The 57,671-nt window shown below is 61.1% G+C and carries 51 protein-coding genes (2 of these 51 running past the window's edge); 39 read left to right on the top strand and 12 right to left on the bottom strand.

Annotation, left to right across the window (positions count from 1 at the left end):
* From ICA15_RS00510 to ICA15_RS00490, 5 genes are all read left to right on the top strand, one after another.
* Positions 1–396, top strand: the 3' portion of a protein-coding gene (locus ICA15_RS00510; RefSeq protein WP_210555506.1) for an RBBP9/YdeN family alpha/beta hydrolase. 171 nt of this gene lie to the left of the window's left edge; the window shows 396 of its 567 coding nt (coding positions 172–567); its start codon lies off the left edge, out of view; it ends in the stop codon at positions 394–396.
* Between the two features lie 127 nt (positions 397–523).
* A complete protein-coding gene (locus tag ICA15_RS00505; protein ID WP_210555507.1) occupies positions 524–2,527 on the top strand; it encodes a DUF1302 domain-containing protein in 2,004 nt (667 codons plus the stop codon).
* 41 nt (positions 2,528–2,568) lie between these two features.
* A complete protein-coding gene (locus ICA15_RS00500) occupies positions 2,569–3,927 on the top strand; it encodes a DUF1329 domain-containing protein (protein ID WP_150616574.1) in 1,359 nt (452 codons plus the stop codon).
* A gap of 148 nt (positions 3,928–4,075) precedes the next feature.
* Complete coding sequence (locus ICA15_RS00495; protein WP_210555508.1) at positions 4,076–5,149, top strand: WD40/YVTN/BNR-like repeat-containing protein; 1,074 nt, start codon at positions 4,076–4,078, stop codon at positions 5,147–5,149.
* Between the two features lie 31 nt (positions 5,150–5,180).
* Positions 5,181–7,733: an efflux RND transporter permease subunit gene (locus tag ICA15_RS00490; RefSeq protein ID WP_210555509.1), complete on the top strand. Its 2,553-nt coding sequence runs from the start codon at positions 5,181–5,183 to the stop codon at positions 7,731–7,733.
* On the opposite strand, the gene ICA15_RS00485 is transcribed toward ICA15_RS00490, so the two are convergent.
* Entirely contained in the window at positions 7,730–8,008 is a 279-nt protein-coding gene (locus ICA15_RS00485) for a hypothetical protein (protein ID WP_210555510.1), read from the bottom strand. The two genes, ICA15_RS00490 and ICA15_RS00485, sit on opposite strands and share 4 nt — an antisense overlap.
* A 153-nt stretch (positions 8,009–8,161) precedes the next feature.
* On the opposite strand from ICA15_RS00485, the gene ICA15_RS00480 reads away from it, so the two are divergent.
* The 3 genes from ICA15_RS00480 to ICA15_RS00470 all read left to right on the top strand — a co-directional run bounded on the left by ICA15_RS00480 (position 8,162) and on the right by ICA15_RS00470 (position 10,972).
* Positions 8,162–8,491, top strand: a complete 330-nt coding sequence (locus ICA15_RS00480) for a hypothetical protein (RefSeq protein ID WP_150616570.1) — start codon at positions 8,162–8,164, stop codon at positions 8,489–8,491.
* An 80-nt stretch (positions 8,492–8,571) separates the two neighbouring features.
* Positions 8,572–9,042: an anti-virulence regulator CigR family protein gene (locus ICA15_RS00475; RefSeq protein ID WP_210555511.1), complete on the top strand. Its 471-nt coding sequence runs from the start codon at positions 8,572–8,574 to the stop codon at positions 9,040–9,042.
* Positions 9,043–9,160: 118 nt separating this feature from the next.
* Entirely contained in the window at positions 9,161–10,972 is a 1,812-nt protein-coding gene (locus tag ICA15_RS00470) for an ABC transporter ATP-binding protein (RefSeq protein WP_210555512.1), read from the top strand.
* Here ICA15_RS00470 and ICA15_RS00465 read toward each other — a convergent pair.
* The 3 genes from ICA15_RS00465 to ICA15_RS00455 all read right to left on the bottom strand — a co-directional run bounded on the left by ICA15_RS00465 (position 10,969) and on the right by ICA15_RS00455 (position 14,276).
* Complete coding sequence (locus ICA15_RS00465; protein WP_210555513.1) at positions 10,969–11,913, bottom strand: alpha/beta hydrolase; 945 nt, start codon at positions 11,911–11,913, stop codon at positions 10,969–10,971. The genes ICA15_RS00470 and ICA15_RS00465 overlap by 4 nt on opposite strands.
* A gap of 112 nt (positions 11,914–12,025) precedes the next feature.
* Positions 12,026–13,024, bottom strand: coding sequence for an NAD(P)H-quinone oxidoreductase (locus ICA15_RS00460; RefSeq protein ID WP_210555514.1), 999 nt, complete (start codon positions 13,022–13,024; stop codon positions 12,026–12,028).
* Positions 13,025–13,085: 61 nt separating this feature from the next.
* Complete coding sequence (locus ICA15_RS00455) at positions 13,086–14,276, bottom strand: YbfB/YjiJ family MFS transporter (RefSeq protein WP_210555515.1); 1,191 nt, start codon at positions 14,274–14,276, stop codon at positions 13,086–13,088.
* 111 nt (positions 14,277–14,387) lie between these two features.
* Here ICA15_RS00455 and ICA15_RS00450 point away from each other — a divergent pair, with 111 nt between their 5' ends.
* Positions 14,388–15,263, top strand: coding sequence for a LysR family transcriptional regulator (locus ICA15_RS00450; RefSeq protein WP_150616566.1), 876 nt, complete (start codon positions 14,388–14,390; stop codon positions 15,261–15,263).
* Positions 15,264–15,514: 251 nt separating this feature from the next.
* Positions 15,515–15,943 (top strand): hypothetical protein, encoded by a 429-nt coding sequence (locus tag ICA15_RS00445; RefSeq protein WP_150616565.1) that lies wholly within the window; start codon positions 15,515–15,517, stop codon positions 15,941–15,943.
* A 47-nt stretch (positions 15,944–15,990) separates the two neighbouring features.
* Here the strand turns inward: ICA15_RS00445 and ICA15_RS00440 are convergent, their stop codons facing one another.
* Entirely contained in the window at positions 15,991–16,713 is a 723-nt protein-coding gene (locus ICA15_RS00440; protein ID WP_150616564.1) for a pirin family protein, read from the bottom strand.
* A 219-nt stretch (positions 16,714–16,932) separates the two neighbouring features.
* On the opposite strand from ICA15_RS00440, the gene ICA15_RS00435 reads away from it, so the two are divergent.
* Both ICA15_RS00435 and ICA15_RS00430 read left to right on the top strand, forming a co-directional pair.
* Positions 16,933–17,883, top strand: coding sequence for a GlxA family transcriptional regulator (locus tag ICA15_RS00435; RefSeq protein WP_150616563.1), 951 nt, complete (start codon positions 16,933–16,935; stop codon positions 17,881–17,883).
* A 90-nt stretch (positions 17,884–17,973) separates the two neighbouring features.
* Positions 17,974–19,443: an ATP-binding protein gene (locus tag ICA15_RS00430; RefSeq protein WP_210555516.1), complete on the top strand. Its 1,470-nt coding sequence runs from the start codon at positions 17,974–17,976 to the stop codon at positions 19,441–19,443.
* On the opposite strand, the gene ICA15_RS00425 is transcribed toward ICA15_RS00430, so the two are convergent.
* Complete coding sequence (locus ICA15_RS00425; protein ID WP_210555517.1) at positions 19,408–22,332, bottom strand: ATP-binding protein; 2,925 nt, start codon at positions 22,330–22,332, stop codon at positions 19,408–19,410. The two genes, ICA15_RS00430 and ICA15_RS00425, sit on opposite strands and share 36 nt — an antisense overlap.
* A 134-nt stretch (positions 22,333–22,466) precedes the next feature.
* A complete protein-coding gene (locus tag ICA15_RS00420; RefSeq protein ID WP_210555518.1) occupies positions 22,467–22,898 on the bottom strand; it encodes a helix-turn-helix domain-containing protein in 432 nt (143 codons plus the stop codon).
* A 212-nt stretch (positions 22,899–23,110) separates the two neighbouring features.
* On the opposite strand from ICA15_RS00420, the gene ICA15_RS00415 reads away from it, so the two are divergent.
* The 5 genes from ICA15_RS00415 (at position 23,111) to ycaC (ending at position 27,824) form a co-directional block, all read left to right on the top strand.
* Complete coding sequence (locus ICA15_RS00415; RefSeq protein WP_210555519.1) at positions 23,111–24,034, top strand: LysR family transcriptional regulator; 924 nt, start codon at positions 23,111–23,113, stop codon at positions 24,032–24,034.
* 188 nt (positions 24,035–24,222) lie between these two features.
* The gene (locus ICA15_RS00410) at positions 24,223–24,639 is read left to right on the top strand and encodes a DoxX family protein (RefSeq protein WP_210555520.1); all 417 of its coding nucleotides are present in this window, start codon (positions 24,223–24,225) and stop codon (positions 24,637–24,639) included.
* Positions 24,632–25,258: an antibiotic biosynthesis monooxygenase gene (locus ICA15_RS00405; RefSeq protein ID WP_210555521.1), complete on the top strand. Its 627-nt coding sequence runs from the start codon at positions 24,632–24,634 to the stop codon at positions 25,256–25,258. The genes ICA15_RS00410 and ICA15_RS00405 overlap by 8 nt, the downstream gene beginning before the upstream one ends.
* A gap of 31 nt (positions 25,259–25,289) precedes the next feature.
* Positions 25,290–27,128 (top strand): amidohydrolase, encoded by a 1,839-nt coding sequence (locus tag ICA15_RS00400; RefSeq protein ID WP_150602320.1) that lies wholly within the window; start codon positions 25,290–25,292, stop codon positions 27,126–27,128.
* 72 nt (positions 27,129–27,200) lie between these two features.
* The gene (gene ycaC / locus ICA15_RS00395) at positions 27,201–27,824 is read left to right on the top strand and encodes an isochorismate family cysteine hydrolase YcaC (protein WP_042558727.1); all 624 of its coding nucleotides are present in this window, start codon (positions 27,201–27,203) and stop codon (positions 27,822–27,824) included.
* Between the two features lie 98 nt (positions 27,825–27,922).
* Here ycaC and ICA15_RS00390 read toward each other — a convergent pair whose 3' ends face one another.
* Entirely contained in the window at positions 27,923–29,350 is a 1,428-nt protein-coding gene (locus ICA15_RS00390; RefSeq protein ID WP_210555522.1) for a mechanosensitive ion channel family protein, read from the bottom strand.
* Positions 29,351–29,578: 228 nt separating this feature from the next.
* A complete protein-coding gene (locus ICA15_RS00385; protein WP_210555523.1) occupies positions 29,579–30,598 on the bottom strand; it encodes an alpha/beta hydrolase in 1,020 nt (339 codons plus the stop codon).
* 132 nt (positions 30,599–30,730) lie between these two features.
* On the opposite strand from ICA15_RS00385, the gene ICA15_RS00380 reads away from it, so the two are divergent.
* On the top strand, positions 30,731–31,630 hold the full coding sequence (locus tag ICA15_RS00380; protein ID WP_210555524.1) for a LysR family transcriptional regulator: 900 nt from the start codon (positions 30,731–30,733) through the stop codon (positions 31,628–31,630).
* Positions 31,631–31,756: 126 nt separating this feature from the next.
* Here the strand turns inward: ICA15_RS00380 and ICA15_RS00375 are convergent, their stop codons facing one another.
* The 3 genes from ICA15_RS00375 to gspG form a co-directional block, all read right to left on the bottom strand.
* Complete coding sequence (locus ICA15_RS00375) at positions 31,757–32,284, bottom strand: hypothetical protein (RefSeq protein ID WP_210555525.1); 528 nt, start codon at positions 32,282–32,284, stop codon at positions 31,757–31,759.
* A 75-nt stretch (positions 32,285–32,359) separates the two neighbouring features.
* Positions 32,360–33,547 (bottom strand): type II secretion system F family protein, encoded by a 1,188-nt coding sequence (locus ICA15_RS00370; RefSeq protein ID WP_150602314.1) that lies wholly within the window; start codon positions 33,545–33,547, stop codon positions 32,360–32,362.
* Between the two features lie 14 nt (positions 33,548–33,561).
* Positions 33,562–33,990 carry a type II secretion system major pseudopilin GspG gene (gene gspG / locus ICA15_RS00365; protein ID WP_150602313.1) on the bottom strand — a complete coding sequence of 143 codons (429 nt, stop codon included), beginning with the start codon at positions 33,988–33,990 and terminating at the stop codon, positions 33,562–33,564.
* Positions 33,991–34,195: 205 nt separating this feature from the next.
* On the opposite strand from gspG, the gene ICA15_RS00360 reads away from it, so the two are divergent.
* The 21 genes from ICA15_RS00360 to ICA15_RS00260 form a co-directional block, all read left to right on the top strand.
* Positions 34,196–34,804: a lytic transglycosylase domain-containing protein gene (locus tag ICA15_RS00360; protein WP_150602312.1), complete on the top strand. Its 609-nt coding sequence runs from the start codon at positions 34,196–34,198 to the stop codon at positions 34,802–34,804.
* 202 nt (positions 34,805–35,006) lie between these two features.
* Positions 35,007–40,844 carry a manganese-oxidizing multicopper oxidase MnxG gene (gene mnxG, locus ICA15_RS00355; protein ID WP_210555526.1) on the top strand — a complete coding sequence of 1,946 codons (5,838 nt, stop codon included), beginning with the start codon at positions 35,007–35,009 and terminating at the stop codon, positions 40,842–40,844.
* 483 nt (positions 40,845–41,327) lie between these two features.
* Entirely contained in the window at positions 41,328–43,250 is a 1,923-nt protein-coding gene (locus tag ICA15_RS00350; RefSeq protein ID WP_210555527.1) for a YncE family protein, read from the top strand.
* 12 nt (positions 43,251–43,262) lie between these two features.
* Positions 43,263–43,913 carry an SCO family protein gene (locus ICA15_RS00345; protein WP_150602309.1) on the top strand — a complete coding sequence of 217 codons (651 nt, stop codon included), beginning with the start codon at positions 43,263–43,265 and terminating at the stop codon, positions 43,911–43,913.
* Entirely contained in the window at positions 43,910–44,530 is a 621-nt protein-coding gene (locus tag ICA15_RS00340; protein WP_150602308.1) for an SCO family protein, read from the top strand. The genes ICA15_RS00345 and ICA15_RS00340 overlap by 4 nt, the downstream gene beginning before the upstream one ends.
* Positions 44,531–44,539: 9 nt before the next feature.
* On the top strand, positions 44,540–46,090 hold the full coding sequence (locus ICA15_RS00335) for an ABC transporter substrate-binding protein (protein WP_210555528.1): 1,551 nt from the start codon (positions 44,540–44,542) through the stop codon (positions 46,088–46,090).
* Positions 46,091–46,105: 15 nt separating this feature from the next.
* The gene (locus ICA15_RS00330) at positions 46,106–46,867 is read left to right on the top strand and encodes a SurA N-terminal domain-containing protein (protein WP_210555529.1); all 762 of its coding nucleotides are present in this window, start codon (positions 46,106–46,108) and stop codon (positions 46,865–46,867) included.
* A gap of 221 nt (positions 46,868–47,088) precedes the next feature.
* Entirely contained in the window at positions 47,089–47,622 is a 534-nt protein-coding gene (locus ICA15_RS00325; protein ID WP_150602305.1) for a response regulator, read from the top strand.
* 83 nt (positions 47,623–47,705) lie between these two features.
* Entirely contained in the window at positions 47,706–49,412 is a 1,707-nt protein-coding gene (locus ICA15_RS00320; RefSeq protein ID WP_150602304.1) for a GspE/PulE family protein, read from the top strand.
* Positions 49,393–50,196: a hypothetical protein gene (locus tag ICA15_RS00315; protein WP_210555530.1), complete on the top strand. Its 804-nt coding sequence runs from the start codon at positions 49,393–49,395 to the stop codon at positions 50,194–50,196. The genes ICA15_RS00320 and ICA15_RS00315 overlap by 20 nt, the downstream gene beginning before the upstream one ends.
* A 1-nt stretch (position 50,197) precedes the next feature.
* The gene (locus ICA15_RS00310) at positions 50,198–50,743 is read left to right on the top strand and encodes a PilN domain-containing protein (protein WP_150616546.1); all 546 of its coding nucleotides are present in this window, start codon (positions 50,198–50,200) and stop codon (positions 50,741–50,743) included.
* On the top strand, positions 50,730–51,278 hold the full coding sequence (locus ICA15_RS00305; protein ID WP_210555531.1) for a GspMb/PilO family protein: 549 nt from the start codon (positions 50,730–50,732) through the stop codon (positions 51,276–51,278). Before ICA15_RS00310 ends, ICA15_RS00305 begins: the two co-directional genes overlap by 14 nt.
* Positions 51,278–51,796: a hypothetical protein gene (locus ICA15_RS00300; RefSeq protein WP_150602300.1), complete on the top strand. Its 519-nt coding sequence runs from the start codon at positions 51,278–51,280 to the stop codon at positions 51,794–51,796. The genes ICA15_RS00305 and ICA15_RS00300 overlap by 1 nt, the downstream gene beginning before the upstream one ends.
* Positions 51,793–53,640 carry a secretin N-terminal domain-containing protein gene (locus ICA15_RS00295; protein WP_210555532.1) on the top strand — a complete coding sequence of 616 codons (1,848 nt, stop codon included), beginning with the start codon at positions 51,793–51,795 and terminating at the stop codon, positions 53,638–53,640. The genes ICA15_RS00300 and ICA15_RS00295 overlap by 4 nt, the downstream gene beginning before the upstream one ends.
* Positions 53,641–53,642: 2 nt before the next feature.
* Positions 53,643–54,116, top strand: coding sequence for a type II secretion system protein (locus ICA15_RS00290; RefSeq protein ID WP_150602298.1), 474 nt, complete (start codon positions 53,643–53,645; stop codon positions 54,114–54,116).
* Between the two features lie 5 nt (positions 54,117–54,121).
* The gene (locus tag ICA15_RS00285; RefSeq protein ID WP_150594830.1) at positions 54,122–54,496 is read left to right on the top strand and encodes a type II secretion system protein; all 375 of its coding nucleotides are present in this window, start codon (positions 54,122–54,124) and stop codon (positions 54,494–54,496) included.
* The gene (locus ICA15_RS00280) at positions 54,471–55,010 is read left to right on the top strand and encodes a type II secretion system protein (RefSeq protein ID WP_150602297.1); all 540 of its coding nucleotides are present in this window, start codon (positions 54,471–54,473) and stop codon (positions 55,008–55,010) included. The genes ICA15_RS00285 and ICA15_RS00280 overlap by 26 nt, the downstream gene beginning before the upstream one ends.
* The gene (gene csgE, locus ICA15_RS00275) at positions 55,007–55,399 is read left to right on the top strand and encodes a curli production assembly/transport protein CsgE (RefSeq protein ID WP_150602296.1); all 393 of its coding nucleotides are present in this window, start codon (positions 55,007–55,009) and stop codon (positions 55,397–55,399) included. Before ICA15_RS00280 ends, csgE begins: the two co-directional genes overlap by 4 nt.
* Positions 55,396–55,827, top strand: a complete 432-nt coding sequence (locus ICA15_RS00270) for a curli assembly protein CsgF (protein ID WP_150602295.1) — start codon at positions 55,396–55,398, stop codon at positions 55,825–55,827. Before csgE ends, ICA15_RS00270 begins: the two co-directional genes overlap by 4 nt.
* A 29-nt stretch (positions 55,828–55,856) precedes the next feature.
* Complete coding sequence (locus tag ICA15_RS00265; protein ID WP_047300539.1) at positions 55,857–56,729, top strand: CsgG/HfaB family protein; 873 nt, start codon at positions 55,857–55,859, stop codon at positions 56,727–56,729.
* Between the two features lie 661 nt (positions 56,730–57,390).
* On the top strand, positions 57,391–57,671 hold the 5' end (the start) of the coding sequence (locus ICA15_RS00260) for a hypothetical protein (RefSeq protein ID WP_150616540.1). The gene runs 436 nt beyond the window's last position; only the first 281 of its 717 coding nucleotides appear in the window; it begins with the start codon at positions 57,391–57,393; its stop codon lies off the right edge, out of view.

The raw sequence follows: 57,671 nt of genomic DNA, 5'->3' as shown, positions 1-57,671 counted from the left end.
ACATTGGCGCAGATCGACGGGCCGGTGATTCTGGTCGCTCACAGCGCCGGCGTGTTGATGGTTGCGCACTGGGCTGCCCGACACAGTCGGTCGATCAAGGGCGCGCTGCTGGTCGCGCCGCCGGATCTTGATGCCGAGTGGCCGCAAGGTTACCCATCCGCTGCAACCCTGCGCAGCCAGGGTTGGGCTCCTCTGCCCAACGGTCGATTGCCGTTCCGCAGTCTGCTGGTCGCCAGTACCAACGACCACCTCGCCAGCCTGGAAGCTGCCACGCACATGGCCGAAGGCTGGGGCAGCGAACTGCTCAATTTCGGCGAAGTCGGTCATCTCAATCCTGCTGCCGGTTACGGGCACTGGCCACAAGCCGAAGCACTCATCCTCGAGCTGGATCGCTAGTTCAGGCGCCGGTTGGCCCGCGCCATCCGGCATTTGCCCTCACTCCTGAAAATGTAAATCCCTGGAACAAGGGGTTGCACGAGGGCGGCTGCGCTTAAAACAAATACAAAAAGGCGGAGACAACGCAATGCATAACAATAAGAGTCACGGGTTTGCACCCTCGCGTTACACCCTGTTGGCCTCGGCGATTCTGGCTGCCGCCATGCCGGTCGCGCAGGCCGTCGAGCTCGACACCGGTAACCCGGACTGGACCGTGCGCCTGGATAACACGGTGAAGTACAACTACGGCGTGCGCACCGAAAGCGCCGACAAACGCATGCTGGCGACGCCGAACAACAACGATGGCGACTACAACTTCCGCAAGGCCGGGACCAACATCACCCAGCGTGTCGACCTGCTGACCGAGATGGATGTGGTCTATCAGAACCACATGGGCTTTCGCGTCAGCGCGGCCAGTTGGTACGACAAGGCCTACGAGAACACCGGCTCCAATTCCAATCCGTTCGTTAACGGCAACGACGCAAGATCGGGTCTGGTCGCCAATGATCCGCGCCTGGCCGGGGTCACCGCTGACAACGTCGGCAATGGCAGCCCGCACCTGAGCAACTACACCCAGCGTTACTACGCAGGTCCCTCCGGCGAAATACTTGATGCCTTCGTGTTCTACAGCACCGAAGTCGGCGAGGAGTCGCTGCTGAGCGTCAAGGCCGGACAGCACAACGTGTTCTGGGGCGAGACCATTCTCAACCCGGTTCATTCGATCAGTTACGGCCAGTCCGGCCTCGATCTGGCCAAACTCGCGGCCTCGCCCGGTACCGAAGCCAAGGAACTGTTCGTGCCGCGCAACCAGTTGTCGATGTCGTTCACGGTCAATCCCGAATTGACCGTAGGCGCGCAGTATTTCCTCGACTGGGACGCCGCGCGCCTGCCGGAAGCAGGCACTTATTACGGTGGTTCCGATCTGGTCGGTTTCGGTGGGCAATCGTTCCTGTTGGGCAACACCAATAGCGTGGTGCCGGGCAGTCCGCTGGGTTGTGGTCTGGCGCCGTGCAACGGCTTGACCAATGTGCGTCGCGGTCATGACCTGACGCCGGACAAGCGCGGGGACTGGGGCGTCATGGCCAAGTGGTCGCCAGCCTGGCTCGACGGCACACTCGGCGTTTACTACCGCGAAACCTCGGAAATCCTGCCGCAAGCCTGGCTGGATGCCAGAGGCCTGAGTTCGGCCAACCCCAACGGCACTCGTCCGGCAGGGCAAGTGCCTGCGGTGATCAATACGCTCAACTCGCTGAGCACCGCCACCTATCAAATGGCCTATGCCGACAGCATCAAGATCGTTGGCCTGAGCCTGTCCAAGGACTTCGGCGGGGTTAGCGTCGGTTCGGACCTGAACATCCGCCACAACATGCCGCTGGCGAGTATTCCGGCGGTTGTCAGCACTAACAGTCCGCTGGGGCTGGGCGCGGGGCTTGGCCTGTTGCCGGCGCGTACGGCGGCCACCGGTGTGATTTACGACACGCCGCACAAGGGCGACAGCATGGCCGCCACTGGCGACACCTTGCACTGGACGCTCAACGGTTTGATGACCTTTGCCAAAACCCCGGTGTTCGATTCGGCAGCCCTGCTCGGTGAGCTGTATTACAGCAACCTGCTCAAACTCGATAACCAGAACGAAGCTCTCTACAAAGGCAAGGACACCTATCGCGGTATCGATCAGCCGACCCGCGACAACTGGGGCATCGCGGTCAACTTCACGCCAACCTGGTACCAGGTGTTTCCCGGCGTCGACCTCAATGCACCGATGTCCATCAACGTCGGTCTCGACGGCGTCTCACCGGTCTCCGGGGGTGGCGCCAAAGACACCGGTAACTACGCCATTGGCCTCGGGGCCGTTGTGTACAACAAATACTTTGTCGACCTGAAGTACGTGGACGCTTTCGGCAAGGCCGACAAGTGCAGTGTCAGCGGTGTGAGTACCGGCCCGACCGGAGGTGACGGCGCTGCGCCGAACGCCTTTAGCGGTAACGAAAACTACGCCTGTTACGCCGGTGGCTACTCAGCCTTTTCCGGTGGTGGTGCCACGACTGAAGATCGTGGCGCCGTGTACCTGACGATGAAAACCACTTTTTGATTCACCACTGATTTGCTCAATGCAAGCAGGAGAATAACAAGATGACATTCGCCAAAACCGTGTTGGCCGCTTCGCTGGCCATGGTCCTTGTCGCCCAGGCACAGGCCGCTGTTTCAACTCAGGACGCTGCCAGACTGGGCAACAACCTGACCCTGGTCGGTGCCGAAAAGGCCGGCAATGCTGACGGCTCCATCCCTGCCTATGACGGTGGCCTGACCACGCCGCCGGCCAGTTTCAAGTCCGGTGACAGCATGCGTCCGGATCCTTTCGCCAACGAGAAACCGTTGCTGGTGATCGACGGCAAAAACGTTGATCAGTACAAAGGCTTGCTCAGTGCGACCACGGCGGAACTGGCCAGGCGTTTCCCGACTTTTCGTGTCGATGTATACCCGACTCATCGCACCGTTTCTCTGCCCAAAGCCATCCTCGATAACGGCGTGAAGAATGCCAGCGGGGCCAAGTCCCTTGAAGGTGGCTTGGCCATCGATAACGTGCTGCCGGGCGTGCCGTTCCCGATCCCGCAATCGGGCAATGAAGCGATGTGGAATTTCCTGCTGCGCTATCAGGGCGTGAGCATCAATTCCAAGTACGACTCCTGGAACGTCGACTCCGCCGGCGTGCCGAGCCTGGCGACCACCGGGCAGGCGTTCATTTCCTATCCGATCTACGAAAACCTCGCGCAGCCGATCAGCAGCGCCGACGTGTACTACCAGATGAAATTGTCTTACACCGGCCCCGCACGCCGGGCCGGTGAAGCGGTGATGCTCAAGGATGCCGCCAACCCGTTGCAACAGCCGCGCCGTGCCTGGCAATACTTGCCAGGCCAGCGTCGGGTCAAGCTGGCGCCGAACCTGGCCTACGACACGCCTAACCCCGGCACTGCCGGTGCGGGCACCTACGACGACGTTTTCGTGTTCAACGGTGCACTTGATCGCTACGACTGGAAGCTGGTCGGCAAGCAGGAAATGATCGTCCCCTACAACACCTACAAACTGACTTACGCCCAGGATCCGAAGTCGCTGACCACCGCCAATCACTTGGCTCCGGACTTCGTGCGCTGGGAAAAACACCGCGTCTGGGTAGTGGAAGGCAATCTCAAGGCCGGTGCGCGACACATCTATCAGAAACGCCGCTTCTACCTCGACGAAGACAGCTGGACCGCTCTGGCCTCTGATCAATACGACGCCCGTGGCCAACTGTACCGTGGCTCCTTCGCGTTCCTCAGCCAGAGCTACGACAAGCAGATCCCGGATTCCACGCCTTTCATGATCTACGACCTGGTGGGGGGCTCGTACAACATCAACGGCGTGGTCGGGCCTTACGGCGGCATCAAGTACATCGATCCACTCTCCAAGGCGCAATGGTCGTCGGAATCCCTCGCCGGCAGCGGCATTCGCTAAGCCGGCCGCAAGCAAGCGCTCGCAAGGTCCACTGCTCACCAGCATGGGCCGTGTGGCGGTCGGTGCACGCCGACCGTCGCGGCGTCAGGTGTGAACGCCAGGCACACGCAAGTGTGCCCCCGGCGCGGTTTTTCGAAGAGGACGCGGTATGTGTTCGTACAAGAATTATTTACAGGTGGCATTGGGTGTCGTGCTCGGCCTGTTGCAGGGCGTCACCTGCGCGGCTGATTATTTCGATGTCCTGGACCTGCCCGCCAAGGTCAGCGCCTTGGCCATCCACAGTCCGTTGTCCGGCACGGCCCGTGCGGGCGAACGCGTGATTGCCGTTGGTCAGCGTGGCCACATTCTGTTTTCCGATGACGTCGGTCAGCACTGGCAGCAGGCCGCGGTGCCTGTCAGTGCCGACCTCAATGCCGTGAGTTTTCCTTCGGCCACCCAAGGCTGGGCGGTGGGTGGCGACGGCGTGATATTGCACAGCAACGACGCCGGTGCGACCTGGCGCAAGCAACTCGACGGCCGCGAGATCGGTACCTTGCTGGTCAAGCACTACAGCGCGTTGGCCAGTGCAGAACCGGCCAACGAGCAATGGTCATTTCTCGTTGCTGAAGGTCAGCGCCTGGTGGCGCAGGGTGCCGACAAACCCTTGCTCGATGTCTGGTTCGCCAATGATCGCCTCGGCTATGTGGTCGGCGTGTTCAACCTGATCCTGCGTACCGAGGATGGCGGCCAGAGCTGGACACCGTTCCAGGACCGCACCGACAACCCACAGGGTTTTCACCTCAATGCCATCGCCTCTACCGGCGATGCGCTGTACATCGCCGGCGAGCAGGGCTTGTTGCTGAAATGGGACGAGGCACAACAGCGCTTCGCCGCTGTGCCAACGCCTTATCAGGGCAGTTTTTTCGGCGTGCTCGGTAAGCCCGGGGAAGTGCTCGTCTACGGCTTGCGCGGCAATGTTCTGCGCAGTACCGATGGCGGTTTCAGCTGGGTTGCGCAGAACACAGGCCTGCAAGTCAGTATCACCGCCGGCGTCGTCGATGCGCAGGGTAATTACCGCTTGTTCACTCAGGGCGGGCAGAGGCTGGTAAGCCAGGGTGCCGCTGCGCAAATGCATTGGGTGCGGCAAGCCGAGCCGTTCCCCGTGACGGGCGTCACGCGCGCCGCTGACGGTGCGCTGATGGCGGTTGGCAGCCGTGGTGCCCGGACGCTGTCGATTGAATAAGCCCTCGAACCCTTAGAGCGAGACCCCAGACATGGGCAATATCAAACAAGAAACCATGCCGGTGATCCGCGACCTGCGCGACTTCGACCGACAGTCCGGCAATCTGCTGGAACGGTGGGTGTTCAACTATCGTCCGCTGTTCATGCTGCTGATGGCGTTGGTCACCGTGGTGTTGGGCTACATGGCAGCGACTCGGCTGGAGCTGCGTCCAAGCTTCGAAAAGATGATTCCGCAGAGCCAGCCGTACATTCAGAACTTCCTCGAAAACCGCCAGTCGTTGCGCGGCTTGGGCAACTCGGTGCGGGTGGTGGTAGAGAACACTCAGGGCGATATTTTCGACCCCGGTTATCTGGACGTGCTCAAGCAGGTCAACGACAAACTGTTCCTCACCGAAGGCGTCGACCGCGCCTGGATGAAGTCGCTGTGGAGCCCGGCGGTGCGCTGGACCGAAGTCACCGAGGAAGGTTTTCAGGGTGGTCCGGTGATGCCCGATACCTATGAAGGCAAGCCTGAGCAGATCGAACAGCTGCGCCAGAATATTTCCCGCGCCGGTATCGTCGGCAGCCTGGTGGCCAGCGACTTCCGATCGAGCATGCTGATCGTGCCGCTGCTGGACAAGGCCACGGCCAGCGGTCAACGCATCGACTACCACGCTTTTTCGCAGATGCTCGAAGAGCAGTTGCGCGACAAGATCGAGTTCGCCGGTGACACCGCTGCACGCAAGGCCGGGGAGGAGGGCAAGGGTCAGTACAAAGTCCGGGTCATCGGTTTTGCCAAATTGATGGGCGACCTGATCGACGGGCTGATTCAGGTGATGATGTTTTTCGGCCTGGCCGTCGTCACTTCGCTGATCATCATTTATGCCTACACCCGTTGCGTTCGCAGCACCTTGCTGGTGGTCGGCTGCTCGCTGATCGCAGTGGTCTGGCAACTCGGCATCGTCGCCTGGCTCGGCTATGCCATCGACCCGTACTCGGTGCTGGTGCCGTTTCTGATTTTCGCCATCGGTGTGTCCCATGCGGCGCAGAAGATGAACGGAATCATGCAGGACATCGCCCGCGGCACGCACAAACTGATCGCCGCACGCTACACCTTCCGTCGTCTGTTTATTGCCGGCGTCACCGCGCTGCTGGCCGACGCCGTAGGGTTCGCGGTGTTGATGCTGATCGATATTCCAGTGATCCGCGACCTGGCGATCACTGCCAGTATCGGTGTGGCGGTGCTGATCTTTACCTCGCTATTGTTGATGCCGGTGTCGCTGTCTTATGTCGGCGTTGGCCACAAGGCTGCCGAGCGTGCGCTGAAAATCGACACGCGCGCAGAAGGGCACAAAGGCTTTGGCAAACTGTGGGACCTGCTCGACCGTTTCACTACACGCAAGTGGGCTACCGGCGCGGTGTTGGTCGCGGGGCTGATGGGCATCGGCGGCTTTGTCGTCAGCCTGCAACTGAAGATAGGCGATCTGCAAAGTGGCGCGCCGGAGTTGCGTGCCGACTCGCGCTACAACCGTGACAACGCCTACATCACCAGCCATTACGCGCTGTCCAGCGACCTGTTCGCGGTGATGATCAAGACCGCACCGGAAGGCTGCCTGAACTACAAGACGTTAATACTCGCCGACCGTCTGGCTTGGGAGCTGCAGCAGTATCCGGGCGTACAGGCGACGGCGTCGTTGGTTAACGCGGTGCGCCAGATCACCGCCGGCACTTACGAAGGCAACCCCAAACTCAACAGCATCCAGCGCAATCAGGACGTGTTGAACTACGCCGCGCAGCAAGCCTCGGTCAACTCCCCGGAGCTGTTCAATACCGATTGCTCGCTGATGCCGGTGATCACTTTCCTCAAGGATCACAAGGCCGAGACGCTCGATGCCGTGGTGGGAATCGCCGAAAAATTCGCGCGGGAAAACACCAGCGAAGATCGACAGTTCCTGCTGGCGGCCGGGTCGGCCGGGATTGAGGCGGCGACCAACATTGTTGTGCGCGAGGCAAATCGTACGATGCTGCTTTACGTCTACGCGGCGGTGACGTTGTTCTGCCTGATCACGTTCCGCAGCTGGCGCGCTACCTTGGTCGCCCTGTTGCCACTGGTACTGACTTCGATTCTTTGCGAGGCATTGATGGTGATCATGGGCATTGGCGTGAAAGTCGCGACCTTGCCAGTGATCGCGTTGGGTGTGGGCATTGGCGTGGATTACGCGTTGTACCTGCTCAGCGTCCAGTTGCATTACCAGCGCCAGGGCCTGCCGTTGTCCCAGGCTTACCGCAACGCCGTGTCGTTTACCGGCCGGGTCGTAGGTCTGGTAGGCATCACCCTGGCGGCCGGCGTGGTGTGCTGGATCTGGTCGCCGATAAAGTTTCAGGCCGACATGGGCATCCTGCTGACCTTTATGTTCCTGTGGAACATGCTCGGCGCGCTGGTGCTGATTCCTGCCCTGTCTTATTTCCTGCTGCGGGAGCGGGCGCTCCAGCCGGAACCTGATACGCCGCTCTTAAGCACGGAGATCTCTCAACCTCCGGGCATTTCCCAGGCCCTGACCACTTCCGCTCCGGGCACGGCGCGAATGTCAGTCAATGAGCCCTAAGGTTTCGGCGCCTTCTTGATGTCTTCTGAATCACTCGAAGTCGCCGCATCCTTCTCGGTCTCATGCGACTCTGCGCCCGCATTACCTCCGGAAGATTCTTCGCCCTTCTTGTCGGCCTTGTCATCGTGGGCGCTCGAGCTCTTCGAGTGATTGACGCCCGGCAGGGCATTCGGCGGGGCGGCAGATTCAGCAGTGTTTTGCTCTGTCGCCATGGCGCTCATCGGACCAATAATGAGCAGGCTGGCAAGCGATAGCAGCGCAATTTTCTTGTTCATCATCTAAGCCTTCACGCGAGGGGATGTACTGGCTTGGAGGTGCGAGAGAAGCAAAGGTGCATGGTGCTGGACGAGTGGTAGGGCAAACTGCTGGCCCCCGAGTGCCATTTTCATCGTCAAACTCGCCTTTTTTCAAAAGGTTAGGTTGGCTATATGCGGACGATTGTCATCACCGTGGCAACGCTTTCCCTGGCTGTCTTTGCTTCTGGAGCCCAGGCGAAAGAGTTGAGCAAAGGTCATCGTTTTGCCTGTACCTGGGGTTCGGATATCGCCGCAGGTGCGCAGCATTCCAAACTGTCGGGAGTTTCTTTGTATGGCGCGCGCAAGCAATTGCAGGTGCGCAAATTCCAGCAACCGTGGATGCGCATGACCGCGATGGGGATTATCGAGCAGACTTATAACAGCACCTCGAAGCTCAAGCCGGCGGCGGTCAAGCAGACCTACTACGAGCAGTGTGTGCGCCACGAGCTGGCTCAGCGCTAGGGACGAATCAGCGCGGGCAACGACTGCGGGAATCCCGATCTACTATCCTGTGAATAACGCCATTGTCTGAGAGCACGGATATGTTCAGATCAACTCGATGCATTGCAGGTGTGATGTCGCTGGTTCTGGTTGCCGGCCCGATGGCCGCGCTCGCGGATCCCGGCAACGGTAAGGGGCAAGGGCAAGGGCAAGGGCAAGGCAATAGCAAAGGCAACCCGCACAATGCACAAGGGGCAGGAAACAAAGGCAAAAACGCTAACCACGGGGATTACAGCCATGGCCCGAGCGTCGACCGCAGCCACGTCATCGGCCTGGTCGGTGGATATCGTGACTATTGGCAACCCGGCCCTGCATTGCCCCCCGGAGTCCAGAAAAATCTCGCGCGTGGCAAACCGTTACCTCCGGGCATTGCGAAAAAACTCGACAATCGTCTGCTCGGCCACCTTCCGCACTACGACGGTTACGAATGGCAGCAAGCCGGTACGGATCTGATACTGGTCGCCCTCGCCACTGGCCTCATCTATGAAGTCCTCAACGGCGCGTTCGATTAAGCGCTTGCGGCATCGAGCCCGACTTTTTCAAGTCGGGCTTTTTCTTGCCTCGAAGATTCGTAACGTCGGCGCTGGAGTACCATGACGCACTCTCATCCCTTGCCGAGCTCAATGCCCTATGCCTGTTTTATCGCGCGTCATTTCGTTGCTCGACCAGGCGCAGCGTGCCTTGCGTCTGGTTTGGGGCACATCGCGCAGTTTGTTTCTGGGGCTGGTGCTGGCGACATTGGTTGCCGGTGTGTTGCCGGCGCTGGCGGCGTGGCTGGGCCAACGGATTGTCGATGCGGTGGTGACGGCGATGCAGTTGCATGCGCAGCAGGGCGATGCGCCGTTGTGGCCGGTGTTGCGTTACGTGCTGATGGAGGCCGGGGTGTTGGCGTTGATGTCCGCAACGCAACGGGCGCTGTCCGTGCAGCAGTCGTTGTTGCGGGTGCAGCTGGGGCAGAAGGTCAATACGTTGATTCTGGAGAAGGCGCAGACCCTGTCACTGGTGCAGTTCGAGAACTCCGAGTTCTACGACAAGCTGGTGCGTGTACGCCGCGAAGCCTCGACCCGGCCCTTGGCATTGGTCATGAAGTCACTGGGGCTGGTCCAGAACCTGATCATGTTGATCAGCTTCGGTGTGCTGCTGGTGCATTTTTCGCCATGGGCGCTGGCCCTGTTGGTGATCGGCGCGCTGCCGGTGTTCTTCGCCGAGGCACATTTTTCCGGCGACGCCTTCCGACTGTTCACCCGTCGGGCGCCGGAGAGCCGTCAGCAAAGTTACATCGAAACCTTGCTGTCCCACGAGGCGTACATCAAAGAGGTCAAACTGTTCGGGTTCGCGCCGCTGCTGTTGCAGCGCTACCGGGACACCTTCGCCAGACTGTACGCCGAAGACCGGCAATTGACGTTGCGTCGCGATGGTTGGGGCTTCGGTCTAGGATTGCTCGGCACGGCGGCGTTTTACGTGGCGTACGCCTGGGTGGTGATCGATGCCGTGCACGGCAATATCAGTCTGGGCCAGATGACCATGTATCTGGTGCTGTTCAAGCAGGGGCAGGGCGCGGTCAGCAGTAGCTTGAGTGCGATCAGTGGGCTGTACGAAGACGGCCTCTACCTGTCGAATCTTTACGAATACCTGGCTGAGCCGGTGTTGGCCGATAGTGGTCATCTAACCGCTGGCGTGCGACCGGGCGATGGTCTGCGTTTTGAGAACGTCGGCTTCCGTTATCCGGGGGCTACCCGTGCGGCACTGGAGGGCATCGACCTGCATCTGGTGCCCGGCAAAAGCATGGCACTGGTCGGTGAAAATGGCTCAGGCAAGACCACACTGATCAAATTGCTGACGCGACTTTATCGGCCTGATCAGGGGCGCATTCTGCTCGATGGCAGCGATTTGCAGGATTGGGAGGAGAACACGTTGCGTCGGCGCATCGGGGTGATCTTCCAGGATTACATCCGTTACCAGTTCACCGTCGGTGAAAACATTGGTGTTGGCGACACTTCGGCATTCAGTGATGAACAGCGCTGGAAAGACGCTGCTGCCGAAGGCATGGCTGCGCGCTTCATTGAGGGGCTGGAACGCGGTTATGCCACACAACTCGGCCGCTGGTTTGCCGGTGGTCAGGAGTTGTCGGGCGGGCAATGGCAGAAGATCGCCTTGTCTCGGGCATACATGCGCCGTGAGGCCGATATCCTGATCCTCGACGAGCCGACCTCAGCCCTTGATCCGGCAGCGGAGGCGGCGGTATTTGAGCATTTCAGCCAGCACACCGAAGGGCGCATGACGTTACTGATCTCGCACCGGTTTTCCAGTGTGCGCAATGCCGATCACATCATTGTGTTGGAACAGGGCCGGATTCTGGAGCAGGGCGACCACGATGATTTGATTGAGACTGCCGGGCATTACGCGCAGCTCTTCGATTTACAGGCTCGCGGTTACCGTTAGGAGTCGCGCGCATTGCGCAGCGGCGCCGGCCCCGCGACACGTGGCAACGGTTTGGTCTGCATCAAGGCATCGAGCGCCTTGCGATAATTTTGCCCGCCCAGCGCCATGCTGTTGTTGTGCGTCGCGCCGGGTACCAACAACAAGCGTTTAGGTTGTTGAGCAGCGTTGAACAGTTGCTCGCTGAAACGCGGCGGCACGAACGCATCGGCCATGCCATGCACCACCAGCAACGGCATGTGAATCTCGGCAATCTTGTCGATGGAATCGAATTTCTGTGACAGCAGCCAGCGCACCGGCAACGAGGTGTTGGCCACGGCGGCAGCCACATCCGCCAGCGAGGTGAAGGTGGATTCGATCACCAAACCGCGCACCGCAAGCGGCGTCTTGTTACGCGTGGCGTCCTGGCCAAGTTCGGCCGCCAGATCAACCGCCACGGCACCACCCAGGGAGTGGCCGTAGATCAGGCGTTTGTTCGGATCCGGTTGCAGCAGTTTGAAGCGCTCCCACGCCACCCGCGCGTCTTCGTAAACGCTGCTTTCCGAGGGCAGATCGCCCTTGCTCTGGCCGAATCCGCGGTAATCGATGGCCAGCACCGAGTAACCTGCCGCACGCAATTGCTCGATGCGGAACAACTGCCCGGTGAGGTTCCAGCGCACGCCATGCAGATAGAGGATCGCCGGGGCGTTGGCTTTTTCCGCCGGCCACCACCAGGCATGAATGTTTTGTCCGGCCTTGAAACTCTTGGGTTGCAGATCGAGTTCCTGCACGCTGCCCGGCAAACCGCGATACCAGCCGGCATTGCCCGGCTCGATGCGAAACAACAGTTTGCGCTCGGTATGTTCCAGCACGGCACAACTCGTCGGCACGCCGATAATCAAAGCGGCCATGCAGGCAAACGCCAAGCGGCGACGGCGCAGACGAGTCATGAAGGACAGGAACATTAAACGTTTCACCACGGCGCAGACAAAGAACGCTTTTTACCAGATGCCTCGGTCTGCGCGCGATATTTTCGACCACCGCCCGTACGCAACGATTACAAAATGCTGCAACGGCTCAGTTCACCTTCAGCACGATCTTGCCGATATGATCGCCGGCCTCCATGTGTGCATGGGCCTGTGCCGCCTCTTCAAGTGCATAGACCTTGTCGATGATCGGCAGGCAGCGACCGGCACTCAGCACCGGCCAAACGTGCTCGCGCAATTGATCGGCAATGGCCGATTTCTCCGCCGCAGTGCGTGCGCGCAACAGCGAACCGGTGACCACCGCGCGTTTACCCAGGATCGCCAGCAGATCGACGTCGTTTGCCTTGCCGCCACCAAGGAAGCCCAGCATCACCAATCGCCCATCCATCGCCAGAGCGCTGACGTTACTGTTGAAGTAGGAGCCGCCCATGATGTCGAGAATCACGTTCACGCCCTGACCGGCGGTTTTCTCGGCGATCACCGCAGCGAAATCCTCTTCGCGGTAGTTGATCGGTTGGCCGCCGAACTCGCTGATCGCTGCACATTTTGCCGGGCTACCAGCCGTGGCGAAGGCTTCGATGGCAAATTCGCGACAAAGCATCAGCGCCGTGGTGCCGATGCCGCTGGTACCGCCATGGATGAGCGCGCGCTGCCCTCGGCTGGCGCCACCGAGACCGAACAGATTGGCCCACACGGTAAAGAAGGTTTCCGGAATCGCAGCGGCCTGCACCCAGTCGATTCCGTCCGGAATGGGCAGGGTCTGGCCGGCCGGAACGCTGCAGTATTCGGCGTAGCCGCCACCATTGGTCAGCGCGCACACGCGATCGCCGAGGGCAAACTGGCTGACACTAGCGCCGAGTGCCACGACTTCGCCGGCCACTTCCAGGCCGGGAATCGGGTTCATCCCGGGTTTCATCGGGTACTTTCCGGCGCGCTGCAAGGCATCCGGCCGGTTGATGCCGGCAGCGTGCACGCGGATCAGCACTTCGCCTTCGGCGGCCACCGGCAACGGCACGCGCTTGGGTTGCAGAACGTCCGGGCCACCAGGTTGGGTAATTTCGATTCGGGTCATTTCATTGGGTAACGTCATGTCGACTCCTGTGATTAAAGGTTCTGTAGATGGGAGCGTGGTTTAAAGGCAATGATTCCCTTCAGTGAGTGCAAACACGCGATTCAATGGAAGAGGGCAGCCACCTCATTGCCTGCTCCAGCAACAACGCCACTGCAATCGCGCCGGCGGCAATCACGAACAACAACGAGTGATGCCCACCCGAGGCATTGAACAACGCCGAGTAGGCAAACCCGGCCAGTGCCTGGAACGTGGCAAACGATACGGTGGCCCGGCTCCAGGCGATTTGCTGGCGATGATGTTCAGGAATCAATTCATGCACGCGGGCCAGAGCCAGTGGCACGATGCCGGGCGGGAATGAACCGAGAATCACCGCCAGCAATGCCAAGGCTATAAATGAATGGGAAGTCGCCAGCAGCCCGAGCGTGATCGCCTGCACCACCAAGACCAGACGAATGCTCGTCCGCGCGCCCAACTTGTCCGCCAGAAAGCCATAACTCACCGGCCCGACAATCGCGCCCAACCCGTACATCACCCATACCAGCGCGCCGACGTGCGCTCCGGCTCCGAGCCCGCGCGCCACGTAATCCACCAGAAACACCATCGCTGGCACCAGACCTGCGGCCATGAAGGCGTATTGCGCGAACAGCAAATACACGCCCGGCGGGGTTGGCTGAGCCGCCGCGCTCGCTTGGGGCGCAACCGGATGCGGCAAGTCGGCAGGCCAGCCGAACCAGCTCATCGCAGTCAACAGCAACGACAATGCGCCCAAGCCCAACCAGGTTGATTGCAGACCCAAGGTCAACAATGGCGGGACAATTGTCCCGGAGCCGGCAATCCCCAGGCCGATGCCCAGGAAGATCGCGCCGCTGGCCAGCCCTTTTCGGGTTGCCGGCACATGCGGCAACACCGTCGCTGCCACCAACACCATGATCGCGCCACCGGTAATTCCCGATAGCAACCGCCAACCAAAAAACCAACTCACCGACAAAGGAAACGCACAGGCAAAAAACGCAGCGGTGACCAGCAGCATCATCAGCCGCAACGCGTTTTTATTGCCGAGGTAGCGTGCGATTGGCCGCCCGAGCAGGGCGCCGATCAGGTAGCCGACCAGATTGGCCGCGCCGAGATAGACCACGTCGTTGGCGGAAAACCACTGCGCCTGAATCAGCGCGGGAATCAGCGGAGTGTAAGCAAAGCGTGCCAGGCCGATGCTGACCAGACTGGCGCAGAGTCCGGCGAAGATTGCAGATGCAGAGGATGAAGTACGCATGAGCGCGATCTCGAGAAGGTTTATGGCGCCCAGCATATCGGCTATGTTTGCTGCATTCGCGCAGCGAATCGGCTGCGCAGCGATGCAAATCTGCATCACAAGGGGGGCAAGATGAATTGGGACGATGCACGGGTATTTCTCGCGGTTTGTCGTGAATCGACATTACGTGGCGCGGCGCGGGTTCTGGGTGTGGATCAGGCCACCGTCGGGCGGCGGATCACAGCGCTGGAAAAGTCCCTCAGCGCGACGCTGTTCTTGCGTACCTCTGAAGGTTACGCGTTGACGGCAGTTGGCGAGGCGGCGCTCAAAAACGTAGAGAAAATGGAGCACTCGGCGCTGGAGCTGGAGCGGCAGATTCAGGGCCTGGATGATCGCCTGACCGGTAACGTGCGGGTCAGTACCACCGACTCGCTGGCCATCGACTTTCTGATCCCGGCCATCGCCCGTCTGCACCAGCAGCATCCAGACGTGCGCGTGCAACTCGATGCCTCGACGCAGATCCTCAGTCTGGCCAAGCGCGAGGCGGACATCGCCGTGCGTAATACCCGACCTGACAATCCAGACCTGATCGCACGGCGGATTGCCCGATGGCCGGTGGGGTTGTTCGCTTCACAGGCTTATATCGACACTCATGGCATTCCTGCTCAGGGCGCGGCTTTCGAGGGCCATGACCTGGTGGTTTACCAGCCGTATTTGCAGAGCAACAAGGACATGACGCTGGTCGCCGAGCCTCTGCATCGCGGGCGTATCGTCGCCAGTCTCAGTTCCAGCCTGTTGGTGCGCCGCTCGATTGCGGCAGGTCTGGGTGTAGGAGAAATCCCGGTGTACATGGGCGAACGCGATGGCTTGGTCAGGCTCTGGCCGGAGCGTAATCGCCCGCAGCCCTATGAAGTGTGGCTGGTGACCCACGCGGATTTGCGCCATACCGCAAGGGTTCGGGCGGTAATCGAGCAGATTGTCGAAGGGTTTGCGCTGGAGAATGAGTGAGTGTCTGACGTGCCTTGGAGAAGCTACGTTACCTGACGAAACGGCCTACAACTCAGGCAGAATCCGCTGGCTTGCGGGCTTGGTTGATGGGCTCTATTGTTGCTGCAACTCACCGCGATAGAAATCACGCTTGTGAGTGATAAACCAGGGACGGGTATCGGTAACCATGGAAGGGGATCGGATTGAAAGCCAGTGAGTTACATCAATATCCAGTCAGTGAGACATCGAGCAAAGGTCGGAATACTCAAGTCATGAGCACGGTAAGCCGCGAAGAATTCAATGCCAGGATCGAGACCATTGAAACCAGAATGGATGCTCGAATCGACGGTGTACGCGCAGAAATCCGCGAGTTCCTTGCGATTCAGAGCGAGCGGGACAAGGCGCGAGATCAGACTCAAATTGAACGAGACAAACGCTACGACCTGATTTCGCAGGAGATGCGAAAAATTTCCCGGGGAGCTGAGGAAGCCGCGAGGCAAGGGGCTACCGTCAAGGCTAATGTCTGGGCAGCCACTGTCGTCCAGTTGCTTGGAATTGTTGCCATCGTCGCAGGGGCCTATTACGCGAATCAAGCCAACATGTATGTCGCGATACAAACCACCCTGGCGGCGGTTCAAGCGGGCAAGGATATACATGCACCGTCACCGCTGGCATTACCCTCACTTACACCACCGCCATAAAAAACGGCCTTCAAAAGAAGGCCGTTTTTTGTGGTCGTCAAGCAACCTCATGGCATCTGCGGCAACTCCTGCGGCCGCAAGTCAAACACCAGCACCTCGGCGTCCACGCCATTGCTCAACGTCAGCGCCTGTTCTTCGCGAACCCGCACGCCGTCACCTTCCTGCAATCGCTGGCCGTTCAGTTCAACGCTGCCGCTCGCCACATGCACGTAGGCGTAACGATTGGCGGGCAGTTCCAGCGTAGCGCTCTCTTTGCCGTCGAACAGCCCGGCGAACACTCGCGCATCCTGGCGTACTTTCAACGAACCGTTGCTGCCGTCAGGCGAAATGATCAATTGCAGCCGACCGCGTTTTTTCTGGGTGCTGAAGTGCTCCTGTTGATAGCGCGGTTTGGCGCCGCTGACTTCCGGCACGATCCAGATTTGCAGGAAGTGCACAGGTTTGGTGGCCGAATGGTTGAACTCACTGTGCGCCACGCCACTGCCGGCGCTCATCAGTTGTACGTCGCCGGGGCGGATTACGGAACCGGTGCCCAGGGTATCTTTATGTTCCAGCGCGCCTTCGAGTACGTAGGAGAAGATCTCCATGTCGCGATGCGGATGCTGGCCGAAACCTTTGCCGGCGGCAACGCGGTCATCGTTGATTACCAGCAGGTCGGAAAAGCCCTGTTCACGCGGATCGCGATAGCTGGCAAAGGAAAAGGTGTGGAACGACTTCAACCAGCCATGATTGGCGAGGCCACGATCGGAGGCTTTGCGAAGAGTCAGCATGATGAAATCTCCTGGCGGGACGTGAATTCGTCCGAGTGAGGAGAAGCTTACTGTTAACCGTTTGAAGCAATAAGTAGATGGAAACTGAAACACTGTCGCGATGAGGTTGACAGTTCTGCTCGCCAGTTCACGCATTCTTTTCCGACGTTCAGCGCTCGCTTGGCCATAATGCTCAGCCTGACTGTTGTGTTTATTTTTTTTGATCAGTGACGTAAACCCATGAAAACCGTGGCAATGGTGTTGTTCCCCGACTTTCTGCTGCTTGATATGGCCGGGCCGATGGAAGTGTTTTCGGTTGCCAATCGTTTCCTCAAGGCAGAATCACATTATCAATTGATCACCCTTGGGACCGAGCGCGGCCCGCTGCGCGCCTCCAATGGCGTATGCGTGCACGCTGACCTGCCTATCGGTGACAACGACGAGCGCTACGACTTGCTGCTGGTGCCGGGTGGCCCGGGTGCCTATAACGAAAAATTCCCGACACTGTTCGCCTGGTTGCCCGGTGCCGTGCAGCGTGCCGAGCGGTATGGCTCGATCTGCACGGGCGCCTTCGTGCTTGGCCATGCCGGATTGCTCGACGGTTACCGCGTGACCACGCACTGGAATTACACCGAACGCCTGATCAAGGGATTCCCGAAAGCCAATGTGACGACCGATCAGATCTACGTCGAAGACCGCAAGCTGATTACCTCGGGCGGCGTTACTGCGGGTATCGATATGGCGTTGGCCGTGGTCGCCCGGGATCATGGCAAGAAACTCGCCCAGGATGTGGCCAAAGTGTTGCTGGTGGTGATGAAGCGCCAGGGCGGTCAAGCCCAGTTCAGTCCGTTGATGGCGGCTGTGGCACCGCAGGAAACCCCCGTCACCCGGGCGCAGAACTATGTGCTGGAACACCTCGATGAGGCGTTCACCGTCGAGCGCATGGCGGGGCTGGCAAATATGAGTGCGCGGCATTTCGCCAGGGTGTTTGCCCGCGACGTCAACATGACGCCGATGGAGTTTCTGCAAAGTGCGCGCATCGACTGTGCACGTAATTTGCTCGAAACCAGCGATCTGCCGCTGAAAACCGTGGCCTATAAAAGCGGTTTCGGCAGCGTGCGGCACATGCGTTCGCTGTTCGCTGAAAAGCTTGGCCTGACGCCTGCGCAGTACCGCGAACAGTTCAGCTAGAGCGGTTCTGTCCGTCCAGAGCACCCGGATGTCCGTGCGGCGTCCTGTGTGGCGGTTGTGCCGTCATCTGAGGCTGCCAAGATAGTTGGCATGGACAATCTCAACGATGTGAACTCGGCGACGGTGCTGCGTTTCGGCCCTTACGCGTTTCATTTGCGCCAGCGGCTGATCCTCGAAGGGGATCGGCAGTTGCGCATGGGCGGTCGTGCGCTGGATATTCTCCAGGTGCTGGTCGAGCGGGCCGGCCGAGTGGTCAGCAAGGAGCAATTGATTTCTCAGGTCTGGCCGACGTCGGTGGTTGAAGAAATCAACTTGCGCGTGCACATCGCTGCGCTGCGGCGGGCGTTGGGCGATGGTGAGAATGGGCAGCGTTACATCGTCAATGTGCCGCAATGCGGGTATAGCTTTGTCGCCCCGGTGCATTACGACAGCGTGCCGCCAGTAGTCTTCGAACGGCTGCAAGCACCGCAACACAATTTGCCCGCGCGGCTGACCCCGATCACTGGCCGTGATGCGCTGGTTGGCGGTATGGTGCGGCGCCTGCCCCTGTGTCGGTTGATGACGGTGACCGGGCCCGCCGGTGTCGGCAAGACCACCGTGGCGCAGCGCGTGGCAGAACTCCTGCTGCAACATTTTCGTGATGGCGTGTGGTTGGTCGATCTGGCACAGGTCGATGTCGAAACACCTTTGCTGGAACATCTGCTGCACGCCCTGAATTGCGATTTCGCCACGCTGCGCGCGCGTCATGCATTGCTGGTACTGGACAACTGCGAACACCGGCGCGAGGCCTGCAAGGCAGTGGTCGACACACTGCTGGGCGCCGCGCCGCAACTGACGATTCTTGCCACCAGTCGTGAGGCCTTGCAGGCCAGTCTGGAAACCGTTCAACCGTTGTTACCGCTGACTTTTCCTAACAGTTCGGCAGTCGATTGCGTCGCGCAAGCCATGGGCTATCCGGCGGTGCAGCTATTTGTCAGCCGTGCCCGCGCTCGCCAGCATGATTTCAGCTTGCGCGAACAGGATCTGCCCACCGTGCGCGAGATCTGTCGTCAGCTAGACGGCCTGCCGCTGGCGATCGAGCTGGCGGCGGCGCAGATCGACGCATTGGCATTGGTTGGACTGCACTCGCAACTGACCAATGGCCTGCAATTGCTCAACCACGGCCGGCGCACGGCGGTGCCGCGTCATCAATCCATGCAGGCTGCACTCGACTGGAGTTATCAGCGCTTGACCGAGCAGGAGCAGCGCGTGCTGCAACGCTTATCGGTGTTCAAACTGGCCTTCACTTTGGAAGCGGCGCTGGGCGTGATCAGCTGCCCGCAACTGCCTTCGTCGCGACTCACGGCGGTCATCGAGCAGTTGGTACACAAGTCATTGCTGGCGGTGGAGCAGGGCGCTGGCGCGGGCAGATACCGGATGCTCAATACCACCCGGCGTTATGGCCGCGAACAACTTGAGCGCAGCGGTGAAGGCATTGATCTGGAGCGCCGACATGCGCGCTTTATCAGTCGTGTGCGTCATGCATCAAGCGAGTACGGGATCGCGCAACTCGTCGAGTAGCTGGCGCACTTTGCACAGGTCCGGCGTGGCGTAGCCTTCGGTGAAACGTTGGTAGATCGGCGTTAGCAGATCCAGCGCCTCATGATGGCGGGATTGACGTTGCCAGAGCTGGGCGAGCGAGGTGGCGCTGCGCAATTCCCAGGCCAGGGCACCTTGGGTGCGAGCGATGGACAGGGCTTGTTGCAGGATGGCTTCGGCTTCCTGAATATTTGCGGCGTCCAGACGGGCCTCATCGCGGGCAAGCCCGCTCCCACAGGATTTCAGGGTATACCGATATTTCGGGTTCAATATAGATCCACTGTGGGAGCGGGCTTGCCCGCGATGAGGCCCGCCCAGATGATTCAAATCTCCAATCAATAACGCATTCGCCCGAGCCCGCAAAATCTCCGCCGTGCTCCACCCCGCATCACCGGCCAGCGCCCGATTCAGCAAATCATCATCAACAAAGCGCTCATCCAGCGTCACCATGATTTCCCGGACCAGCCCGCTGCCATCCGCCGGTACGGGCATAGCGGCTTCAGCGTCGATCACCTGCGCGTAATGCAGCGCCCAGCGATAAAACAACAGCACCGAATGCTTCTGTGCTTGCTCAAGCAACAGATGCAATAGCGCCCGGGCGTTCTGCTTGTCGCCGTTGTAATGGGCGATCAGGCAACTGGCCAATGCCAGGGTGTAGCAGATCGAGGTGCCGTGATTGATCTGCACGGCAATGTCCAGCGCCTGTCGCGCCGTGCGCCACGCTTGCTCGGGAAATCCTTGCAGCCACAGCACCCGGGCGAGCACGGTCAGCGAGGCGACGCTCTGGTCGTACTGCACGCCAAAACCGTGGGTAAAGCGGTTGAGATGGCCACTGTGCGCCATGCGCTCAAGCACTTGCTCGGCATGAATACGCGCCTGTGGCTGGTCGCCAGCGTAATGCAGGGCCAGCACCCGCAAGCGGTGCGTGCTCAGCGACAGCAACGGGTCGCCATGCAGGCCGAGGCGGTCGAATTGTTCGCTCTGCTCCAGCGCCATCCGGTAATGGCCGCAACTGAGATTGACCGCCAGATGCCCGGATATTGCGCGCAGTTGGCCGGCGATATCCGCGTGGGCGTGGGCCAGTTGGCGGGCGTCGACAAAAGCCTCGATGGTCTCCGGGGTGGCGCCCCAAGTGTGATAACAGGCACTGCCCAGAGCCAGTTTCAAAGCGATTTTCAGGTGTGGGCAGGGGTCGTCGAGTTCATCCAGCAAATGCAACGCCCGGCGCACGTAGCCGCCGTATTCCTTGAGTAGCGACAACTCTTGCCACAACGGCGCCGAGGCCGCGGTCAGCTGAATGCCCAGATCATCCGCCCCGTCTCTGGCCAGGCTCCACTCCAGCGCTGCGCGCAAATCCTCCAGACCTCGGGCATAGCGCTCGATCCACAACGTAGTGGGAGTGTTTTCCCAGTGCGATTGCGCCTGCTGCATCAGGGTCAGGCAACGTTCGGCGTGGCGCTGGCGGGTCTCATCGAGTTCAGCCGCGACATCGAGTTTTTCCAGGGCATAGCGGCGTGTCGTATCGAGCAGGCGATAGAACACCTCTTCATCACCCACCTCGACACTGAGCAGGGATTTGGCCACCAATTGCGTGATCGAGGCGAACACCGCAGCGGGGTCGATCTGCTGACCGACGATGACGGCCGCCGCCGACTCCAGAGTAAACCCGCCGCGAAACACACCGAGTCGACGCAAGCAGGTTTGCTCGCAGCGATCGAGCAGGTTGAAACTCCAGTCCAGCGTGGCGCGCAAAGTCAGATGGCGCTCGGCGCTACTCTGGTTACCCGCCGCCAAGGGTGGCAAGCGGCCCTGCAACTGCGTCAGCAAGCCGTCCAGCCCCAGTTCGGCGACTTGCGCTGCTGCCAGTTCCAGCGCCAGTGGGATACCGTCCAGTCGGTGGCAAATCTCGATGGCTTGCGGCAACTGGGCGTCGCTCAACTCGAAACTTTCCTGCGCGGCCATCGCCCGTTCGACAAACAGCTGCAACGCGGAAAAGCCCAGCGCCTGGGTCCGATCCAGTTCACCAGGCAACGGTGGGTAGTCGAGAGATTCCAGACGCTGCACGAATTCGCCTTCCGCGCGCAGGCTTTCGCGGCTGGTGGCAAGAATATGCACCTGCGCGGCGCCGCGCAGGATGCTTTCACTGAGCGCTGCAACGGCGTCGATCAGGTGTTCGCAGTTGTCGAGCACCAGCAGCATCTGGCGCTCGCGCAAACCATTGACCAGACACACCAGCGGATCGCCTTCGAGCAGTGACAGGTCCAGCAGCGCTGCCAGATGCGAGCAAATCAGCTGTGGGTCGTTGAGCGGCGCCAGATCCACCAGCCGAATGCCGTCGCGATAATGCCCGATCAACTGTTCAGCCACGCGCAAGGCCACCGTGGTTTTACCGATGCCACCGGGGCCGACCAGGGTGATGCAGCGTCGGCGCGGCAGTTGCGTCATCAACTGGTCGACCAGCGGCTGACGGCCAATCATTCGCGTGCGCCGCAGGGGCAGATTGTGCCGGCCGACGGCATCGCCTGCCGGTCGCTGCTCGATAGACTCGTGCAGGATCGGCGCGACAAAACTGTAACCGCGTTGCGCCACGGTCACGATATAGCGCTGGCCTGCCTGACCGTCGCCCAAGGCCTTGCGCAGCGCTGCCATGTGCACGCGCAGATTGATGTCTTCGACGACGCTGTCCGGCCAGACTGTGGCCATCAAGTGCTGCTTGCTCACCACCTCGCCGGCGTGGCCCAGCAGAGTCAGGAGAATGTCCATCGCTCGCCGACCCAGGCGCAATGGCTGATCGCCCTCGAGCAGCAGCCGTTGCCCGGGATGAATCCGATAGGGGCCGAAACCGAGGGCCTGATTCGGGGGAAGACTCAACAACTCACTCCTGCGGTGCTGCGACGGGCATGCCGGAACAGGGCTTGGCATGCGCGCAGGCCGTCTATTCCGGAGTGTCCGGGCATAATCCTCAGGTTTGAGCGTCAGTGCAACGGGCAAGGCAGGCGTCAAGATCAAAACGTGGTGGGTTGTGGGCGCTGGTTTTTCAGTTCACGCATGGCCTGACAGCGCCAGGCAAAAGGGTTGATGCCTTCGCTGCGGGTGAACATATGGCAGAAATGCGCCTGATCGCAGAAACCGCATTCCAGGCTGATTTGCGTCAGGCTCAGGCCAGTGTGCTGGATCAGCAGTTTGGCGCGGGCGATGCGTTGGGTGCGGATCCAGTCTTGCGGCGAGAGCCCGGTGCTGCACTTGAATGCCCGGGAGAAGTGGCTGCGTGACAGTGAGCAGGCTTGCGCCAGTTCGGTGACTTCCAGGCTTTCGCCGAGGCGTTCGAGGATGAGTTGCTTGACGCGTCGTTCGCGTTGCGGGCTGAGTCCGCCGATCCCGCTTTTGCGCGGTTCGCTGGCAGGGGCGAGGGCGACGGTGGGGTGTAATTGAGCCATGGCCAATGTCCGTGTCGGTGGGGAAGGCACGGTCAGCGCTCTCCCTCAATCAAAAAAACAACGCTGCGCAGAGGCATTCATTGTTGAGTGGGGCGCTGTGACTGACGAGTTAATCGTTGTTAATTTCGCGCTGGCGCGGCGTTTACAGCGCCATTGATCGGGTAAAGTGCGTAGCACTTGCGTGTGGCTGGCCATAGAAGGAAACCGAGCCGATGAACCGTAACGATCTGCGTCGCGTCGACATGAACCTGTTGGTGATTTTCGAAGCGCTGATGTTCGAAAAGAACCTGACCCGCGTCGCCGAAAAACTGTTCATGGGCCAACCGGCGGTGAGTGCGGCGCTCGGGCGTCTGCGTGATCTGTTCGATGATCCGTTGCTGCTGCGCAACGGTCGCGGCATGGAACCGACCGCCCGCGCTCTGGCGATCCTCAAGGAACTGCAACCGGCGATGGATGTGATTTCCGGGGCCGTCAGTCGCGCCAAAGAGTTCGAACCGTCGAGCAGTTGCGACGTGTTCCGTATCGGTCTGTCGGACGATGCCGAGTTCGGTCTGTTTCCACCGCTGTTGCGCCAGTTGCAGCAAGAGGCGCCGGGCATCGTCGTGGTGGTGCGGCGTGCCAATTACCTGCTGATGCCGGCCCTGCTGGCCTCCGGAGAAATCTCCGTCGGCGTCAGCTACACCACGGATCTGCCCGCCAACGCCAAACGCAAGAAACTGCGCGACATTCCCTGCAAAGTCCTGCGCGGCGATGATCGCCCGGGGCCGCTGACTCTGGACGAGTATTGCGAGCGGCCGCACGCAATGGTGTCGTTCTCTGGCGACTTGAGCGGCAACATCGACCTCGACCTGGCCAAGCTTGGCCGCTCGCGCCGTGTGGTTCTTGGCGTGCCGCAGTTCAGCGGCTTGCGCGCCTTGCTGGCCGGCACCGAAATGATCGCCACCGTACCGGATTACGCCGCGTGTGCATTGGTCGAAGGCTGTGGCCTGCGCGCCGAAGACCCGCCGTTCCCGATTGATGCCGCGCAATTGTCGATGGCCTGGAGCGGTGTGCACGACAACGATCCGGCCGAGAAATGGCTCAGGGCGCAGATCAGCCAGTTCATGTCGGTAGCGCTGGATATCCCCTCAATCTGAAACAACCCCAAACCCTGTAGGAGCTGCCGAAGGCTGCGATCTTTTGACTTTGGTTTGAAAAAAAAAGATCAAAAGATCGCAGCCTGCGGCAGCTCCTACAGGAGTTGTCGAAAGTGAGCACACCCATCCAATTTCCTCGCGCCCGGCATCGGCATCATTCAGGCCAATGACATTTCAAGGGTCGGGTCATGAACGCTTCACAATGCGATGAACGGGCGGGCGACGTCGGTTTGCTGTTCCTGCGGGTCAGCGGCGGGTTGTTTCTGCTTTGCGTGCACGGCATGCCCAAGTTGCTCGACTTCACAGCGCAACTGCAACTGATCGAAGACCCGTTCCACCTCGGTGCCCACCTCACATTGATCCTGGCGATCTTCGCCGAAGTCCTCTGTCCGCTACTGATCGTCGCCGGGGTGCTGGCGCGATTGGCCTGCTTGCCTATTCTCTTTGTGCTGCTGGTGGCCTTGCTGATCGTGCATCCGCAATGGAGTGTGGCTGAAGGGCAGTTCGGCTGGCTGCTGTTAATCCTCTTTACCACTGTATTCATCGCCGGGCCCGGACGGCTGGCGCTCAATATTCGTCTGCCCGGAGTGCTGCGTTATGCCTGAAGTCCTGAGTCCAACAGCACCGGGGGCCGGTGAGACCGTCACGCTGATCGTCAAGCACCGGGTCAAGGCCGGGTTTGAAAAGCCCTATGAAGCCTGGCTGCGCAATATTGTCCGGGTGGCGGGGCTGCGCGAAGGGCATCTGGGCGTTGACGTTGTGCGCGGCAAGCTGGCGGGACTCGACGCATACACCTGCGTTTTGCGTTTTAGTTCGACCGAAGCCATGCAAACGTGGCTGGAGTCGCCGCAGCGCCAGGCGCTGGTCGACGAAGCCGCGCCAATGCTGGCCGATGGCGACCAGACCGAAGTCCCCCCGATCAACGAATTCTGGTTCGCCCCGCTGGCCGATACCGCCGCGCCGCCGCCGCGCTGGAAGCAAGCGGTCGTGACCCTGTTGGTGATTTTTCCGCACACCCTGCTGGTGCCGCTGATCTGGGGGCCGCTACTCGGGTTGCATCCACTGCTTTCCAACTACGTGGTCGCCACGTTCCTGATCACCCTGACCATCGTGCTGTCGGTGGTCTACGTATTCATGCCCCCCGTGACCCGTTTGTTCGCGCCCTGGCTGGAAGCCGGTCAGGCCCATGCCCACGTCGACCCCACAGAACACCCGTCACGCTGAAGCCCATTCATTTTTTGTCGAAGGAACTGCGATGAGCGCCGATCTGATTCTGTTCAATGGCCAATTTCATACCGTAGACCGCACTAAGCCGCTGGCCAGCGCGGTGGCGATCAAGGACGGCCGCTTCGTGGTCGTTGGTAACGACACGCAAGCCATGGCCTTGCGCGGTCCGGGCACGCAAGTCGTCGATTTGCACGGCCGCTGCGTCATTCCCGGGCTCAACGACTCGCACTTGCACCTGATTCGTGGTGGTTTGAACTACAACCTCGAACTGCGCTGGGAAGGCGTGCCGTCGCTGGCCGATGCCTTGCGCATGCTCAAGGAGCAAGCCGACCGCACGCCGACCCCGCAATGGGTGCGCGTGGTGGGGGGGTGGAACGAATTCCAGTTCGCCGAAAAACGCATGCCGACCCTCGAAGAGATCAATCAGGCCGCGCCGGACACCCCGGTGTTTATCCTGCATTTGTACGACCGCGCGCTACTCAACCGCGCCGCATTGCGCGTGGCCGGCTACACCCGTGACACGCCGAACCCGCCGGGTGGTGAGATCGTGCGCGATGCCAACGGCAACCCGACCGGCATGCTGGTGGCCAAACCCAACGCAATGATTCTGTACTCGACGCTGGCCAAGGGGCCGAAGCTGCCGCTGGAATATCAGGTCAACTCGACGCGTCAGTTCATGCGCGAGCTCAATCGCCTCGGCCTGACCAGTGCGATCGATGCCGGCGGCGGTTTCCAGAATTATCCGGACGATTATCAGGTGATCGAACAACTGGCCAAGGATGACCAGTTGACCGTGCGCATCGCCTACAACCTGTTCACCCAGAAGCCGAAAGAAGAGCTGACCGATTTCCAGAACTGGACCGGCAGCGTCAAGTTGCATCAGGGCGATGATTTCCTGCGGCACAACGGCGCCGGCGAAATGCTGGTGTTCTCGGCGGCGGACTTCGAAGATTTCCTCGAGCCACGCCCGGACCTGCCGCAGACCATGGAGCAGGAATTGGAGCCGGTGGTGCGCCACCTCGTCGAACAGCGTTGGCCGTTCCGCTTGCACGCCACTTACAACGAATCCATCAGCCGCATGCTCGACGTGTTCGAGAAGGTCAACCGTGACATTCCGTTCAACGGTTTGCCGTGGTTCTTCGACCATGCCGAAACCATCACCCCGCAGAACATCGAACGGGTCAAAGCGCTGGGCGGCGGTATCGCGATTCAGGATCGTATGGCGTTCCAGGGCGAGTACTTCGTCGACCGCTACGGTGCAAAAGCCGCCGAAGCCACGCCACCCATCAAGCGCATGCTGGCCGAAGGCGTGCCGGTCGGCGCCGGCACCGACGCCACGCGGGTGTCCAGCTACAACCCTTGGACCTCGCTGTACTGGATGGTCAGCGGTCGCACCGTCGGCGGGCTGGCACTTTACGAAGAAGGTTTGCCACGCACCACCGCGCTGGAATTGTTCACCCACGGCAGCGCCTGGTTCTCCTCCGAACAGGGCAAGAAGGGCCAGATCAAGGTCGGGCAACTGGCGGATCTGGCGGCGCTGAGCGCGGACTTCTTCCATGTCGAGGAAGAGGCGATCAAGTGGATTGAGTCGGTGCTGACCGTGGTTGGCGGCAAGATCGTCTACGCCGCTGGCGACTTCCAGGACCTCGGGCCGGCCAGCGTGCCGGTGCTGCCGGACTGGTCGCCCGTGGTCAAAGTCCCGGGTCACTGGCGGCCGAATTCGCCGTTGCAGGCGCAAGTGCACCAGTGCAGCGGCCCCTGTGGCGTGCACTCGCACAGCCATGAAAAAGCGCGTTTGTCGAATGCGCCGGTCAGTGACTTCGCCGGTTTCTGGGGCGCGTTCGGTTGCTCCTGCTTCGCCTTCTGATCTCTTTCAAAAGCGTCGGCCATACGGTCGGCGCTTCACGCAACATCCATCCGTCCATCAAGGAGTTTCCCCATGAGCGTTCCTTACACACGTTTGAACAAAGACGATGCGGTTGTGCTGTTGGTCGATCATCAGACCGGCCTGATCTCGCTGGTGCAGGATTTTTCGCCGAACGAGTTCAAGAACAACGTGCTGGCGCTGGGCGACATCGCCAAGTTCTTCAAACTGCCGACCATCCTCACCACCAGCTTCGACGCCGGCCCCAACGGCCCGATCGTGCCTGAGCTGCTGGAGCAATTTCCGGACGCGCCGTTCATTCAACGTCCAGGCCAGATCAACGCCTGGGACAACGAAGATTTCGTCAAGGCGATCAAGGCAACCGGTCGCAAGCAACTGATCATCGCCGGTGTGGTGACTGACGTGTGCGTGGCATTCCCGACCCTGTCGGCGATTGCTGAAGGCTTTGAAGTGTTCGTGGTGACCGACTCTTCCGGCACCTTCAACACCACCGTGCAGCAAGCAGCGTGGGCGCGGATGTCGGCGGCCGGTGCGCAACTGATGAACTGGTTCTCGGTAGCCTGCGAGCTGCAGGGTGACTGGCGCAACGACATGGAAGGCCTGGCGAATCTGCTGTCCAATCGCCTGCCGAACTATCGCAACCTGATCAACAGCTATACCAAGTTCACCGCTAAGTAAGATCAAAAGATCGTCCGATCGCGGCCCGAGCCTGCGGCAGCTCCTACAGGGGGAACGCAGTCCAATGTAGGAGCTGCCGCAGGCTGCGATCTTTTGCTTTAACGCTTCTGCAACCAGCCCAGAAACCCACCTTTTCTGACCGGTGCCGCGTTGGCCAACAACGCCAGTTGACTGCTCTGCTGCCGTACGGCCTGCAATTTGTTCAGCGCCGTCCCCACCTCTCTGCGCTTTTCCATGCACTGGCGCGTGAGGGTCTTGTCGAGACGGTAGATGATCGAAGACGTCAGCGCCGTAAACGTCGCCTGCGAAGGTGTGTCCGCCAGAATGCTTTGCTCACCCATGACCTCGCTCGGCCCCATGCGCCCGGCTTCAGTCTGGTCAGCGCCATCCGGCACCGTCGCACTGACTACCCCTGTGGCGATCACAAACAGACTGTCCGGCACTTCATTCAAATCAAGCACGACCTGGCCGGCGCTGTACTGCTGCGCGACCATCGATTCTGCCAGTCGGTCGCGTTCATCAGGACTCAGCGAACGGAAGATCTTCACTTCATCGAGCAATGCACGGGCGCGGGTCGTAGGCTCGATCACGCCGTCCGGATGCCGCGAAATTCCGGCAGCCTCAAGATGCCGATGAGCAAGGTCGAACAGTTGATTGCGCACTTCGCTTTTCTTGCCCAGCTCGGCAATAAAACCGCTGGCCACGTATTCGGACATTTCCTCACCGGCTTCTTTCAACACCACTTTCGGCGCCGGCGACAACAGCAGGCTGCTGCTGCCTTGCAGCGTGCGATCGAGGGCATCCAGTACGCGGCGCGGGCGAATGTGGTTGGGGACTTTGATGCTGATCGACACACCGTGCATGTTGTTCGGGCGACTGAGATTGACGATCTTGGCCTTGGCCGCCACCGAGTTCGGCACCACGGCCATGGTGCCGGCGCTGGTCAGCAAGTGCGTGGCGCGCCAGTCGATGTCGAGCACCTTGCCCTCGACGCCGTCGATCGCCACGAAGTCGTCGACTTGATACGGTTTTGTGGTGTTGAGCACGATCCCGCTGAACACATCAGCCAAGGTGCTTTGCAGCGCCAGACCGACGACGATGGCGACCACACCGGAGGTTGCGAGCAAGCCTTTGACCGGCAACTCCAGCACGTAACCGGCCGCCGCGACAATCGCGACCAGAAACACCAGCGCACCGATCACGTCCTGCAACAAGCGACCGCTGTGGCCGATGCGGCGCATCAGCACCAGGCCGATCACCTCCGTCAGCACTCGCGCCGCATACAGCCACCAGAGAATGCCCAACGCCGTCGCCCCGAGCTGCGCCACCCGGTCATCGACGAACAGCGGCGCCTGCAAAGGGCTGACACCGGCATTGATGACCAGCGCGCTAAACCCCAGGAACAGCGCCAGCCGCACCCCGACCCGTGGCGCACGATGGGTAAATGGCGTGAAGTGCCAGAGCACGGCGTCAACCACCAGCAGCAGGGCACTCCAGGACAGCAGGTGGGCGAAGAGGAAGGACATTGGGCATTCTCCGAGGCGGATGGGAGTCTGAGGCGAGGGGATTTAGCGAAACGTCGCACCGACCCGTTGGGTTGCGAAGCGACCCCAAAAATCCTTGTATCAACTCAGATTTTTGCCAGTGCTGCGCACTGGATCGGGGATGAATCCCCTCGCCACAAGATCAGGCACAAAAAACGCAGCCCCGGTACATCCCCTGTAGGAGCTGCCGCAGGCTGCGATCTTTTGCCGTCAAGGCTGCAAGTGAGTCTTGAGTTCAGCCGCCGCCTGACGCACCGCCGCCTTCACCTCAGGAATCTGACTCAGCGGATTGAGCAAACCAAAGTCATGAATCATCCCGTTGTAGCGCACCGACGTCACCGCGACACCGGCAGCATCCAGATGGCGGGCATAACCTTCGCCTTCGTCACGCAGCACATCGAACTCGGCGGTCTGCACCAGTGCAGCGGGCAGGCCTTTGAGCTGTTCGGTGCTGGCGTTGAGTGGCGAGGCATGGATCTGCGCACGCTCGGCGGGGTTCGTGGTGTAGTTGTCCCAGAACCACTGCATCATGCCTTTGGTGAGGAAGTGGCCCTCGGCAAATTGCTGGTACGAGCCGTCGTCGAATTGCGCGTTGGTCACTGGCCACATCAACAACTGGAAGCGCAGGGCCGGGGTTTTCTGTTCCTTGGCCATCAGCGCGACGACCGCCGCCATGTTGCCGCCGACGCTGTTGCCGGCCACCGCCAGGCGCTTGCCGTCGACGCCGATGTCCTTGCCGTGCTCGGCCACCCATTTTGTGGCGGCGTAAGCCTGGTTGATCGCGGTCGGGTACTGCGCTTCCGGCGACGGCGTGTAATCGACGTACACCGCTACCGCGCCAGAACCCACAACCAGATCCCGGATCAGGCGTTGGTGAGTCGGGTAATCGCCCAGCACCCAGCCGCCGCCGTGGAAGAACATGAACACCGGCAGTTCACCTTTGACCTTGGCCGGACGCACCACTTTCAGGTTGATGGTCTGGCCATCGACCTTGATCGCCTTGTCGCTGACTTCAACACCGGACAGGTCCACTTTCACCGAAGCCTGCGCACCGGTAAGCACCGCACGGGCGTCTTTCGGGCTGAGTTGCTCCAGCGGTTTGCCACCGCCAGCGGCGAGGGCGTCGAGGAAAGCTTGGGTGTTGTGCTCGACACCGCTGGTCTCGGCGGCGAAAGCGTTGCCGATGGACAGCGCGAGGAGGGTAGCGGTCAACGTCTTTTTAATGATCATGTTCAATTCCTTTTTCAAGTGTGTTCGCGATTGGCTCGTAGGTTGGTTTCAACACCGTGGACACAGATTAATAGGGTGCCGTGAAGTGAAAAAGCGGCTATAAAGCGTTTAACTGTCCACCAGAGAGTGACAATGAACCCGTTCGAAGACATGCGTATTTTTTGCCAGGTCATGGACTCCGGCAGCTTCACCGCGGCGGCCGATCAGTTGGGCCTGTCCAAGCAATTCGTCAGCCGCCGCTTGATGCAACTCGAAGAACGCCTCGGCGTGCGTTTGCTCAATCGCTCGACCCGGCGCCTCGATGTTACGCCGCTGGGCCAGAGTTATTACGAATCGGCGCTGCGCTTGCTCGGCGAAGTCGAACAGGTCGAACAAGGCATCGCCGGGCAGACTGCCGAGCCTCGCGGCACGATCCGTCTGAGCGCGCCGTTGTCTTTTGCCGTGGCGCATCTCGGTTGCTTGCTGCCGGTGTTTTTGCAGCGCTACCGCGAGGTCACGGTGGAAGTGGATTTGAGCGACCGTCCGGTGGATCTGCTCGGCGAAGGTTACGACCTGGCGCTGCGCATCGGTGTGCTGGAAGACTCGACGCTGATCGCTCGCCGTATCGCCAGCATCGAACGGGTGTACTGTGCCAGCCCCGCGTATCTGGCCGAACGCGGCACGCCACTCAAACCGGAAGATCTGCTCGGGCATGACTGCTTGCCGTATGGCCATGGGCGTTCAGTGCAGTGGCGGTTCAACGCGGGGCAGGGCAAACCGCTGCTGGTGAATGTCGCCGGGCGCATGCGCGTCAACAACGGTGAGTTGCTCAGGGATGCGGCGGTGCAGGGGATGGGGATTACCTATCTGCCGACGTTTATTGTTGGCGCGGCGTTGAAAGAGGGGCGATTGGTGGCGGTGCTGGATGATCTGCGGCCAGAGCCGCTGACCTTGTCGGCGGTCTACCCGCAGCACCGTCAGGCCTCACGCCCGGTGCAGGCGTTGGTCGAGTTCCTGCGTGAACGGTTGAATCAGAGCAACGTCGCCCTTTAAGCCGTACGCAAATCAACTTTAGGAGCTGCCGCAGGCTGCGATCCTTTGATCTGGTCTTTAAAAACAAGATCAAAAGATCGCAGCCTGCGGCAGCTCCTACAGGGATTGCGGTGTTTTCAGGATGGTTTAGTTAGTGCGTTTGTCATCGCCTGGTTCGCCACCGACATGCACGCCGCGATCGTCACCGACCTCACCGGCACGGTGTACACCATGATCGTCGCCTGGCTCTGAGTGGGTGCCGCTGCGTCCCGAGGAGGATGCGGAACTGCCGGAGTGTCCGGCGCCCTGACCACCGCTGTCACCGCGGCCACTGTGACCGCCGCCGTCGCCATGGCCGCTGCCTCCACTGCCGCCATGTCCACCACCGTTACCTCCGCTGCCGCCACCGCTCCCTCCATGACCGCCGCCGCTACCGCCACCACCACCGCTCCCTCCATGACCGCCGCCGCTGCCGCCACCACCGCTTCCTCCATGGCCGCCGCCGCTGCCGCCACCACCGCTCCCTCCATGGCCACCGCCACCGCCACCGCCGCCACTTCCGCCTTCCTTCGCCTGAACACTGGAAATGCCCGACAGGCTGTCTGGAATCATTACGGTAGACGCCGACAGAACTGCGCCGATGGCCATCGCGAGCATGAGCTTTTTAATGTGCATATCGTTCTCCGTTTTGTTGTCTGGGGTGGGAACGTGGATGTGCTTTGTTGCGATTGATCCGACCCGTTCCCGCGGTCAGTGAATGCTGGAAGCCAGTTCGAAAATCGGGATGTACATCAGGATCACGATCACCCCGATCAGCAGGCCGATGAAGGTCATCAACAGCGGTTCGAACAACCTCACGAACCACTCGATCCAGCGGCTGATTTCTTCGTCGTAGAAGTCGGCGCTGCGTTCCATCATTTGCCCCAGGTTGCCGGATTGTTCACCGGCGCGCAGCAGGCGTAGCGACACCGGTGTCACTAGACGATTGAGCTCCAGCGCGGTGGACAGCGACTGTCCCTCGCGCACGCGTTCGCAGGCCTGATCGAGCCGCGCCCGTGACGCTACAGTGAGCAAGCCGCGCACCATGCCCATGGCAGTCACCAGTGGAATCCCGCCTTGCAGCAGAATCCCCAGCGAGCGGTAAAAACGCGCCAGTTCATACATGAAAATTCGTTGGTGCACGGCGGGCAGTTTCTCCACCAGTCGATCCAGCCCACGGCGAAACCCAGGTTGTTTCTGCACCACGGCGAGGGCGGTGACGATCGCCGCCAACCCGCCAAAAAACTCCAACTGATGCGCGTGCAGAAACAGGCCGCCGCTCATCAGGATCTGCGACAGCCACGGCAGGTTCGAGCCCAGTCCTTCGAACACCAGACTGAAGCGCGGCACCACGTAGCCCATCAGAAACAACACCACCCCCCCGCCGACCACCAGCAACAGCAACGGGTAGATCGAGGCGCTGACGATCTTCTGCCGCACCTCGTCCATGCGTTGGCGGTAACTGACGTAACGACCCAACGCCTCGCCGACCGCGCCGGTCTTCTCGCTGGACTGCACCAGCGCCACGTACAGCGGTGGAAACACTGCCGACAACTGACCGAGGGCCTGCGAGAAGGATTTGCCTTCATACAGCAGGCGCACCAGTTCACTCAGGGTTTTGCGCGCAGCAGGGGCGGTTTCTTTTTCAGCGAGGCTTTCCAGCGCATCGATCAACGGCAGGCCGGCATTGAGCAGGGTGGTCAGCTCCTGGCTGAACAGCACCAGATTGAACGTTTCGCGCTGACGCAGGCGCAACGAGCGCCAGTGTTTTTCGGCATGCAGGCTGAGCACGCGCAAGCCTTGATCCTCGGCAATGTGCCGCGCTTCGCTATGCCCCGGCGCCTCGATACTCAAGGAAACCACGCCCGCCTTGCCGACGGCTTTCAGATGAAATCGCATGGGCCGCGCTCCACTTACTGCCAGTTGGTCACTTCGGCGTTTTCGCCTTCACCGCCGGGTTGGCCGTCCTTGCCCATCGACAGCAAGTCGTACTCGCTGTTTTCGCCGGGGTAGCGGTAGGCGTAACTGCGGCCCCAGGGATCCTGCGGGAGTTTTTTCTGCAAGTACGGGCCGGTCCATTTCGCCTCGTCACTCGGCGCAGCCACCAAGGCTTGCAAGCCTTGTTCGGTGGACGGGTAGTGGCCGACTTCCAGGCGATACAGATCCAGCGCCTTGCTCAGGCCTTCGATCTGCGCCTTGGCCACTTTCACTTCCGAGCGGCCAAGTTGAGCGAAGTATTTCGGTGCGACGATCCCGGCCAACAGGCCGAGCACCACCAGCACCACGAGCAATTCGAGCAGGGTGAAACCGCGTTGGGCACGCGGACGAAAATGCAGCTTCATGATGACCTCCCGTGAGTGGCAGTCGAGTCGCCTGAAGGGCCTATGCAATTGCCATGCTCAGCCTCGACAAAATTCGTCTGATGGCCGCAAGCCCTTGCATTACGCGGCTTTCACGAGTCGGCACAGTGCTTGCGTATGGCTCAAACGTGATCGGCCATTGGGGCATTTCCCCCAATTTATCGGGGTCGGTCCGGGGAGGCCCGACATGAAATTTCTGACTGGCGGATTGCTCGGTTGTGTACTGCTGAGCGGTGCCGCGCAAGCCGATGTATTCATCTCCGTGGACGCCAAGGGCAGCTACGTTCTGTCCAATGTGCATCGTCCCGGACGCACTTATGAACGGGTGATTCACGAGGCGCAAGCGCCCCTGGTCAGCCTTGATCAGCAGCCGCAAATGATCGCCAGACAGCCGTATGCGGAACTGGTCTCGGCGGCGGCCAAGGTCAATCAATTACCTGAAGCGCTGCTGCATGCGGTGATCAACGCCGAGTCGCGTTACAACCCCGGCGCCACCTCACCCAAAGGCGCGGGCGGGCTCATGCAATTGATGCCGGCCACCGCGCGGGAAATGGGCGTGACCGACGTCTACGACCCCAAGGCCAACATCCAGGGCGGGGCCAAATACCTCAAGCGCCTGATGACCCTGTTCGACAACGACATCACCCTCGCCGTGGCGGCTTACAACGCCGGGCCTGATGCGGTGCTCAGCCGGGGACGGGTGATCCCGCCGTTCGCCGAAACCCAGCGTTACGTGCCCAGCGTATTGCGCCAGTACCGGCGCTTGCAGGGGCTGGCAGTGGACGCGCCGTTGTAAAGGGTGTCCCCGGTTTCCCCCACTATCGGGGCAATCCCGGCAAGCGCGAAGAGTGGGGAATCGGGTGGGGAATATCCCCCGGAATCTCAAGTGATTTAAGTAGGCGGTTGAAAACAAACGGATTTTTTTGTGGCACGCGGATTGCTCCAAGGGTTTTGTCGAGCATCGTTCCCTGCGAGCACCCATTTCGAGGTTTCTGATCATGGCCGGCCTTCATTCCGCTCCGTCCCTCATCAAACTGCTGCTGTTGCTGGCCCCGATGCTCAGCGTCGACGTGGTCAGCGCGGCGGTGCGCTGCGAACGAAACCTGGTGGCCAACGTCGTGGCGTTCGATCAGCCGCTGATGTTCAACCGCCTCGGCGCGCAGAACGCCAACGGCATGATGTTCGCGCTGCGCCGCGACGTGGTCGATGACCACGATGTCTCGCTGGCTTTCGGCGGCGCGGCAGTGCCGGGCAAAGTCTCGTTGCGCGCCGACAAGCGTCCACGGCCACTGGTGCTGCGCGTAGCCGCCGGCGATTGCCTGACGATCAATCTGCAGAACCTGCTCGACTATCAGGCCAACCCGAACAAGCACTTCGAAGTCGAAGGTGAAGAGGAAGGCGAAGAGGGCGTACAGAACGCCAATGCCGGCGAACAATTCAAGGTCGATGAGCAGGTCGCCGACCGCCACGTCGGGTTCCAGGTCAACGGCCTGCAAGCGGTGAACAGCATCGACGATATTTCTTCGTACACCGGCCGCAACGCCAATAGCTTGGTGGTGCCGGGTGCCAGCCGTTCCTATACGTTGTTCGCCGAACGCGAAGGCGCGTTTGCCGTCAGCAGCCGTGGCGCAACTTTCGGTGGCGAGGGCGCCGCGGGTAACGTTGCCAATGGCCTGTTCGGTCAAGTGGTCGTGGTGCCGAAGGGCGGCCGCACTTACCGCAATACGCTTACTGAAGAAGAAATGCGTCTGGCGACTTCGGGGCGCACGCCGGCCGGTCATCCGATCGTCGATTACCAGGCGCGCTACCCGCAGCGCGAACCGTGGCTGCGCGAAGGCAAGGCCGGCACACCGATCATCAATATGGTCGATGGCAACGAAATCATCTCCAGCGAAAGCGATGCCATCGTGATGGGCAGCAACGCTGACGGCAGCTTTCCAGCCAGCACTTATCCGCTGGAGTCGGTGGGCAAACGCAACCCGGCGATCCCCAATCGACTGGAGCCGTTCCGCGATTTTGCCTCGCAGTTCCAGGACGAAACCGCTGCGACTCAAGCCTTTCCTGCCTACTGGGCCGACCCGGTGATGGCGCATGTGCTGGAGCCGACCCGCGACTCGTTCATGATCAACTACGGGTCCGGCGGCATGGGCGCGGAAGTGGTCGCCAACCGGTTGGGCGTGGGACCGATGCACGACTGCCTGTCCTGCGCCTACGAAGAATTCTTCCTCAGCTCGCACACCGTCGGTGACGTGGCGATGCTGGTCGACGTACCGGCCAACGCCGGGCTTGAGAACATCGCGCCGGGGCAGATCCCGCGCGCCGATCAGATTGGCGTCAAGGCAACCATGGCGCTGTATCCGTCTGAACCGTCCAACGTCAACCACAGCTACATCGGTGACTTCGTCAAATTCCGCAACACCCATAACGGTCACGAGCAGCACATTTTCCACCTGCACGGCCATCAGTGGCTGTTCAATCCCAATGACGACAACTCCGATTACGTCGACGCCCAAGGCATCGGTCCGGGCGCCGGTTACACCTATGAAATCGCCAACGGCGGTTCGGGCAATCGCAATCGGGTTGCCGGTGACGCGATCTATCACTGCCACTTCTATCCGCACTTCGCGCAAGGCATGTGGGCCATGTGGCGCGTGCACGACGTCTTCGAAGAGGGCACTCGCCTGGAAGTCTCGCAGCAAGGTGAAGACGGCTATCACAGCGAACCGTTCGCCTTGCGCAGCGGCAAACCGGCAGCGGGTGCACGTGCCTTGCCGGACGGTGAAATCATCGCCGGCACGCCGATCCCGGCCATTGTGCCGCTGCCCGGCAAAGCCATGGCGCCGATGCCCGGTAAAGTGGTCGTTGTACCGAAAATCGGCGAAACCCTGATTGCCGGTAATGACGACGAAGAGGAAGAAGAGGGCGACGACGGCGAACATCACGGCGGCAACGCGGCTGGCCAAGCCATCGGTTCGCTGGCGCTGGTGGACCGCAGCGAAGCCAACCGCAACGCTGATGGCACACTGAAAAACCCTGGCTATCCATTCTGGATCGGCGGCATGGAAAGTTCGGTCGGCCAACGCCCACCCACTCCACCGCTGGACATGCTCGACGCTGCCACCGCACAAGCACTCAAGGCCAGCGGCAAAGCGCTGTGGGCCAACCTTGACCCTGCGCAATCGGGCGGCTGGGATGGCGGTTTGCAGCGCCACACCCTCGACGGCGTATCCGCTGGTGGCGAGGCGAACACCGTGACCACTTCGCTGGATTTCTCCAAGGAAGTCACTCGCGCCAAGCCCATTTATCTGCCGGAAGAAGGCACCGAAGTCGAGCAATCGGCGATGGCCTTCCACGCGAAAAAAGATCACCCAAGCTTTGCCTTGCTGCCCGGCAACCAGGTGGTAGCCAAGGCCTTCCGTACCAACGGTGCCTTGCCGATGGCGGGCGCGCCTTACTACGAACCCTGCATGGATGATCGGGCCAAACGCCTGACCAGCAGCGCCGGCACCGGTGAATTCAACAGCGGCGAACGCATCGACGGCATGTCCTTCACCGGCGCGTCGACCTTTACCGCCGACCGTCCGCGCATCTACAAAGCGGCGAATATTCAGTTCGACGCGGTGTACAACAAGGTTGGCTATCACTTCCCGCAGGCGCGCATTCTGGCGCTGTGGGAAGACGCCTGGCCGGTGATCACCAAGCAGCGTCCGCCAGAGCCGCTGGTAATGCGCATGAACACCTTCGACTGCGTGCAATACCAGCAAACCAACCTGGTGCCGGCCACTTATGAGATGGACGACTATCAGGTGCGTACGCCGACCGACGTGATCGGCCAGCATATTCACCTGCCGAAATGGGACCTGACCTCGGCCGACGGCTCGTCCAATGGCTGGAACTACGAGGATGGCGTGCTCTCACCAGGCGCCGTGCAGGAGCGCATCCACGCGATCCGCGAGTTCAACCAGTGCGAAGGCACCGACCCGCGCGATGGCACGCAAGCATGCCCGAAAGCCAAGGCGCATCCGTTCTTCGGTCAGTACGGACGCAGCGACTGGATGGGCGCACGCACGGCGATGCAACGCTGGTTCGTCGACCCGGTGGTCAATGCCAAAGGTGTTGATCGCGGCCTCGGCACCATCTTCACCCACGACCACCTCGGCCCATCGACGCACCAACAGATCGGGCTTTACGCCACCGTACTCGCGGAACCTGCCGGTTCTACCTGGTTCCACGCCGAAACCGGCGAGCCTCTGTACAGCGGCGCACGTCAGGACGGCGGGCCGACTTCGTGGCAAGCGGTGATCAACACCGGCGACCTCGACGGCGACGGCAAGAACGACAGCTTCCGCGAGTTCTTCCTCGAATACAGTGACTTCCAGCACGCCTATGAAGCCGGCGTGTATGTAGGCGCCGGGCCGAACGGCGTGCCGAACGCGCAAAGCTTCCCGGCCACGGCCGACAGCTTCCGCTACGCGATCAACCCGCCGGTGCGCAACAACGCCAGCACCTTGCTCGACGGCATAGTGGAAGTGCAGGGCGGTCAGGTCCCAGGCTGCCCGAGCCGGCCGTGCCCACAGGCGATCTCGGTGGATGACCCAGGCATGTTCGTCGTCAACTATCGCAACGAGCCGCTGGCCCTGCGCGTCTACGACCCCAACAAACTCGGCCCGGACGGCAAGCGCGGCATGCAGGCTGACGGCCTCGGCGGTGATCTTTCATTTGCCATGCACAGCCGCACTGATCGGGCGATTCCGGCGATGAACCTGGCGCCGAACCTGATCACTTCCGCCACCGGCCCAACCGGCGGCACCACGTTGTTCCCACCGCACATCAACAAGGGCGGCGCGGAACCTGGCGATCCGTTCACGCCGATGTTGCGCACTTACACCGGCGACAACGTGCGGCTGCGGGTGCATGCCGGCGGCCACGAAGAGGAACACAACGTCACCCTGCACGGCGTGAAGTGGCTGCAAAGCGGTTCCGGCTTCGGCAGCAGCTCCAACTCGGGCTGGCGCGCCTCGCAGATGATCGGCATCTCCGAGCAGATGGGCTTCATTGCGCCCGTGTCGATGCTGTCCAGTTCGGCGGCTACCACCGGGGATTATCTGTACTCGATGGACGCCTCGATCGAAGGCTATTGGAGCGGCATCTGGGGCGTGATGCGCAACTACACTGCGCAGCGCAGCGACCTGTTCGCCTTGCCGAACAATGCCAAACCGATGGGGATGCGTAACACCGTGGCGTTCGACGGCAGTTGCCCACGGATCAGCGCCAACCCCAACGGCATCGGCACCCGGCCGACTGTGCAGCGCAACTATGAAGTGGTCGCGGCACTGGCCAACGACATCCTCGGCAACTCGCTGGGCCTGACCATCGGCGACCCGGACGGTATCGGCCAGCATGTCGGCGGGCCATTGAATCCGGCGGGCGGCACCCTGGTCCTGAACTCGCGCACCGTGAGCATTCCACAGGTCACGGTGACCGATCCGGAGGATGGCGAAACCATCACCATCGGCGGCCAGAGCGGGCCGTTGCATGATCCGACCGCGATTCTGTATGTGCGCAAATCTGACCTCGATGCGACAACCGGCAAGCTCAAACCCGGTATCCCGGTCGAACCGCTGGTGCTGCGCGCAGCCGCCGGTGACTGCATCAACATCACCCTGGAAAACCGCCTGCCGAGCATGATGCCCGACCTGACCCAGACTGCGGTGATGCAAGGCATGGTCAAACGCGACCGCAACAGCGGCCAGGGTTCGACCACCTTCAGCAATAACCTGATGCGGCCGTCCAGCCATGTCGGTCTGCATGCGCAACTGCTGGCCTATGACATCACCAAATCCGACGGCGTCAACGTCGGTGCCAACCCGATCCAGACCGTGCCACCGAGAGTCGGCAGCAGCGGCGCGTACCCGACCCGTACTTATCAGTACTACGCCGGGCACCTGGAGCGTGAAGGCAAACCGGTGACTCAGTTGGGCCGCAGTGTCGACAACATCAACGCCACGGCCATCGAGTTCGGCGGCTTGAATTTCACGCCGGCTGACGTGATCAAGCAATCGCAAAAAGGTCTGGGCGGCGCGATGAGCATCCTGCCGATCGGCTCTACCTGGGTCGACGATGCGCGCAAGGCCAATGCCACGGTCACCGCGCCGGGGCAAACCGTCTACCGCGACTTTGCGATGGTCTGGCACAAGGCGTTGAACACTCGCTGGGCCAATGGCCGGCCGGTGGAAGGCATTGCCGCCGAGGGCTTCGGCATGCCGACCGATCCGCAGGACAACTCGAGCATGGCCATCAACTACAAGACCGAGCCGATGTGGTATCGCTTCGGCCTTGCCCCGGATGCACCGTTCGGACATGCCGATGGTGCCGGTTATGGCGACATGGTCAACGCGCACATGGCCTACAGCAACGCGCTGGTCGGCGGTGATCCGCAAACGCCGGTGCTTTACGCCAAACCGGGGCAACCGTTCCGTACGCACATTCTGATGCCAACCGGTGGCAGCCGCGGCAGCACCTTCCAGATGGATGGGCACGTGTGGTCGGTCAACCCGTTCCTGGCCGAGAAGAGTGATGTCGGCGGCTATCCGACGGGGACGCCGGGCGTGGGATCGGTGCGCTTCGGTTACAACCCGATGTCGATGTACATCGGCGCCCGCGAGAGCGTGCTGCCGGCGGCGCACTTCAGCTCGATGATCCCGAGCGCCGGGGGCAGCAACGCGATACCGGGTGATTACCTGTTCCGCGACTACGGCGCCTACGGCAACACCTCGGGCCTGTGGGGATTGTTGCGAGTGACCAACGAGCCAGAACCGGCACCGCCTGCGCAGTAGCTGGATGGTGAGGCAGATGCCCCCATCGCTGGCAAGCCAGCTCCCACAGGTTCAGTGGTTGGCAGAGGGAGTGGGGGATGAATGCAATCCATTGTGGGAGCTGGCTTGCCAGCGATTGGATCGACGCGGTTTTGGATGGTGAAGCAACTGCCGCCATCGCTGGCAAGCCAGCTCCCACAGGTTCAGTGGTTGGCAGAGGGAGTGGGGGATGAATGCAATCCATTGTGGGAGCTGGCTTGCCAGCGATTAGGATCGACGCGGTTTTGGCTAGTGAAGCAGATGCCGCCATCGCTGGCAAGCCAGCTCCCACAGGTTCAGGGGTTAACTGGAAAAGTGCGGGATGAATGCGATCCCTGTAGGAGCCAGCCTGCTGGCGATTGGGATCGACGCGGTTTTGGCTGGTGAGGCAGATGCCGCCATCGCTGGCAGGCCAGCTCCCACAGGGGACGGCGGTGTTTTGCAAATAGAGTCAGGGGAGAGGATATGAACGGGATCATCAGTTTCATCGGTGTTTGTACGCTAGCCATCGCAGGCGCTTTGCTGACGCTTGGCGAGGTTGCGCTGGCGCAGACCGAGCCCGGCCAGACCCTGGCCCGCGACGGCGTGTCGATTGCGTTCAACCTCCAGCCGCTGGCCAGCGACGGCAAGTTGCGTGAAGGCGAGTTTGCCGACGTGCAGTTCCGTGTCACTGACGGCGTGTCAGGCCAGCCATTGTCCGGCGTGGCGCCGGGGGCGTGGATTGATGCGCAGGCGCTGGCCGCCGATCAGGCCCAGGGCCGCGACCAAAGCTGCAAATCCCGCGTCGGCGTGTACCTCAAATCCAACATCGGCGCGCGGCCACTACTCGACCTCAACAGCTATTTCCTGCTGGTGATGAACCGCGATGCCAGTGTGGCGGTGGTCGACCCCTCAGTATCGGTCGGCGGCATCACCAGCACCCTGGCGCGCATCGAACTCAAGCAGCCGCCGATGGATTGGGTCACGCCCAAAGACAACAAACGCGTGTTCATCTCGATGCCAGCGGCCGGCGAAGTGGCGGTGATCGACAGCGAACAATTCAAAGTCATCGATTCGATCAGCGCCGGCAGCCAACCGGTGCGGGTGGCGCTGCAACCCGATGAACGCCTGCTGTGGGTTGGCAACAACGCCGCCAAACCCAAAGAATCCGGCGTCACTGTGATCGATGCCCAAAGCCTGAAACCGCTCAAACACCTGGCAACCGGCCTCGGTCACCACGAAATCACCTTCAGCAAGGACAGCCGTTTCGCCTTTGTCAGCAATCGCGACGACGGCACCCTGAGCGTGGTCGATGTCGCCAGCCTGAGCATCGTCGAGCAAATCAAGACTGGCTCCAGCCCGCTTTCGGTGGCGTACTCGCCATTGTCCGGCGCGGTGTACGTCGCCGATGGCAAGGACGGCACGGTGACGGTGGTCGACAGTGCCAGCCACAGCGTGCGCCGGGTGATCAAACTGCAACAGGGGCTCGGCCCGATGGGCTTCAGCGCCGACGGGCGTTTCGGTGTGGTGCTCAACACCGTGGAGAACCGCGCGACGGTGATTGATGCCTCCACCGATGCCGCTATCCATGACCTGGACGTGTCCGCCGAACCCTACCAAGTGGTGTTCACCAAGGCCTACGCCTACGTGCGCGGATTGGCCTCGCCAAAAGTCACCATGATCAACCTGGCCTCGCTCGGCGAGGGCCGCCAGCCGATCAGCCAAGGCTTCGAAGCCGGCCCGCAAGCGCCGCGCATGGCCGGGGACTTGCCGCTCGCCTCAAGCCTCGCGGTGTCGCGCGATGACAACGCGGTGTTTGTGGTCAACCCGGTGGACAACACCACCTATTTCTACGCCGAAGGCATGAACGCGCCGATGTCCGGTTACCCCAATCGCGGGCAGATCGCCCGTGCCGCGATGGTCATCGACCGCAGCCTGCGCGAGGTCTCGCCGGGGCTGTACAGCGCGCGAGTGAAACTGCCGGCGGCGGGGCGTTTCGACGTGGCATTCCTGCTCAATCAACCGAACATCATCCATTGCTTCACCGCGCAGATCGAACCAGACGGCATGCCGGAAAAACATGTCGGCGTGCCAAAGGTCGAGTTCCTTCTGGACACGACCGCCGTCGCGCTCAACGACCCCTACGTGGTGCGTTTTCGCATCGTGCAGGGCAAGCAGAAAATCCAGCGCAGCGGCGTCAAGGATGTGCAGTTGCGCTACTTCCTCGCGCCGACTTCACACCCCCGCGAAGTGGCCGCGCAGGAAGTTGCCGATGGCGTGTACGAAGCGCCCGTGACCCTCGACCGCAGCGGCGCCTGGTATTTGCATGTGCGCGCGGCATCGCTGGGTGCCGGGTTCGATGACAAGACATTTGCCAGTGTTCGGGTCACCCCCGGCCAGACTCAGTGAGAGGACATCACCATGAAAGACATCACTTGCCGTGGCTTGCTCAGCCTGTGTCTGCTGGCCGTCAGCGTCCAGCAAGTCCAGGCGCATTCGGCGGATGAACACGCCGGCCACACCGCACCCGCCAGCAGCACGCAGGAACACGCCCAGGTGAAATTCGCCAACGTGCCGCTGCTCGATCAGAACGGCAAAACCGTGCGTCTGGAGCAAGATCTGGTGCAGGGCAAAATCGTCGTCATCAGCTTTATCTACACCAGTTGCACCACGGTCTGCCCGGTGGTTTCGTCGATTATGGGCAAGGTGCAGAAACAGCTCGGCGCGCGGGTTGGCAACGAAGTGCAGTTGGTGTCGATCAGCATCGACCCGCAACGCGATGACCCCAAGCGCCTGCAGGATTACGCCCGCGCGTTCCAGAAAGGTCCGGGCTGGAGCTGGCTGACCGGTTCGCCACAATCGATCAATGAAACCCTCAAAGGTTTGGGCAGTTTCAGCGGCGACTTGAAGAGCCATCAGCCACTGATCCTCGTCGGCGACGGCAACAGCCGCCACTGGATGCGCTACTACGGCTTCACCGACCCGACAGTGCTGGCCAAGGAAGTCGAGAAACTCAGCGGCCAGCGCACTCATGCCAAACACACCGCCATCGCCATGGAGCAACAGCCATGAGAATGCTCGACTGGATCGCGCTCACCGTGTGTTTTTGGGTGTTCAGCAATGTCGCGTTTGCCCACGAGGGGCATGCCCCTGAGCCGTCAACCGCGGTTGCCGCCGCGCCCGCCAAGGGTACCCACGACGCGCAAGCCTGGTTCACCGATACGCCGCTGCAAAATCAGCACGGCGAAACTCTGCGCTTCTACAGTGATGCGCTGCAAAACCGCGTGGTGCTGCTCAACGTGATTTTCACCAGTTGCAACGACGCCTGCCCGTTGATCACGCGCAAGCTCAAGGAAGTCCGCGAGCTGCTCGGTGACAAGGCCGACGGCATCACCTTCATTTCCCTTACCAGTGATCCGCTGCGCGATACGCCGGCGGTGCTCAAGGCTTACACCTTGAAACAGGGTTCCGATGACCCTCATTGGCTTTTTCTCACCGGCGACAAGGCGCAGATGGATCTGGTGCTGAGCCGTATCGGCCAGATCGTGCCGACGCCTGAGCAACATTCCACACAGTTGATCGTCGGCGATGTCGCCAACAAACGCTGGAGCAAGATTCGCCCCGATGCGCCGGCCGCCGCCATTGCCCAGCGCCTGCAATTGCTGACAATGCCCGTGGCCGGTCGCTGAGTCCGCGCCATGAACAGCGCCCGCGTCCTCGCCCTGATCCTGCTCGCGAGCGTCAGCCTCGGCGCGGTGGCATTGCCGCTGACGCCGGAGGAGGCGGCTGGCAAACGCCTGTACCGTGAAGGTCTGTCGGCCAGCGGTGAAGCGATCATGGCGCGGGTCGGCGCGGCGGATATGTTGCTGCCGGCCACCAGTCTGCCGTGCGCCAATTGTCATGGCGCCGACGGCCTCGGTCGACCCGAAGGCGGGGTGCGTCCGCCGCAGTTGAGTTGGTCGCGACTGACCAGCGCTTACGGCCAGCAACAGGTCAACGGCCGCAACTATCCGGCCTACAACGATGCAAGCCTTGCGACAGTCATTCAGCAGGGCCGCGACCCCGGCAACAACCGCCTCGACCCGAGCATGCCGCGCTTTGTGCTGTCGATGAAGGATCAGCGCAATCTCACCGCTTACCTCAAACGCCTTGCCGATGAACGCGACCCCGGCCTCGATGCCGAGACCTTGCATCTGGGCACGTTGCTGCCCAGCCAGGGGCCACTGGCCGAGGAGGGCGCGACGGTCGCAGCGGTGCTCAACGGCAGCGTGGCGCGGATCAATGAGGCTGGCGGGATTCACGGCCGGCAACTGCGCCTGACCATCGCCGATCCTGGCGCTGATCGCACCAGTGCCGAACAAGCGCTCAAACGCCTGATCGACGATGAACAAGTGTTCGCCCTGATCGCGCCGATGGCCCCGGCATTGGGCAGCGAACTGGCCCCGCGGCTGGAACAGGCTGGCGTGCCGCTGATCGGCACGTTGTCGTTGCTCGGAGCGGTGCAGGCCAGTCCACAAATTTTCGAGCCGTTGCCGGGCTTGCGTGAACAGCTGATCGCTCTGGCCGATTACGCGACCGCCAGCCTGCGCGTGTTGCAAGGGCCGACACTGATCGCTTATCTCGACGACCCGGCGCAGGCGCAGACAGCCAAAGTGCTTGGCGAGTATTTGCACAGGAACGGCTGGCAGAACGTCCAGATTCAGGCCTACGACCCGACAGGTGACAGCTTGCCGCTGGGCTCGCGCTCGGTGTTCTATCTGGGCAGCGGCGGCGGCTTCAGCCATTTGGCGGCGGGTTTGCAGCGTGCCGGGCAGGTGCCGTATCTGTTCGCGGCGTCGAGCCAGGTGGCCGGGGATCTGTTGAACGTGCCGCAAGGATTTTCACGGCGGGTGTTTCTCGCCTATCCCTTTGTCCCCAGTGACTGGACCCAGACCGGGCGCATGGCCCTGACGCTGCTGCGCGAGCATCAAGGCCTCGGCGCCCAGCATGCGGTGCTGCAAGTCGGCGCTTACGCCTCGATGCTGCTGCTCGGCGAAGGCATGAAGCAGGCCGGACGTGACGCCAGCCGCGAGAAACTGGTGGCAGCGCTGGAAGGCCTGCACGACTTCGACACCGGCCTGACCCCGCGCATCAGCTTCGGCCCCGGACGACGTCTGGGCTTGAGCGGCGCACATGTGGTCACCGTGGATTTGCCCGATCAGCGTTTCTATCTGGTTGCACCCTACAAACCGATTGTCGCCAGCCCCTGAATGGAGGCTCTGCTCATGAAGCTCAAGATGCTGTTAATACTGCTGACGTGCTGGTTGCCGATGGCTTTCGCCAGTAATGGTCCGGCGGCTGCGCGGGTCAATGGCGAAGAGATTTCCGAGTTTCGTCTTGAGCGATTTTTTGCCGAATACCTGGAGGATCAGGGCCGCGCAGTGGCGAGCATTCGCAGTCCCAAGGCCTATAAACAGCTGCGTCAGGCCGCACTCGATGCGCTGATAGACAAGGAATTGCTCTGGCAGGAATCACGCAAACGCGGCCTGCAAATCGATGACCAAACGGTGCAGCAGCAAGTCGAGCAAACCCGCCAGGCCATCGGCGGCAACGATCGATTCGTGCGGCGTTTGCAGGATGCCGGTTTCGATGAAGCCTCGTTCACCGAGTACACCCGCCGTGAACTGGCCGCGCAGCAAATGTTCGCCCAACTGATCCGCGCCAACACTTTGCAACCGCGGCACCTGCTGGTTCGGGTCGAACCGCAAGCGGATGCCGCCACAGATGCGGCGGCGCGTCTACGCTTGATGAAGATGCGAGCTTCTATCATTGATGGCGCAATCTTCGCCAGCGATGCGGTACGCTCGCCATTCGGCTGGCATTTGATCTATGTGGCGAACCACTTGGAGGCGGGCGATGTCCCAGATTTGCAGGGGCTTGAAACAGCTCGGACGCAGCGCGCCCGACAGCAGCAGACCCAGGCTCGTCGCCAGGTGCTCGCGCAATTACGGGCGCAGAACAGGATTGAACGAACTGACGACGATTGAAGGTTCCCCCCCAACAGTGGGGAATGGCTTCGATGCCCATTCAGGTGCTTCCCCGTTTCTGGGGAACGGGGTACCTGGACGAGCGGGCATTGTCATGAAATTCAAGGACATGAAGACTTAAATTTACCGGCACTCAGCCTGGCATGAAGTGTGCGTTAGCCATTGTAAGGCGCACTTCAGCGGGTTCAGTTTTCGGACTTGCAGGTTTCAAGGAGTCGACCTTGGTTAACAAAGTACTGGTTGTCGAAGACGAACAGCTGCTTGCACAGAACCTGCAGGATTATCTGTCGGCGCAAGGGCTGGACGTCCGGATTGCACATGACGGCGCGACGGGTATCGGCTTGGCCGAGGCGTTCGCTCCCCAAGTGTTGGTGTTCGATTACCGCTTGCCCGATATGGAAGGCTTTGAGGTGCTCGACGCGGTCCGCCAGAACAGGACGTGCCATTTTGTGCTGATAACGGGTCACCCGACCGCTGAAGTCTGTGAGCGGGCGCGGCAACTGGACGTCAGCCACATCCTGTTCAAACCGTTTCCATTGGCGGAACTGGCCCGAGCTGTCTGCGACCTTCTGGGCATCCAGCGCGAAGCGAAACCCGGTGCGAGCCCTTCCGAGGGCTTCGTCGAACGACGCCAGAGCAGGACCGAGAGCTTCCCGTTGCAGTTGTACGATGGCAGTTGGGTGCTGGCGGATCGCCGAAGAAACAGGTTGGCGACCCTGGCACCGGACGACGATCAAATGCTCACCGGGGAGTAATGGCGCGATAGACGTTCCGGCACTCGCCGCAATTGCCTCCCGCGCCGTCAGGGCCTCAAGCCCCGGGTGTTGGAGAGCAAGCCATGGATCGTCTGTCCGTTGTCGTCGAACCGCAGGTTGCGCAAAGCGTTGCATCCAGTTTTTCAAGTGAACAACTGTCCCAGGCCCGGGCGCGGGCCGCCAGTTCCGGCGAACGGGTGCTGGATGCGCTCGGCGTGCTCTGCGAACTGGCGCCGATGCCGTTCATTGATTGCCTCGGCGCGACCCTGCATTACCCGGTGCTCGACACCGACGGCCTGTTTGCCGCGACTCCGGTATTTGACCGGGTCACTCTCGCACAATGCCTCAAGCGTGAATTCATCCTGCTGCGCCACAACGACGAAGTCATCGGTGTGTTCGCCGACCCCTTCGATTCGGCGCGGCTGGCCTGGATCGACGACTGCCTGCACGGCGCGCCGCTGTATCTGGTGCACGCCGACGACCTCAAGGCTTATCTGGCTCGCCACGAAGAAAGCTTCCACGCCGTCGAATCGCTGAACGCCCAGGGCGACACCCACAGCGAAATCGACACCCTGCAAAGCCTGTCCCTGACCAGCATCAGCGAAGACGCCAGCAGCGTGGTGAAACTGGTCAACTCGACCCTTTACGACGCGCTGAAAATGCACGCCAGTGACATCCATCTCGGCACCACTGGCCACGGTCTGGTGATCAAGTACCGCATCGACGGCGTGCTCAACAACATCAGCAAGGTTCAGGGCGCCGAGTTCGCCGAGCAGGTGATCTCGCGGGTCAAAGTCATGGCGGAACTGGATATTGGCGAGAAGCGCGTGCCGCAGGACGGCCGTTTCAAGATAGGCATCAGTGGCCGGCAGATCGATTTTCGCGTGTCGATCATGCCGAGCATCTTTGGCGAAGACGCGGTGTTGCGGGTGCTCGACAAACAGGATCTGGCCGACAAGGTCTGCGGCGTGCAATTGCAGGCGCTGGGCTTTGAAGACGAGACCCTGCGCCAGCTCCGTCGCCTCGCCGCCGAACCCTATGGCATGGTGCTGGTGACCGGCCCCACCGGCAGCGGCAAGACCACCACGCTGTACGCGATGATCACCGAGATCAACCACGGTGTGGACAAGATCATCACCATCGAAGACCCGGTCGAATACCAGTTGCCCGGCGTCCTGCAGATCCCCGTCAACGAGAAAAAAGGCCTGACCTTCGCCCGTGGTCTGCGCTCGATCCTGCGTCACGACCCGGACAAGATCATGGTCGGTGAAATCCGCGATCCGGACACCGCGCAGATCGCCGTGCAATCGGCACTCACCGGCCACCTGGTGTTCACCACCATCCACGCCAACAACGTCTTCGACGTGATTGGCCGCTTCACCCAAATGGAAATCGACCCCTACAGCCTGGTCTCGGCGCTCAACGCGATTCTCGCTCAGCGCCTGATTCGACTGGTGTGCGCCAGTTGCAGCACGCCGGTCAATCCGAGCGATGAAGAACTGCGCGCCTCGGGCCTCGATCCGCAGAAAGTCGATCATTACCACTTCGTCCACGGCAAGGGCTGCGGTCACTGCCGGGGCAGCGGTTATCGCGGGCGCACGGCAATTGCCGAGCTGCTGCACCTGGACGACGAACTGCGCCAGATGATCGTCGAGCGCCAACCGATTACCAAAATCAAAGCCCTGGCTTGTGCCCGTGGTTTGCGCCTGTTGCGCGAATCGGCGCTGGAGCTGGTGGAGCAAGGTCGGACCACGCTGGAGGAGATCAATCGTGTCACTTTTATCGCGTGATCAATTTGTCGCCGTGCTCGGCGCCAGCGGTGTCGGCCTGGGGCAGCGGCGGGGTAGCGAAACCTTGTGGCTGGGCAGCGTCGGTTACATCGACGAAGGCTTCCAGAGCTACGCGGTGGCGCTGGATACCCTTGACCGTCTGCTCGGTGAACACGCCCGTGCCGGTGCCGAGTTGAGCGTGGTGATTTCCAGTCACTTCTGCCGGTTCTGCCTGGTGCCGTGGAGCGCGCACATCAGCAGCCCTGAGGAGCTGCGCGGCTTCGCACAACTGTGTTTCGAAGACCTGTTTGGCGCACCGACGCAAACCTGGGGGTTGGTGCTGTCCGCCGAACCGGCAGGGTGCGACCGCATCGCCAGCGCCTTGCCGCAAGACTTGCTTGATCGCCTGCGGGCCCTGGTCAGCGGTCGCCGTCTGCGCCTGAATTCGGTGCAGCCGTATCTGATGACGGCGTTCAACCGTTTCGATAAAAGCCTCGAGGTCGGCGACTTCTTGTTCGTTGTCGCCGAACCGCAGCGCAGCGTTCTGCTGCTGGCGCGGGAAGGGCGCTGGGCCGGCGTGCGCTCGGTGGGTGGCAGCGACAGCGACGCGGCGCTCAATGCCTTGATCGGCCGCGAACGGCAATTGCAGGCGTCGACCAGCGAACGCGCCTTCAACGTTTATCTGCATGCACCGGCGCGCCTCGATGCGCAGCCGCAAGTGGCGGGCGTGCAATTGCGCACCCTCGAAGACAACGCGATGACCGTGCGTGACGGCTTGTACGTCATGTCCCGGGCGGTGGCCTGACATGCGCGCCCTGAATCTCGACTTTCAGCCACGTCGCCGTTCCGGCCCGTTGGGCTGGAGCCTGCTCGGCGGCGGTGTGTTGCTGGCGCTGCTGTGTCTGGGCGTGCAACAGCATCTCGATACCCAAGCCGAACAGCAGCAAGGTCATTTGCAAACCACGCAACGCCAGCTCACCGGCGACAGTGCAAGTAAAAGCACCTTGAGCCCGGCCGAAACCCGCGAGCAGGCGCAGAACCTCGCCGAAATGCGCAAGGTCTCGCAGCAGTTGCGCCGCCCTTGGGAACGTCTGTTTGCGATGCTCGAAAGCATGCCGCGCGACGATGTTGCCTTGCTGACCCTGACCCCGGATGCCCGCAAGGGGCAAGTGCGGATCAGCGCTGAAGCGCGTGATCTGCCAGCGATGCTGGATTTCCACAAGCGCCTGGAGGCCAGTGACGAGCTGTCCGACGTGTCGCTGCTCAGCCATGAAATCGTCGTCAAATCGCCGGAGCAACCGGTGCAATTCAACCTGTCGGCGACTTGGGAGATTGGCGATGCGAATCCCTAGACTGATCGTTCACGAATATCTGCAAGGCCTCGGCCTGCCGGGCCTGTCCGGGCTGGCGCTGGTATTGATCGCGCTGGCCTGGGCACTGGGCAGCTTGCTGCCGGGCTGGCAATCGTTGCAGCACCTCAGCCAGCAGACGCATGAAGCCAGTGCCTACCTGGCCAAAGTCGAGGATGGCAGCATCGCGCCGCCCGTGGTGCCGCAACGCCAACTCGATGATTTTCGCAACAAACTGCCGTCGCAACCGCAGGCCACCGTGGCCATCGACCGCATCTACGCCCTTGCGGCGCAAGAACACATCACCCTGGCGCGCGGTGAATACGCCCTCGGCATCGATCCGAAAACCCATCTGGCGCGCTATCAGATCCTCTTGCCGGTGCGCGGCAGTTACCCGCAACTGCGCCGCTTCCTGCACGCCTTGCTCGGCCAGTTGCCGGCGGTGGTGGTGGAAGACGTCGAGTTTCAACGCAAGAAAATTGGCGACACCGACCTCAATGGCCGGATCCGTATGACCCTTTATCTGTCGAGGTCGTGATGAATACCAAGCGCGTGACGGGTTGGGTGGCGTTCTTTGGCGTGACGGCCGCGCTGGCCTGGTTGCCGGAATATTTTTCGCCGAGCGACGACGCGGATTCGGCTGATGTTGCTGTGGCCACCCCGGCGAAAACCGCCGCCCGTGGCGCCTTGCCGGCAAACACCACAAAGGCCAAAACAGCAGCCATCAAGGACCTGACCCCGGCGGGCGATCTGTTCGCCGGGAAATCGTGGAAGGCCGCGCCAACCCTGGCCACGGTCACCGAAACAGCCGTCAATCTCACACCCGTGGTGCAAGCCCCGAGCCTGCCACCGGTGCCGTTTCAGTTCGTCGGCAAGCTGCATGACCGCAGCGACCTGCAAGTGTTTTTGCAGAACGGCGAAAAAATCTACGTCGTGCGCAACGGGGATGTGATCGACGACACCTGGAAGATCACCGGCATTTCCGATCTGGAACTGAGTCTGGTCTACCTGCCTTTGCATTTGTCGCAGACCTTGTCTGTGGGGAGTACGCAATGAACCGATCCCGTTTGCTGATGAGCCTTGGCCTGTGTGCCGGGCTGACGGCGTGCAGCTCCGCGCAAGTGGCCAACAAGGAAGCCGCCGACCTGATCGAACAGGGCCAGTACGAGGCGGGTCTGGCGCGGGTCGAGGAAGGTTTGCGCGAAAATCCGCGTGATACCGAACTGCACCTGCTGCTCAACAGCGGCCGGGCCAAAGCCATCACCGCGCTGCTGACATCAGGCGACACCGACCGCTCACGCCGCGATTTCGCTTCGGCCCGCACCGCTTACAGTCGCGTGCTGACCATCGAGCCGAACAACCGCCGCGCGCAGGATGCGCTGCGTCAACTCGAATACCTGCGCAGCATGGACGAGAAACTAGAACTGGCCCGGGGTGACCTGCGTCGCGGCGACATTTACGGCGCCGACCGCCAGGTCAAACAGATCCTCGAACTCGACCCGAAAAACGACGGCGCGCTGGAGCTGCAAGGCAACATCCGTCTGGTGCAGAGCCGCAACGTGATTGCCTATCCGCAACTGCGCACCAAGCTCGACCGGCCGGTGACCCTGGAATTTCGCGACGCCAACCTCAAGACCATTTTCGAAGTGCTGTCGCAGGTCGCCGGGCTGAATTTTATCTTCGACAAAGACCTGCGTCCGGACATGAAAGCCACAATCTTCGTGCGTGACGTGCGTATCGAAGATGCTGTGGCGTTGCTGCTGCAACAAAATCAGCTGCATCAGAAAGTGGTCAACGAAAACACCTTGCTGATCTACCCGGACTCGCCGCAGAAAGTGAAGGATTACCAGGAATTGGTGATGCGCACCTTTTACCTGACCAGCATTGACGCCAACACCGCGCTGAACATGGTCAAGACCATGCTCAAGACTCGCGACGTATTCGTCGACGAACGCCTCAATACCCTGACCATGCGCGACACCGAAGACGCCGTGCGCATGGCCGAAAAACTTCTGCAATCGCAAGACCAGTCCAACCCGGAAGTGGTGCTCGAAGTTGAAGTGATGGAGGTTGCCACCCAGCGCATTCTCGACCTCGGCCTGCAATGGCCAAACACTTTCGGCGTGGTCAACAGCGACGGCTCGGCGGTGACGCTGCTCGATCAGCTCAAGGGCATCAACTCCAGCCGCATCAGCATCTCGCCATCGCCGCAAGCCAAGATCAACGCGCAGGACAACGACATCAATACCTTGGCAAGCCCGGTGATCCGCGTCAGCAACCGTGAACAGGCGCGTATCCACATCGGTCAGCGCGTGCCGATCATCAGTGCCACTTCGGTGCCGTCGACCCAAGGCCCGGTGATCACCGAAAGCGTCACTTACCTGGATGTCGGTCTGAAACTCGAAGTGCAGCCGACCGTGCATTTGAACAATGAAGTGGCGATCAAGATCGCTCTGGAAGTGAGTAACGCCACGCCGCTGGAACCGACCCGCCAGGGCACGATTCCGGTGCAGGTCGACACCCGCAATGCGCAGACCACGCTGCGCCTGCACGACGGCGAAACACAGATCCTCGCGGGGCTGATGCGCAACGACCACGGCGCGACCGGCAACAAAATTCCGGGTCTGGGCGATATTCCGGGTCTGGGCCGCTTGTTCGGCAGCAACAAGGACACCGTCGGCAAGTCGGAGCTGGTGCTGTCGATCACCCCACGGATCGTGCGCAACCTGCCGTACCAGAGCCCGTCGGACATGGAGTTCTCCACCGGCACCGAAACCAGCATGCACATTCAGGCGCCGGATCGTTCGATGCAGACCTCCACCACGCCAACGCCATCCGCACAGCCTCGTGCTGTCGGTGAGTCGGCCGTGGCGACCCGTGTCACTGTCGAGAAGCCTTGATCATGAACGCCTCTCAGCGCGGTTTTACCTTGATCGAAGTCGTGGTGACGCTGGCCCTGATTGGCTTGCTGGCGAGCATGGCCGCACCGTTGACCGAGACCCTGGTGCGGCGTGGCAAGGAGCAGGAATTGCGCACCGCGCTGTATCAGATTCGCGATGGTATCGACGCCTACAAACGCGCATTCGATGCCGGTTACATCGAGAAGTCGCTAAACAGCAGCGGCTACCCGCCGAACCTGAAAATACTGGTCGAAGGCGTGCGCGATGTGCGCAGTGCCAAAGGCGCCAAGTTCTACTTTCTGCGCCGTATCCCGCGTGATCCGCTGGTGCCGGCCAAACGTGATGACGAAGGGGGTTGGGGCGTCCGCGCCTACAACAGTTCGGCTCAAAACCCGCGCGATGGCGAGGACGTTTTCGACGTCTACTCCGTGGCACGCGGCAAAGGCCTCAACGGCATCGCCTACCGCGAGTGGTGAACCTCATGCGCCGCGAAAAAGGTTTTACCTTGCTGGAGCTGATGGTGGTGATGGCGATTATCGCCACGCTGATGACCATTGCGCTGCCGCGCTACTTCAACAGCCTTGAAGCATCGAAGGAAACCACGCTGCGCCAGAGCCTGTCGGCGATGCGCGAAGCGCTGGACCACTTCTACGGTGACACCGGTCGTTACCCCGACTCCATCGAGCAATTGATCGAGCAACGTTACCTGCGCAACGCACCACTGGATCCGATCACCGAACGCAAAGACCAGTGGGTGCTGATCGCGCCACCGGACGGTGTGGCGGGCGGCGTGGCCGACATCAAGAGCGGTGCTACCGGGAGGGCGCGTGATGGCAGCCAATATGCCGAGTGGTAAACACGCGCAGCAGGGCGGTTTCACCTATCTGGGCGTGCTGTTCCTGATCGTCGTGATGGGCATGGGCCTGGCCAGTGCCGGCGAATTATGGTCGACCGCGTCTCGCCGCGATCGCGAGAAGCAATTGCTCTGGGTCGGCACCCAGTACGCCCAGGCGCTGCGCAGCTACTACCGCAGTTCGCCGGGCCTGGCGCAGTACCCGAAAGAGCTTGCTGACCTGCTCGACGATCAGCGTTTTCCCGAAGCGCGGCATCACCTGCGTCAGCTCTATCCGGACCCGATCGGCCAAGGCGAATGGGCATTGCAGCGCGGTTTTGACGGGCGCATCACCGGTCTCAACAGCCCTTCGACCGAGGTGCCGATGAAGCAATCGGGTTTCCCCACGCAGTGGTCGGATTTCGAAGGCATGCAGCGTTATTCGGACTGGCAGTTCGTCGCTGAAAAAGCCTTCCTCGACGGCACCAGTGGCCCGGCCAAGGGACAGTCGAACTTGCCGCAGGCGTTGCAACCATGACTCGCCAATGGTGGTGCGCGCTGGCCCTCACCGTGGTGGCGTGCTGCGCCCATGCCGGTGAAGAAGATGAATTGATGGGCTTCATCGTCGACGACACGATCTCGCACATCGGCCACGACTTTTATTACTCGTTCAGCGAACGCCTGCGCGACACCAGCAAGATGGATTTCAACCTGGTGGTGCGCGAGCGGCCCGACGCGCGCTGGGGCAGCCTGGTGACCGTGGAATATCAGCAACGCCTGGTTTATCGGCGCTTCCTGCCGCCGAATACCGTGGAACTGAAGGACGAGGCCTACGCGGCCGCCGACTGGGTTCGACGCCAGGTTGTCCAGCGCAAGCTGGAGGCACTGTTGCAGGACACCACCGACCTTGAGAAGGACGAATTATGAAAACCACAACGTTCTCACGGCGCAGCGGATTCTGGATCTCGGGGTTGTTGGTCGGCCTTGCCAGCGCTGCCGCCGTCCAAGCCACCGAGCTTGTCTACACGCCGGTCAATCCGTCGTTCGGCGGCAACCCGCTCAACGGCACCTGGCTGCTCAACAACGCCCAGGCGCAAAACGATCACGACGACCCGGACCTCAAGAGCCGTTCGAGCGTGGCCGGCACTTCGGCGTTGGAGCGCTTCACCAGTCAATTGCAATCGCGGCTGCTAGGGCAGCTGCTGGACAACATCTCCACCGGCAACACGGGGAGCCTGTCCACTGACTCTTTTATCGTCAACGTCATCGACGACTCCGGGGCACTGAGCATTGAAGTGACCGATCGGGTGACCGGTGAAATTTCGGAAATTCAGGTGAACGGCCTCAACCCATGACGGGCTGACGGTTCCGGGGAGTGCTGGACATGAAAAAAATAATCGCGCTAGGGCTGATGTTGGCGACATTACAAGGGTGCAGTCTGCGCGAGCCGATGTCGGCCGAGCAGGACACCGAAACCCCGACCCTGACACCACGGGCGTCGACCTACTATGACTTGCTGAAGATGCCGCGGCCCAAGGGGCGCTTGATGGCGGTGGTGTACGGTTTTCGTGATCAGACCGGGCAGTACAAGCCGACGCCGGCCAGTTCGTTTTCCACCAGCGTGACCCAGGGCGCGGCGTCGATGTTGATGGACGCGATGCAGGCCAGTGGCTGGTTTGTGGTGCTGGAGCGTGAAGGGCTGCAGAACCTGCTGACTGAGCGCAAGATCATTCGCGCGTCGCAGAAAAAGCCCAATACCCCGGTGAATATTCAGGGTGAGCTGCCACCGTTGCAGGCGGCGAACATGATGCTTGAGGGCGGGATTATCGCTTATGACACGAACGTGCGTAGCGGTGGGGAAGGGGCGCGGTATCTGGGGATTGATATTTCCCGGGAGTATCGGGTGGATCAGGTGACCGTGAATTTGCGCGCGGTGGATGTGCGTAGCGGGCAGGTGTTGTCGAATGTGATGACCAGCAAGACGATTTATTCGGTGGCGCGCAGTGCCGGGGTGTTCAAGTTTATCGAGTTCAAGAAGTTGCTTGAGGCCGAGGTGGGTTACACGACTAACGAGCCGGCGCAGCTTTGTGTGTTGTCGGCGATTGAGGCGGCGGTGGGGCATATGGTGGCTCAGGGGATCGAGCGGCGGTTGTGGCAGGTGGCGGGGGACAGTTCTTCGCCTTCGCAGGATGATGTTTTGAATCGGTATTTGAGTCAGAACAAAGTGGATCCGGAGGCTGAGGCTGACGCTGAGTGAACATGGCGGCCTTTGGGCCGACCAGGTTCTTGTTGATTGAGTACATATCCGTTGCTGCGGTAATGGCTGCTTAGGGTTTCGCCCTTACGGCGACTCACTTTTTTTACAAACGCCTAAAAAAAGTAAGCAAAAAAACGCTTGCTCCTACGTGCGGCCCGCTCGCTGAGGCTCGGGGTTCCTTCGCTCCGGGATCGATCCGGGCGCAGCGCCTACGGTTTGCTTCGCTGCACCTCCTCTCGCTGTGTTTGGCTGCGCCAAACGGTCGCTGCGCTCCCACGCCCGGATCAATCCCGGAACGAAGCCTTCCGACGTCGCTGGTGGATCAAGATCAAGAGCAGGCGAGCTGACACTCGGCCTAATGGCGGGCGCGTTTACTGTAGGAGCTGCCGAAGGCTGCGATCTTTTGCTCTTGCTCTTGCTCTTGCTCTTGCTCTTGCTCTTGCTCTTGCTCTTGCTCTTGCTCTTGCTCTTGCTCTTGTAGGAGTGAGCCTGCTCGCGATAGCGGCTGACCGCCGCCCCATTCCTGTCTGAATACACCGAATCCAAACTGTAGGAACCAGTCTGCAGGCAATGCCTCACCTGCAGGCGCAGGCGAGATTTTTGGGAGGGGTGACGTTAGAATGCCATCACTTTCGCAACGCAAATCAAAAGGAATGAATAAGTGCTCATATTGTTCGGGCTGGTGTTTGTGCTGACCGTCGTGTTTGCCGTTTATGGGGTGGTTGGCCTGATAGCACCGAAGGTATACAGGAACAAAAAAACCGGCAACGTCCCTGGCCGGTTGAGCAGTTTTCTGACGGGGATATTGCTGACGTCGCTGTCCTTCGCTCTTCTGACCTATCTCTCAACCCAAATTCAGCACGCCGGTAGATCTGAGGTGGTGTCCGCCAGCGCCAACCGCAACGCTGCACCTTCAGCAACCTCGTTGGGGCTGACTGCTCC

It is taken from the genome of Pseudomonas sp. P116, assembly GCF_020149425.1.
Lineage (GTDB): Bacteria > Pseudomonadota > Gammaproteobacteria > Pseudomonadales > Pseudomonadaceae > Aquipseudomonas > Aquipseudomonas anatoliensis.
The sequence above is the reverse complement of the archived record's forward strand: the minus strand, read 5'-3'. Positions and strand labels throughout refer to the sequence as shown.

Excerpts from the sequence above, each read along its gene's own strand:
- ICA15_RS00505 (WP_210555507.1), top strand. The coding sequence starts at position 524 with ATGCATAACAATAAGAGTCACGGGTTTGCACCCTCGCGTTACACCCTG.
- ICA15_RS00500 (WP_150616574.1), top strand. The coding sequence starts at position 2,569 with ATGACATTCGCCAAAACCGTGTTGGCCGCTTCGCTGGCCATGGTCCTT.
- ICA15_RS00495 (WP_210555508.1), top strand. The coding sequence starts at position 4,076 with ATGTGTTCGTACAAGAATTATTTACAGGTGGCATTGGGTGTCGTGCTC.
- ICA15_RS00490 (WP_210555509.1), top strand. The coding sequence starts at position 5,181 with ATGGGCAATATCAAACAAGAAACCATGCCGGTGATCCGCGACCTGCGC.
- ICA15_RS00485 (WP_210555510.1), bottom strand. The coding sequence starts at position 8,008 with ATGAACAAGAAAATTGCGCTGCTATCGCTTGCCAGCCTGCTCATTATT.
- ICA15_RS00480 (WP_150616570.1), top strand. The coding sequence starts at position 8,162 with ATGCGGACGATTGTCATCACCGTGGCAACGCTTTCCCTGGCTGTCTTT.
- ICA15_RS00475 (WP_210555511.1), top strand. The coding sequence starts at position 8,572 with ATGTTCAGATCAACTCGATGCATTGCAGGTGTGATGTCGCTGGTTCTG.
- ICA15_RS00470 (WP_210555512.1), top strand. The coding sequence starts at position 9,161 with ATGCCTGTTTTATCGCGCGTCATTTCGTTGCTCGACCAGGCGCAGCGT.
- ICA15_RS00465 (WP_210555513.1), bottom strand. The coding sequence starts at position 11,913 with ATGTTCCTGTCCTTCATGACTCGTCTGCGCCGTCGCCGCTTGGCGTTT.
- ICA15_RS00460 (WP_210555514.1), bottom strand. The coding sequence starts at position 13,024 with ATGACGTTACCCAATGAAATGACCCGAATCGAAATTACCCAACCTGGT.
- ICA15_RS00455 (WP_210555515.1), bottom strand. The coding sequence starts at position 14,276 with ATGCGTACTTCATCCTCTGCATCTGCAATCTTCGCCGGACTCTGCGCC.
- ICA15_RS00450 (WP_150616566.1), top strand. The coding sequence starts at position 14,388 with ATGAATTGGGACGATGCACGGGTATTTCTCGCGGTTTGTCGTGAATCG.
- ICA15_RS00445 (WP_150616565.1), top strand. The coding sequence starts at position 15,515 with ATGAGCACGGTAAGCCGCGAAGAATTCAATGCCAGGATCGAGACCATT.
- ICA15_RS00440 (WP_150616564.1), bottom strand. The coding sequence starts at position 16,713 with ATGCTGACTCTTCGCAAAGCCTCCGATCGTGGCCTCGCCAATCATGGC.
- ICA15_RS00435 (WP_150616563.1), top strand. The coding sequence starts at position 16,933 with ATGAAAACCGTGGCAATGGTGTTGTTCCCCGACTTTCTGCTGCTTGAT.
- ICA15_RS00430 (WP_210555516.1), top strand. The coding sequence starts at position 17,974 with ATGGACAATCTCAACGATGTGAACTCGGCGACGGTGCTGCGTTTCGGC.
- ICA15_RS00420 (WP_210555518.1), bottom strand. The coding sequence starts at position 22,898 with ATGGCTCAATTACACCCCACCGTCGCCCTCGCCCCTGCCAGCGAACCG.
- ICA15_RS00415 (WP_210555519.1), top strand. The coding sequence starts at position 23,111 with ATGAACCGTAACGATCTGCGTCGCGTCGACATGAACCTGTTGGTGATT.
- ICA15_RS00410 (WP_210555520.1), top strand. The coding sequence starts at position 24,223 with ATGAACGCTTCACAATGCGATGAACGGGCGGGCGACGTCGGTTTGCTG.
- ICA15_RS00405 (WP_210555521.1), top strand. The coding sequence starts at position 24,632 with ATGCCTGAAGTCCTGAGTCCAACAGCACCGGGGGCCGGTGAGACCGTC.
- ICA15_RS00400 (WP_150602320.1), top strand. The coding sequence starts at position 25,290 with ATGAGCGCCGATCTGATTCTGTTCAATGGCCAATTTCATACCGTAGAC.
- ycaC (WP_042558727.1), top strand. The coding sequence starts at position 27,201 with ATGAGCGTTCCTTACACACGTTTGAACAAAGACGATGCGGTTGTGCTG.
- ICA15_RS00390 (WP_210555522.1), bottom strand. The coding sequence starts at position 29,350 with ATGTCCTTCCTCTTCGCCCACCTGCTGTCCTGGAGTGCCCTGCTGCTG.
- ICA15_RS00385 (WP_210555523.1), bottom strand. The coding sequence starts at position 30,598 with ATGATCATTAAAAAGACGTTGACCGCTACCCTCCTCGCGCTGTCCATC.
- ICA15_RS00380 (WP_210555524.1), top strand. The coding sequence starts at position 30,731 with ATGAACCCGTTCGAAGACATGCGTATTTTTTGCCAGGTCATGGACTCC.
- ICA15_RS00375 (WP_210555525.1), bottom strand. The coding sequence starts at position 32,284 with ATGCACATTAAAAAGCTCATGCTCGCGATGGCCATCGGCGCAGTTCTG.
- ICA15_RS00370 (WP_150602314.1), bottom strand. The coding sequence starts at position 33,547 with ATGCGATTTCATCTGAAAGCCGTCGGCAAGGCGGGCGTGGTTTCCTTG.
- gspG (WP_150602313.1), bottom strand. The coding sequence starts at position 33,990 with ATGAAGCTGCATTTTCGTCCGCGTGCCCAACGCGGTTTCACCCTGCTC.
- ICA15_RS00360 (WP_150602312.1), top strand. The coding sequence starts at position 34,196 with ATGAAATTTCTGACTGGCGGATTGCTCGGTTGTGTACTGCTGAGCGGT.
- mnxG (WP_210555526.1), top strand. The coding sequence starts at position 35,007 with ATGGCCGGCCTTCATTCCGCTCCGTCCCTCATCAAACTGCTGCTGTTG.
- ICA15_RS00350 (WP_210555527.1), top strand. The coding sequence starts at position 41,328 with ATGAACGGGATCATCAGTTTCATCGGTGTTTGTACGCTAGCCATCGCA.
- ICA15_RS00345 (WP_150602309.1), top strand. The coding sequence starts at position 43,263 with ATGAAAGACATCACTTGCCGTGGCTTGCTCAGCCTGTGTCTGCTGGCC.
- ICA15_RS00340 (WP_150602308.1), top strand. The coding sequence starts at position 43,910 with ATGAGAATGCTCGACTGGATCGCGCTCACCGTGTGTTTTTGGGTGTTC.
- ICA15_RS00335 (WP_210555528.1), top strand. The coding sequence starts at position 44,540 with ATGAACAGCGCCCGCGTCCTCGCCCTGATCCTGCTCGCGAGCGTCAGC.
- ICA15_RS00330 (WP_210555529.1), top strand. The coding sequence starts at position 46,106 with ATGAAGCTCAAGATGCTGTTAATACTGCTGACGTGCTGGTTGCCGATG.
- ICA15_RS00320 (WP_150602304.1), top strand. The coding sequence starts at position 47,706 with ATGGATCGTCTGTCCGTTGTCGTCGAACCGCAGGTTGCGCAAAGCGTT.
- ICA15_RS00310 (WP_150616546.1), top strand. The coding sequence starts at position 50,198 with ATGCGCGCCCTGAATCTCGACTTTCAGCCACGTCGCCGTTCCGGCCCG.
- ICA15_RS00305 (WP_210555531.1), top strand. The coding sequence starts at position 50,730 with ATGCGAATCCCTAGACTGATCGTTCACGAATATCTGCAAGGCCTCGGC.
- ICA15_RS00300 (WP_150602300.1), top strand. The coding sequence starts at position 51,278 with ATGAATACCAAGCGCGTGACGGGTTGGGTGGCGTTCTTTGGCGTGACG.
- ICA15_RS00295 (WP_210555532.1), top strand. The coding sequence starts at position 51,793 with ATGAACCGATCCCGTTTGCTGATGAGCCTTGGCCTGTGTGCCGGGCTG.
- ICA15_RS00290 (WP_150602298.1), top strand. The coding sequence starts at position 53,643 with ATGAACGCCTCTCAGCGCGGTTTTACCTTGATCGAAGTCGTGGTGACG.
- ICA15_RS00285 (WP_150594830.1), top strand. The coding sequence starts at position 54,122 with ATGCGCCGCGAAAAAGGTTTTACCTTGCTGGAGCTGATGGTGGTGATG.
- ICA15_RS00280 (WP_150602297.1), top strand. The coding sequence starts at position 54,471 with ATGGCAGCCAATATGCCGAGTGGTAAACACGCGCAGCAGGGCGGTTTC.
- csgE (WP_150602296.1), top strand. The coding sequence starts at position 55,007 with ATGACTCGCCAATGGTGGTGCGCGCTGGCCCTCACCGTGGTGGCGTGC.
- ICA15_RS00270 (WP_150602295.1), top strand. The coding sequence starts at position 55,396 with ATGAAAACCACAACGTTCTCACGGCGCAGCGGATTCTGGATCTCGGGG.
- ICA15_RS00265 (WP_047300539.1), top strand. The coding sequence starts at position 55,857 with ATGAAAAAAATAATCGCGCTAGGGCTGATGTTGGCGACATTACAAGGG.